The sequence below is a fragment of the Megamonas funiformis genome, from assembly GCF_010669225.1.
In the GTDB taxonomy this organism is placed as follows: Bacteria; Bacillota; Negativicutes; order Selenomonadales; family Selenomonadaceae; genus Megamonas; species Megamonas funiformis.
This window is the reverse complement of sequence record NZ_CP048627.1, coordinates 1,441,787-1,499,457: the sequence shown is the minus strand read 5'-3', so window position 1 is coordinate 1,499,457 and position 57,671 is coordinate 1,441,787. Positions and strand designations below refer to the sequence as shown.

At 32.4% G+C, this 57,671-nt stretch carries 67 protein-coding genes and 1 pseudogene (2 of these 68 running past the window's edge); 53 read left to right on the top strand and 15 right to left on the bottom strand.

Annotated elements, in window-relative coordinates; genetic code table 11:
• Positions 1 to 868, top strand: the 3' portion of a protein-coding gene (locus GXM21_RS07590; RefSeq protein ID WP_008537604.1) for a nicotinate phosphoribosyltransferase. It extends 590 nt beyond the left edge of the window; only the last 868 of its 1,458 coding nucleotides appear in the window; the start codon falls outside the window, past its left edge; the stop codon is at positions 866 to 868.
• Between the two features lie 695 nt (positions 869 to 1,563).
• On the opposite strand, the gene GXM21_RS07585 is transcribed toward GXM21_RS07590, so the two are convergent.
• Both GXM21_RS07585 and GXM21_RS07580 read right to left on the bottom strand, forming a co-directional pair.
• A complete protein-coding gene (locus GXM21_RS07585) occupies positions 1,564 to 2,997 on the bottom strand; it encodes a serine hydrolase domain-containing protein (protein ID WP_008537605.1) in 1,434 nt (477 codons plus the stop codon).
• Positions 2,998 to 3,010: 13 nt separating this feature from the next.
• The gene (locus GXM21_RS07580) at positions 3,011 to 3,541 is read right to left on the bottom strand and encodes a biotin transporter BioY (protein ID WP_008537606.1); all 531 of its coding nucleotides are present in this window, start codon (positions 3,539 to 3,541) and stop codon (positions 3,011 to 3,013) included.
• A gap of 679 nt (positions 3,542 to 4,220) precedes the next feature.
• Here GXM21_RS07580 and GXM21_RS07575 point away from each other — a divergent pair.
• On the top strand, positions 4,221 to 7,763 hold the full coding sequence (locus GXM21_RS07575) for a YobI family P-loop NTPase (protein ID WP_008537607.1): 3,543 nt from the start codon (positions 4,221 to 4,223) through the stop codon (positions 7,761 to 7,763).
• 140 nt (positions 7,764 to 7,903) lie between these two features.
• Here the strand turns inward: GXM21_RS07575 and GXM21_RS07570 are convergent, their stop codons facing one another.
• From GXM21_RS07570 to GXM21_RS07535, 9 genes are all read right to left on the bottom strand, one after another.
• On the bottom strand, positions 7,904 to 8,353 hold the full coding sequence (locus GXM21_RS07570; protein WP_008537608.1) for an Hsp20/alpha crystallin family protein: 450 nt from the start codon (positions 8,351 to 8,353) through the stop codon (positions 7,904 to 7,906).
• Positions 8,354 to 8,401: 48 nt separating this feature from the next.
• On the bottom strand, positions 8,402 to 8,881 hold the full coding sequence (locus GXM21_RS07565; RefSeq protein WP_008537609.1) for an Hsp20/alpha crystallin family protein: 480 nt from the start codon (positions 8,879 to 8,881) through the stop codon (positions 8,402 to 8,404).
• A gap of 354 nt (positions 8,882 to 9,235) precedes the next feature.
• Positions 9,236 to 10,420 (bottom strand): site-specific integrase, encoded by a 1,185-nt coding sequence (locus GXM21_RS07560; RefSeq protein WP_008537610.1) that lies wholly within the window; start codon positions 10,418 to 10,420, stop codon positions 9,236 to 9,238.
• Positions 10,421 to 10,494: 74 nt separating this feature from the next.
• Positions 10,495 to 11,364: a hypothetical protein gene (locus tag GXM21_RS07555; protein ID WP_008537611.1), complete on the bottom strand. Its 870-nt coding sequence runs from the start codon at positions 11,362 to 11,364 to the stop codon at positions 10,495 to 10,497.
• A gap of 1 nt (position 11,365) precedes the next feature.
• Positions 11,366 to 12,172, bottom strand: a complete 807-nt coding sequence (locus GXM21_RS07550) for an abortive infection system antitoxin AbiGi family protein (protein WP_008537612.1) — start codon at positions 12,170 to 12,172, stop codon at positions 11,366 to 11,368.
• Positions 12,173 to 12,191: 19 nt separating this feature from the next.
• The gene (locus tag GXM21_RS13230) at positions 12,192 to 12,356 is read right to left on the bottom strand and encodes an ImmA/IrrE family metallo-endopeptidase (RefSeq protein WP_420919718.1); all 165 of its coding nucleotides are present in this window, start codon (positions 12,354 to 12,356) and stop codon (positions 12,192 to 12,194) included.
• A 43-nt stretch (positions 12,357 to 12,399) separates the two neighbouring features.
• Positions 12,400 to 13,332, bottom strand: a complete 933-nt coding sequence (locus tag GXM21_RS07545; RefSeq protein ID WP_008537614.1) for a DUF5677 domain-containing protein — start codon at positions 13,330 to 13,332, stop codon at positions 12,400 to 12,402.
• Positions 13,333 to 13,343: 11 nt separating this feature from the next.
• The gene (locus GXM21_RS13035; protein ID WP_008537615.1) at positions 13,344 to 13,955 is read right to left on the bottom strand and encodes a type II toxin-antitoxin system RelB family anti-toxin; all 612 of its coding nucleotides are present in this window, start codon (positions 13,953 to 13,955) and stop codon (positions 13,344 to 13,346) included.
• Between the two features lie 19 nt (positions 13,956 to 13,974).
• Complete coding sequence (locus tag GXM21_RS07535; protein WP_008537616.1) at positions 13,975 to 14,601, bottom strand: LexA family protein; 627 nt, start codon at positions 14,599 to 14,601, stop codon at positions 13,975 to 13,977.
• 136 nt (positions 14,602 to 14,737) lie between these two features.
• On the opposite strand from GXM21_RS07535, the gene GXM21_RS07530 reads away from it, so the two are divergent.
• Genes GXM21_RS07530 through GXM21_RS07520 form a run of 3 tightly spaced genes read left to right on the top strand, consistent with a single transcriptional unit; the run spans position 14,738 to position 15,562 of the window.
• Entirely contained in the window at positions 14,738 to 14,944 is a 207-nt protein-coding gene (locus tag GXM21_RS07530) for a helix-turn-helix transcriptional regulator (RefSeq protein WP_008537617.1), read from the top strand.
• A 42-nt stretch (positions 14,945 to 14,986) separates the two neighbouring features.
• A complete protein-coding gene (locus GXM21_RS07525; protein ID WP_008537618.1) occupies positions 14,987 to 15,343 on the top strand; it encodes a hypothetical protein in 357 nt (118 codons plus the stop codon).
• Between the two features lie 12 nt (positions 15,344 to 15,355).
• Complete coding sequence (locus GXM21_RS07520) at positions 15,356 to 15,562, top strand: hypothetical protein (protein ID WP_008537619.1); 207 nt, start codon at positions 15,356 to 15,358, stop codon at positions 15,560 to 15,562.
• 2 nt (positions 15,563 to 15,564) lie between these two features.
• On the opposite strand, the gene GXM21_RS07515 is transcribed toward GXM21_RS07520, so the two are convergent.
• Positions 15,565 to 15,945, bottom strand: a complete 381-nt coding sequence (locus tag GXM21_RS07515; RefSeq protein WP_008537620.1) for a DUF2513 domain-containing protein — start codon at positions 15,943 to 15,945, stop codon at positions 15,565 to 15,567.
• Between the two features lie 179 nt (positions 15,946 to 16,124).
• On the opposite strand from GXM21_RS07515, the gene GXM21_RS07510 reads away from it, so the two are divergent.
• The 38 genes from GXM21_RS07510 to GXM21_RS07325 all read left to right on the top strand — a co-directional run bounded on the left by GXM21_RS07510 (position 16,125) and on the right by GXM21_RS07325 (position 49,809).
• Positions 16,125 to 16,445: a helix-turn-helix domain-containing protein gene (locus tag GXM21_RS07510; RefSeq protein WP_008537621.1), complete on the top strand. Its 321-nt coding sequence runs from the start codon at positions 16,125 to 16,127 to the stop codon at positions 16,443 to 16,445.
• Positions 16,446 to 16,449: 4 nt separating this feature from the next.
• Positions 16,450 to 16,611, top strand: a complete 162-nt coding sequence (locus GXM21_RS07505; protein ID WP_008537622.1) for a hypothetical protein — start codon at positions 16,450 to 16,452, stop codon at positions 16,609 to 16,611.
• 56 nt (positions 16,612 to 16,667) lie between these two features.
• Positions 16,668 to 17,087 carry a hypothetical protein gene (locus tag GXM21_RS07500; RefSeq protein ID WP_008537623.1) on the top strand — a complete coding sequence of 140 codons (420 nt, stop codon included), beginning with the start codon at positions 16,668 to 16,670 and terminating at the stop codon, positions 17,085 to 17,087.
• A complete protein-coding gene (locus GXM21_RS07495; protein ID WP_008537624.1) occupies positions 17,084 to 18,241 on the top strand; it encodes a DUF2800 domain-containing protein in 1,158 nt (385 codons plus the stop codon). The genes GXM21_RS07500 and GXM21_RS07495 overlap by 4 nt, the downstream gene beginning before the upstream one ends.
• A gap of 14 nt (positions 18,242 to 18,255) precedes the next feature.
• Positions 18,256 to 18,840: a DUF2815 family protein gene (locus GXM21_RS07490; protein ID WP_008537625.1), complete on the top strand. Its 585-nt coding sequence runs from the start codon at positions 18,256 to 18,258 to the stop codon at positions 18,838 to 18,840.
• A 21-nt stretch (positions 18,841 to 18,861) separates the two neighbouring features.
• Positions 18,862 to 20,838 carry a DNA polymerase gene (locus GXM21_RS07485; protein WP_008537626.1) on the top strand — a complete coding sequence of 659 codons (1,977 nt, stop codon included), beginning with the start codon at positions 18,862 to 18,864 and terminating at the stop codon, positions 20,836 to 20,838.
• A gap of 42 nt (positions 20,839 to 20,880) precedes the next feature.
• Positions 20,881 to 21,225 carry a hypothetical protein gene (locus tag GXM21_RS07480; RefSeq protein ID WP_008537628.1) on the top strand — a complete coding sequence of 115 codons (345 nt, stop codon included), beginning with the start codon at positions 20,881 to 20,883 and terminating at the stop codon, positions 21,223 to 21,225.
• A gap of 10 nt (positions 21,226 to 21,235) precedes the next feature.
• Positions 21,236 to 22,897, top strand: a complete 1,662-nt coding sequence (locus GXM21_RS07475; protein ID WP_008537629.1) for a PcfJ domain-containing protein — start codon at positions 21,236 to 21,238, stop codon at positions 22,895 to 22,897.
• 15 nt (positions 22,898 to 22,912) lie between these two features.
• Entirely contained in the window at positions 22,913 to 25,345 is a 2,433-nt protein-coding gene (locus GXM21_RS07470; RefSeq protein WP_008537630.1) for a virulence-associated E family protein, read from the top strand.
• Positions 25,346 to 25,539: 194 nt separating this feature from the next.
• Positions 25,540 to 25,830, top strand: a complete 291-nt coding sequence (locus GXM21_RS07465; RefSeq protein WP_008537631.1) for a VRR-NUC domain-containing protein — start codon at positions 25,540 to 25,542, stop codon at positions 25,828 to 25,830.
• Complete coding sequence (locus GXM21_RS07460; RefSeq protein WP_008537632.1) at positions 25,831 to 27,192, top strand: SNF2-related protein; 1,362 nt, start codon at positions 25,831 to 25,833, stop codon at positions 27,190 to 27,192. It begins immediately after the preceding gene.
• 145 nt (positions 27,193 to 27,337) lie between these two features.
• Complete coding sequence (locus tag GXM21_RS07455) at positions 27,338 to 27,553, top strand: hypothetical protein (RefSeq protein WP_008537633.1); 216 nt, start codon at positions 27,338 to 27,340, stop codon at positions 27,551 to 27,553.
• A gap of 165 nt (positions 27,554 to 27,718) precedes the next feature.
• The gene (locus tag GXM21_RS07450) at positions 27,719 to 28,024 is read left to right on the top strand and encodes an RlpA-like double-psi beta-barrel domain-containing protein (RefSeq protein WP_008537635.1); all 306 of its coding nucleotides are present in this window, start codon (positions 27,719 to 27,721) and stop codon (positions 28,022 to 28,024) included.
• A gap of 175 nt (positions 28,025 to 28,199) precedes the next feature.
• The gene (gene terS, locus GXM21_RS07445; protein ID WP_008537636.1) at positions 28,200 to 28,880 is read left to right on the top strand and encodes a phage terminase small subunit; all 681 of its coding nucleotides are present in this window, start codon (positions 28,200 to 28,202) and stop codon (positions 28,878 to 28,880) included.
• The gene (locus GXM21_RS07440) at positions 28,861 to 30,111 is read left to right on the top strand and encodes a PBSX family phage terminase large subunit (RefSeq protein ID WP_008537637.1); all 1,251 of its coding nucleotides are present in this window, start codon (positions 28,861 to 28,863) and stop codon (positions 30,109 to 30,111) included. The genes terS and GXM21_RS07440 overlap by 20 nt, the downstream gene beginning before the upstream one ends.
• A 12-nt stretch (positions 30,112 to 30,123) precedes the next feature.
• Positions 30,124 to 31,530, top strand: a complete 1,407-nt coding sequence (locus GXM21_RS07435) for a phage portal protein (RefSeq protein ID WP_008537639.1) — start codon at positions 30,124 to 30,126, stop codon at positions 31,528 to 31,530.
• The gene (locus tag GXM21_RS07430; RefSeq protein WP_008537640.1) at positions 31,530 to 31,742 is read left to right on the top strand and encodes a hypothetical protein; all 213 of its coding nucleotides are present in this window, start codon (positions 31,530 to 31,532) and stop codon (positions 31,740 to 31,742) included. Before GXM21_RS07435 ends, GXM21_RS07430 begins: the two co-directional genes overlap by 1 nt.
• A gap of 4 nt (positions 31,743 to 31,746) precedes the next feature.
• Entirely contained in the window at positions 31,747 to 32,229 is a 483-nt protein-coding gene (locus GXM21_RS13130; RefSeq protein ID WP_008537641.1) for a collagen-like protein, read from the top strand.
• 12 nt (positions 32,230 to 32,241) lie between these two features.
• Positions 32,242 to 32,880 (top strand): phage scaffolding protein, encoded by a 639-nt coding sequence (locus GXM21_RS07420; protein ID WP_008537642.1) that lies wholly within the window; start codon positions 32,242 to 32,244, stop codon positions 32,878 to 32,880.
• On the top strand, positions 32,880 to 33,848 hold the full coding sequence (locus GXM21_RS07415) for a major capsid protein (RefSeq protein WP_008537643.1): 969 nt from the start codon (positions 32,880 to 32,882) through the stop codon (positions 33,846 to 33,848). The genes GXM21_RS07420 and GXM21_RS07415 overlap by 1 nt, the downstream gene beginning before the upstream one ends.
• A 9-nt stretch (positions 33,849 to 33,857) precedes the next feature.
• Complete coding sequence (locus GXM21_RS07410; protein WP_008537644.1) at positions 33,858 to 35,732, top strand: minor capsid protein; 1,875 nt, start codon at positions 33,858 to 33,860, stop codon at positions 35,730 to 35,732.
• An 11-nt stretch (positions 35,733 to 35,743) separates the two neighbouring features.
• Positions 35,744 to 36,004, top strand: coding sequence for a hypothetical protein (locus GXM21_RS07405; protein ID WP_008537645.1), 261 nt, complete (start codon positions 35,744 to 35,746; stop codon positions 36,002 to 36,004).
• A gap of 70 nt (positions 36,005 to 36,074) precedes the next feature.
• On the top strand, positions 36,075 to 36,464 hold the full coding sequence (locus GXM21_RS07400; protein WP_008537647.1) for a head-tail connector protein: 390 nt from the start codon (positions 36,075 to 36,077) through the stop codon (positions 36,462 to 36,464).
• Positions 36,443 to 36,811, top strand: a complete 369-nt coding sequence (locus tag GXM21_RS07395) for a hypothetical protein (RefSeq protein ID WP_039881310.1) — start codon at positions 36,443 to 36,445, stop codon at positions 36,809 to 36,811. Before GXM21_RS07400 ends, GXM21_RS07395 begins: the two co-directional genes overlap by 22 nt.
• Positions 36,808 to 37,206 (top strand): HK97 gp10 family phage protein, encoded by a 399-nt coding sequence (locus GXM21_RS07390; protein WP_008537648.1) that lies wholly within the window; start codon positions 36,808 to 36,810, stop codon positions 37,204 to 37,206. The genes GXM21_RS07395 and GXM21_RS07390 overlap by 4 nt, the downstream gene beginning before the upstream one ends.
• Positions 37,203 to 37,643 (top strand): phage tail terminator family protein, encoded by a 441-nt coding sequence (locus GXM21_RS07385; protein WP_039881311.1) that lies wholly within the window; start codon positions 37,203 to 37,205, stop codon positions 37,641 to 37,643. Before GXM21_RS07390 ends, GXM21_RS07385 begins: the two co-directional genes overlap by 4 nt.
• Positions 37,644 to 37,655: 12 nt before the next feature.
• Entirely contained in the window at positions 37,656 to 38,864 is a 1,209-nt protein-coding gene (locus tag GXM21_RS07380) for a phage tail sheath C-terminal domain-containing protein (RefSeq protein WP_008537650.1), read from the top strand.
• A gap of 13 nt (positions 38,865 to 38,877) precedes the next feature.
• Positions 38,878 to 39,336 (top strand): phage tail tube protein, encoded by a 459-nt coding sequence (locus tag GXM21_RS07375; RefSeq protein ID WP_008537651.1) that lies wholly within the window; start codon positions 38,878 to 38,880, stop codon positions 39,334 to 39,336.
• A 26-nt stretch (positions 39,337 to 39,362) separates the two neighbouring features.
• Positions 39,363 to 39,719 carry a phage tail assembly chaperone gene (locus GXM21_RS07370; protein ID WP_008537652.1) on the top strand — a complete coding sequence of 119 codons (357 nt, stop codon included), beginning with the start codon at positions 39,363 to 39,365 and terminating at the stop codon, positions 39,717 to 39,719.
• Positions 39,720 to 39,914: 195 nt separating this feature from the next.
• Positions 39,915 to 43,217 (top strand): phage tail tape measure protein, encoded by a 3,303-nt coding sequence (locus GXM21_RS07365; protein ID WP_008537653.1) that lies wholly within the window; start codon positions 39,915 to 39,917, stop codon positions 43,215 to 43,217.
• On the top strand, positions 43,217 to 43,933 hold the full coding sequence (locus tag GXM21_RS07360) for a hypothetical protein (protein ID WP_008537654.1): 717 nt from the start codon (positions 43,217 to 43,219) through the stop codon (positions 43,931 to 43,933). The genes GXM21_RS07365 and GXM21_RS07360 overlap by 1 nt, the downstream gene beginning before the upstream one ends.
• Positions 43,930 to 44,895, top strand: a complete 966-nt coding sequence (locus GXM21_RS07355; protein WP_211373390.1) for an XkdQ/YqbQ family protein — start codon at positions 43,930 to 43,932, stop codon at positions 44,893 to 44,895. Before GXM21_RS07360 ends, GXM21_RS07355 begins: the two co-directional genes overlap by 4 nt.
• A gap of 9 nt (positions 44,896 to 44,904) precedes the next feature.
• Positions 44,905 to 45,327, top strand: a complete 423-nt coding sequence (locus GXM21_RS07350; protein ID WP_008537658.1) for a DUF2577 family protein — start codon at positions 44,905 to 44,907, stop codon at positions 45,325 to 45,327.
• Positions 45,320 to 45,742: a DUF2634 domain-containing protein gene (locus GXM21_RS07345; protein ID WP_008537660.1), complete on the top strand. Its 423-nt coding sequence runs from the start codon at positions 45,320 to 45,322 to the stop codon at positions 45,740 to 45,742. Before GXM21_RS07350 ends, GXM21_RS07345 begins: the two co-directional genes overlap by 8 nt.
• A complete protein-coding gene (locus tag GXM21_RS07340) occupies positions 45,735 to 46,769 on the top strand; it encodes a baseplate J/gp47 family protein (protein ID WP_008537661.1) in 1,035 nt (344 codons plus the stop codon). Before GXM21_RS07345 ends, GXM21_RS07340 begins: the two co-directional genes overlap by 8 nt.
• Positions 46,753 to 47,778 carry a putative phage tail protein gene (locus GXM21_RS07335; protein WP_163604695.1) on the top strand — a complete coding sequence of 342 codons (1,026 nt, stop codon included), beginning with the start codon at positions 46,753 to 46,755 and terminating at the stop codon, positions 47,776 to 47,778. Before GXM21_RS07340 ends, GXM21_RS07335 begins: the two co-directional genes overlap by 17 nt.
• The gene (locus GXM21_RS07330) at positions 47,775 to 48,248 is read left to right on the top strand and encodes a hypothetical protein (RefSeq protein ID WP_008537663.1); all 474 of its coding nucleotides are present in this window, start codon (positions 47,775 to 47,777) and stop codon (positions 48,246 to 48,248) included. The genes GXM21_RS07335 and GXM21_RS07330 overlap by 4 nt, the downstream gene beginning before the upstream one ends.
• Positions 48,249 to 48,261: 13 nt before the next feature.
• Positions 48,262 to 49,809, top strand: coding sequence for a gp53-like domain-containing protein (locus GXM21_RS07325; RefSeq protein WP_163604694.1), 1,548 nt, complete (start codon positions 48,262 to 48,264; stop codon positions 49,807 to 49,809).
• Here the strand turns inward: GXM21_RS07325 and GXM21_RS07320 are convergent.
• Positions 49,806 to 50,090 carry a gp53-like domain-containing protein gene (locus GXM21_RS07320; protein WP_039881526.1) on the bottom strand — a complete coding sequence of 95 codons (285 nt, stop codon included), beginning with the start codon at positions 50,088 to 50,090 and terminating at the stop codon, positions 49,806 to 49,808. The genes GXM21_RS07325 and GXM21_RS07320 overlap by 4 nt on opposite strands.
• A gap of 188 nt (positions 50,091 to 50,278) precedes the next feature.
• On the opposite strand from GXM21_RS07320, the gene GXM21_RS13225 reads away from it, so the two are divergent.
• Positions 50,279 to 50,428 carry a hypothetical protein gene (locus GXM21_RS13225; protein ID WP_421648073.1) on the top strand — a complete coding sequence of 50 codons (150 nt, stop codon included), beginning with the start codon at positions 50,279 to 50,281 and terminating at the stop codon, positions 50,426 to 50,428.
• 14 nt (positions 50,429 to 50,442) lie between these two features.
• On the opposite strand, the pseudogene GXM21_RS13220 reads toward GXM21_RS13225, so the two are convergent.
• A pseudogene (locus GXM21_RS13220) lies at positions 50,443 to 50,655 on the bottom strand (gp53-like domain-containing protein); the annotation flags it as partial.
• 90 nt (positions 50,656 to 50,745) lie between these two features.
• On the opposite strand from GXM21_RS13220, the gene GXM21_RS07315 reads away from it, so the two are divergent.
• Entirely contained in the window at positions 50,746 to 51,156 is a 411-nt protein-coding gene (locus GXM21_RS07315) for a hypothetical protein (RefSeq protein ID WP_008537665.1), read from the top strand.
• Positions 51,149 to 51,313 carry a hypothetical protein gene (locus tag GXM21_RS12850; protein ID WP_008537666.1) on the top strand — a complete coding sequence of 55 codons (165 nt, stop codon included), beginning with the start codon at positions 51,149 to 51,151 and terminating at the stop codon, positions 51,311 to 51,313. Before GXM21_RS07315 ends, GXM21_RS12850 begins: the two co-directional genes overlap by 8 nt.
• Before the next feature lie 119 nt (positions 51,314 to 51,432).
• On the opposite strand, the gene GXM21_RS07310 is transcribed toward GXM21_RS12850, so the two are convergent.
• Positions 51,433 to 52,482, bottom strand: a complete 1,050-nt coding sequence (locus tag GXM21_RS07310; protein WP_008537667.1) for a tyrosine-type recombinase/integrase — start codon at positions 52,480 to 52,482, stop codon at positions 51,433 to 51,435.
• A gap of 40 nt (positions 52,483 to 52,522) precedes the next feature.
• Between GXM21_RS07310 and GXM21_RS07305 the strand changes: the two genes are divergently transcribed.
• The 7 genes from GXM21_RS07305 to ylqF form a co-directional block, all read left to right on the top strand.
• Positions 52,523 to 52,972 carry a phage holin family protein gene (locus GXM21_RS07305; RefSeq protein ID WP_163604693.1) on the top strand — a complete coding sequence of 150 codons (450 nt, stop codon included), beginning with the start codon at positions 52,523 to 52,525 and terminating at the stop codon, positions 52,970 to 52,972.
• Between the two features lie 213 nt (positions 52,973 to 53,185).
• On the top strand, positions 53,186 to 53,731 hold the full coding sequence (locus tag GXM21_RS07300) for an N-acetylmuramoyl-L-alanine amidase family protein (protein WP_163604692.1): 546 nt from the start codon (positions 53,186 to 53,188) through the stop codon (positions 53,729 to 53,731).
• A 16-nt stretch (positions 53,732 to 53,747) separates the two neighbouring features.
• Positions 53,748 to 54,023: a hypothetical protein gene (locus GXM21_RS07295; protein ID WP_008537976.1), complete on the top strand. Its 276-nt coding sequence runs from the start codon at positions 53,748 to 53,750 to the stop codon at positions 54,021 to 54,023.
• Between the two features lie 2 nt (positions 54,024 to 54,025).
• Positions 54,026 to 54,232 (top strand): hypothetical protein, encoded by a 207-nt coding sequence (locus tag GXM21_RS07290; protein WP_008537975.1) that lies wholly within the window; start codon positions 54,026 to 54,028, stop codon positions 54,230 to 54,232.
• Positions 54,233 to 54,905: 673 nt separating this feature from the next.
• Positions 54,906 to 56,024, top strand: a complete 1,119-nt coding sequence (locus GXM21_RS07285; RefSeq protein ID WP_008537669.1) for an aldo/keto reductase — start codon at positions 54,906 to 54,908, stop codon at positions 56,022 to 56,024.
• Positions 56,025 to 56,053: 29 nt separating this feature from the next.
• Positions 56,054 to 56,740, top strand: a complete 687-nt coding sequence (locus GXM21_RS07280; protein ID WP_008537670.1) for a PDZ domain-containing protein — start codon at positions 56,054 to 56,056, stop codon at positions 56,738 to 56,740.
• Between the two features lie 147 nt (positions 56,741 to 56,887).
• Positions 56,888 to 57,671, top strand: the 5' portion of a protein-coding gene (ylqF, locus tag GXM21_RS07275; protein ID WP_008537671.1) for a ribosome biogenesis GTPase YlqF. 98 nt of this gene lie beyond the right edge of the window; only the first 784 of its 882 coding nucleotides appear in the window; it begins with the start codon at positions 56,888 to 56,890; the stop codon falls past the right edge of the window.

The window sequence follows — 57,671 nt, the reverse complement described above, 5'->3', positions numbered from 1 at the left end:
TAGTGGTACTATGGCTCATGCTTGGGTACAGATGTTTGATTCTGAATATGAAGCATTTAGAGCTTATTGTGAAATTTATCCTCATAATGCAGTATTATTAGTAGACACTTATAATACTTTAAAAAGTGGTGTACCAAATGCTATTCGCGTATTCAAAGAAATGCTTGTGCCACAAGGTATTACTAATTTTGCAATTCGTTTGGACTCTGGGGATATTTCTTATTTATCTAAACAAGCTAGAAAAATGCTTGATGAAGCAGGTCTTACAAATTGTAAAATCGTAGCATCTAATGCTTTAGACGAACATTTAATCCGTGATTTATTAATGCAAGGTGCTAAAGTAGATGTATTTGGTGTAGGTGAAAGAATGATTACTTCAAAATCTGCACCTGTATTTGGCGGTGTATATAAATTAGTAGCTATTGAAAATGAAAATGGTGAAATTACACCAAAAATTAAACTCAGCGAAAATATCTCTAAAATAACAAACCCACATTTCAAAAAAGTATATCGTTTGTATGATAAAGAAACTGGTAAAGCTATCGCTGATGAACTTTGCTTATATGATGAAACAATTGATACAACAAAAGAACATACTATTTTTGATCCAAATGCTACATGGAAACAAAAAACTCTCACTAATTTCACTGCTAGAGAATTACAAGTTCCTATCTTTAAAAATGGTGAATGTGTATATGAAAGCCCATCTATAGAAGAAATAAAAGCATATTGTCAAAAAGAAGTGGAAACTTTATGGGATGAAGTAAAACGCTTTGAAAATCCACATCGTTATTATGTAGATTTATCTCAAAAATTATGGGATATTAAAAAAGAATTATGCGTTAAAAATGCAATGAAAAGCAAATGATATAAATAAGATATGTTCATTTCTTTGATGGCAAAGAAACGAACCAAAGAAAACCACCGCAGATAAATTTTTAGTTTTGAAAATAATTATTGCTTCATACAACGCTTAGAAACTCGCTACGCTCAAACATTCAGACTAAAACCGTATTCAGCAATAATTATTTTCAATAACCTACGGTTACCACTAAAATTTATAATGCGGAAATAGTTTGGTATTATAATGAATAAAAAACGTAGTCATAATTTTATTTTTGCCAATAGCTTTCAGCTACCGTAAAAGTCTGCTAATGCGGGAATGGTTAGGTATTATTGATATTTAAAAATTTATTTTTAATAATCTATGGTTACCACTAAAATTTATAATGCGGAAGTAGTTTGGTATTATGATGAATTAAAAATGTAGTCGTGATTTTATTTTTGCCAATAGTTTTCAGTTACTGTAAAAGTCTGCTAATGCGAGAATGGTTAGGTATTGTTGGTATTTAACAAAGTTATTTTCAATAATCTATGGTTACCACTAAATTTATAATGTGGAAGTAGTTTGGTATTATGATGAATTAAAAATGTAGTCGTGATTTTATTTTTGCCAATAGCTTTCAGTTACCGTAAAAGCCCGCTAATGTGGAAATGGTTAGGTATTGTATTTTTGTAGTGTGTAAATTAAAGGCTAGAGCAATCTATACTCTAGCCTTTTTGTTATTTTATGGGGTTGGATATGAGGTAATGGGGTTTTGTTCTGATGATGAAAGATGGAGTGGGGTTGTAATGTAGGTATAGTTGGTGGTTGTAGTAGTTAAATTCTAGGATATCAATGAAAATGCCTTGGTTATAAACTAATTTTAAATTTAGTTTATTATTTTGCCAGCCATAGTTGGCGTAAGGGCTTTCATAGAAAATAGTTGTACAAGAATCAAAGTTATCATTTTCGAAATTAGTATTATTCTTTTGCCAAGCGTTTAGTTTAGCTAACAAATTATATTTTCTAGTGTTTAAGGTAATATTAATTCTGATGCAATCAGGGGCAATTTGGGAGAAAGAAATAGAATTTAAATTTAGAGGATTGTGAGAGAACTTAAATTCTTGCTGAAAGATTTCGGGAGTAATGGAATTGTCATTAGGTAAATATGGTAAATGGAGTTTAGAAAGATAGTTATTTAAAGATGATAAATCTTGAGTAGAGGATTTATTATCTTTTTTTATTTGGGTTAAGAATTTCCATGTAGCAGATAAAATAGCTTGTTTTTGTTCGTTTTCAGCATTGCTAGTTATAGCTATGACCATATTTTCTTTGGGCAAGATAATGCAATATTGCCCGAAAAGACCAGCACAGCGAAAGGCTTTTTCAGGTTGGCATTTCCAAAAATAATAGCCGTATCCTAATTTGCTATCTGGAAAAGCTTTATCATCGGTATTTATATATACTGTGAGTAATTTTTCAATATATTCTGGGGCTAGTAATTGTTTATTATTCCATGAGCCTTTATTGAGTATAAATTGACCGAATTTAGCTAAATCTTCTGTGGTCAAGCTTAAACCCCACGAGCCTTTATCGTAGTTTTGAGTATTTTTTTCCCAACTTATATTGGTTATATTTAAATGAGAAAAGAGTTTTTCTTGTAGATAAGTCAAAAGATTATTGCCAGTTAATTCTTGAATGATGGCACTACATAAAAATGGGCAACGATTATTATAAAAGAAGGAAGTGCCAGGCTTTGTCTGTAATTTTAAAGAAAATGCTTCATTAATCCAATCATCTTTTAGATAAAAATCTTGAATTTCTTTGTCGATGAAGCCATAAGTCATGGATAATAAATGATGTATGGTGATGCTTTTAATATCTTCTGTAGGTTCAAAATTTAATTTGTGTTTTAAAAGTGAATAAATTGTGGTATCTAATGTAAATAATTTATCTTGGAGAGCAAACATCATGGCAACTGCTGTAAAGGATTTGCTCACAGAAAATAAAATTTGTTTTTCATGTTCATTATAGGGGGCAATATGAACTTTGGAGAGTAATTTATTATCTTTATAGATTACAAGTGAATGTAAGTTTAGATTAGTTAAGGTATCAACATATTGAAAAAAATAAGAAGGTGAAATACCTTCTTGTAAAAAATTATTGTTTATCATATATATTCCTCGATTAATAAAATAAATTTTTGCGCAAACGAACAGCAACGTAGCTGGCAATTAAAGTTTTGATGATATCACCAGGAATGAAAGGTAAAGCACCAATGGTGATGCCTTCTAAAATGGAAAGTTTCATAATGAAGCAAAGCATAGCTACACCAAAAATATAAGTGATAGGAATGACAGCAAGTCCTGCTAAAAAGAAGTTTTTGAAGGAGTTTTTATTTCCTTTCAGATAACTAGCGATAGGATAGCTGACGATAAAGCCCCAAAGATAACCACCAGTTGGGGAAAATAAACAGTTGAAACCACCTGCACCACCAGAAAATACAGGAAGACCGATAGCACCGATTAGCGTATAGACAATCATGATGATTAATGTTTCTTTTGGTGTGGATAAAAATGCTGATAATAACATAGCTAAAGTAAGGCAAGTAAAAGGAACAGCAGTGATAGGGAAAGATATGTAAGCTGATATGCAGATGATAGCTACGCAAACAGCCATTTTTGATAGGGTTTTTGTTGTTAATGATGATGATGACATAAAATTATCTCCTTATATATTTATAAAATTGAATTTTATAAAGTATGTTTTGATATGATTATAAGAAAATAAAAAGATATAGTCAACTCTAAAGGTATTTTTGGTTTACTATGTTGTTAAGTTTTATTTTAAAAGTTATAGAATATAAAGTTTAAAATAATTATTGATTTATAGATAATATTATTTAAATTAAAGATATGATATAATTGAAGTCATGGGATAGCTTGATGTCGGACACCTCTCGTTAGGGAGGTGTTAGCATGACGACTTATGAAAAATTATCGTTAGTGATAAGTATTATAAATTTGATTGCTACGCTTTTTCAGATTATAAATAATTAGTTTATAAACGAAAAAAAGACCGTTCCGAAACGGCGGGAACAGCCTTCTTAACGAATTGAATTTTCTAAGAGAGAGGTGCTGACCTACCACAATCAGGCTATCTCTCTTTTTTATTATATCATAGAGTATTTTTATAATCAAAATATCTTATATTAAAATTATTAAAATTTACTAAGTTTGTTTAGAAAGAAGGTTTTATTACGAGAGAGAAATTTATAAAATTTGTAATAAAAAAATTAGTTTGGTTTGAAAGTCGAATAGAATATTATATTGATTATTTAAAAAGATGTATTTGTGCAGAGCGTAATGATTATAAAAAATTAACACCAATAGATAACATGGAAAATGGTGAAGAATATATTAATGCTTTAGATCAAGCTATCAATGATGAAGAAATTAGAAATATAGCCATTACTGCACCTTATGGAGCTGGAAAAAGTAGCGTTATAAAAATATATGTAAAAAAGCATCCTAGTTTAAAATATACATTTATATCCATGGCGACTTTTAATAGTAACGAAGGAAATTCTCAAGAGGATAAAAAGAATGAAGAGATACCTTTAGAAAAAATAGAAAATGTAATATTAAAACAATTTTTTTATAAAGTAAAAAAGAATATGTTGCCACAAAGTAGATATAATAAGATAGAAAAAATGAGCTATATGTACATTTTTATATGGACTTTTTGCGTTAATATATTTTGTTTAATTGGAAGTGTATTATTTTTTCCAGATGTTTTAAAGGAAAAAGTGATTAATTGTATTAATTTTTTTATTGATTTAGGTATCCCTGAATTTTGGTCATATGTAATAATACCATGCTTAGTATTATTAGAAATGATAATACTTACTATTATAATAAAACAGGGTATGATTAAATTAAAATTGAAAGAAATAAAATTATTTTCTAATGCTACTCTTGGAAATGAAGCGATTGATGAAAAATCTATTTTTAATAAGAATATAGATGAATTTTTATATTTTTTTGAAGCAACAGGATATGAAGTTGTATTTTTTGAGGATTTAGATAGACTAGAAAACAATGATATATTCATAGAGTTAAGGGATTTGAATTTTATCATAAATAATTACGAAGGCTTAGAGAAACCCGTAAAATTTGTTTATGCAGTAAAAGATGAATTATTCCATAATAAAGAAGAACGCACTAAATTTTTTGATTATATTATACCTATCGTTCCAATAATTAATGAAAGTAATTCAGAAGATGTTTTTTTGAAAGAATTTGAAAATAATGCTGAATATAATATATCAGAAGAATATATAAAAGATATAGCACCATTCGTATCAGATATGCGAGTTTTATATAATATTTTTAATGAATTTAAGATTTATAAAAGAACATTAAAAGATTCAGATAGCATAAAACTTGTAGATGAAAAGATGTTATCACTGATAATATTTAAAAACTTATATCCAAAAGATTTTGCTGAACTTCAAAATGAACAAGATGAAAGTATTGTTAAGCAAGCTTTTAAAAATAAACAATCATTTATAGAAAAAGATGTTGAAAAAATTAGAGAAAGTATAAATCAATTAGAAGAACAAATTATATTAGTAAAAGAAGATTGTTTAAAGAGTACTAAAGAATTAAAATATGCTTTTTGTGGTTATTTAGCTAATTGGGAAATAACAATTTCTGCAATAGGGAGACGTGAACCATATCATAATTCAAAAGAATTTTCTATAAAACAAATACTAGATGATAATTTTAATTTTGAAAATATCTATAAAGAAGGTAGTAGTTATTATATTTGTTATCCTTCTGGGTATTCTATTAATAAAGAAGGAATAGATTCTAATAAAATGAAGAAAAAATATATAGATTATTGTAGACGATGGAAAGCTTTAAAATTATTAGAAGATAAAAAAATGGATGGTATACATCATGATTTAGAAGAGTTAAATGAACAGTTACAAGATATATCAATATTATCTTTAAAAGAATTAATTGATAGAAATGATGTTAAAGAAGTTCTATCTGATAATGTTAGAAGTAATAAGGTCTTAGTTTTTATGTTAAGATATGGCTATATTGATGAAGATTATAGTATATATATTAACTATTTTAAAGGAGATAGTATAACAAAAGATGATATGAACTTTATTCTTAACATAAGAAATAGAGAGGTTCAGTCATTTGATTATAAATTGACTAGGTTAAGAGGTGTAGTTGATAGATTAAATATAAGAGATTTTAAACAAAAAGAAGTTTATAATTTTTATTTATTAGAGTATTTATTATTAAATAGTAGTAAAGAGATTGATAAAAATAAATTAGATAATTTTATACAACAATTATCAGATGAAGAAAAAGAAAGTTGGTCTTTTATAGATGCTTTTGTAAGGACGACTAATAACAGAAAGAAATTTATAAACTTATTGGCTTTAAAATGGGAAAACATGTGGAGTTTTTTAACTGAAAAAGCAGCATTAACATATAATAGACAAATAGAATATTTTAAATGTTTATGTGAAAGTCTAAAAGTAGAAGAATTACTTAATTTGAATAAAGATGAAGCATTTGAACAATTTTTTGAAGAAAATGAAGACATATTGATACAACTTAAAGATGTAAATATTAGTTATTTAGAAAAGATAATCGAGAAATTAGAAATACACTTTTATAAGTTAAATATAGCGGGAGTTGATAAAGAACTTTTGGATTTTGTATTTGATAATAAGTATTACGATATCAATAAATATATGATAGATATTATTCTTGTATACAAAAATAGTGAAATAGCAGAACGTGATTTAAGTAAAAAATGCTATACAATGATAATGACTTCTAGATATGATTGTTTAATAGATGATGTTTCCGATAATATTGAAGAATATGTAAAAGAAGTTATATTGAGTAATGATAATAACTGTGATGATGAAAAATATATCTTAGATTTGATAAATAAATGTAGCGATGATATGGATTTAGTAGAAAAAATTATAGTACATGAAAATTTTAAGTTAGAAAATATATCCGTTTGTGAAAATAAATATTGGTTATTATTACTAAAACATAGAAAAATCAATGCTAGTTTTGATAATGTTATTCAATATTGGAAACAATTTTCAAAAAATGGATTAGATGAGGTATTAATAGATTTTCTATCTACAGAATGTGATGCAATCTTAAATAGTGATAGAAGTTTCGTTGAAGAAAAGTTTATAAAAGATTTATCATTTAGTGATATAGATAATAATATTTTTGAAAAATATATATCGTATTTAAGACTTATTTTTAGTGATTTAGAATTTGACTTTGCTTCAATGAACCAAGAAAAACTTAAAATTTTGATACAAAATAAATATATACTTTTAAATAAACAATGTTTTGATAAAATAAAAGATATATCTGTAGAAATGGCAACATTGTACATATTATCAAGTAAGGATAGTTTTATCGATAATATGGAAGTATTTCAAATTGATGAAGATATATTTAATAATTTGATGGCGAAAACAGATAAAGTATTCTGTCAAAAAATAGTAAATTATTATGGTAAAGATTATATAAATAAAAATCTAATAATAGCAATTTTTAATATGAATATTACTTTGACAAAAGACTTATTTAAAATTATATTTGATAAAATAAGTAATGAACTAAAATTAGCGTTATTAGTAAGGCATTTAGATTTATTTAATGCTGAAGAATTAAAAAATCTTTTCGCAAAAATGGATGGTGAGTATAAAGAATTATCGAATAGAGAAAAAAGACATAATATATATTTACCTATAAATGATGAAAATAAACGATTAGGTGATTATTTATATAAAATAGGATATATTTCAAATGAAGATAGATATGCTAAAAATAAGGAAGAAAATCAACTTTTATTTAGAATAAGAGCCAAAAAATGATATGAATTATTAAATATCATAAGTAAATAATAAAAATAGCCTTTATACTAAGAATAGATAAGTTCTCAAGTATAAAGGCTATCTTTAATTTATAAAGTATTTAATTTTAAAGGAGTTGCAGGAGGAAGGATAAATTTATATTAATCTATATCAATTTGAGTAGTTGTTGATTGTGGTTGAAGTTTTGGCAATGTCATTTTTAAAACACCGTCAGTATATTCAGCTTTAGCGTTAGCTTTATCTATCTGACCTACATAGAATGAACGTTGCATTGTGCCATAATAGCGTTCTTGATGAATATAGTTACTTTCTTCATTCTGATTTTGTTCATTTTGCATTGTAGCTTTGATAGTTAAATAACCATTTTGATAATCAAGAGCAATATTTTCTTTTTTTACTCCTGGTAATTCAGCAGTGAGTTCATAAGCATTATCTGTATCTTTTACATCAACTTTGAATGCGTTGAACATGGAATTTACTGGAGCAAATGCGTTTTGGAAAAATGGTTCATTGAAAACATCAAAAATAGATTTGAAAGAATTATCATTAGTTGCGAGATTATTTGTAAATGTAGGAATTAAACCAAACATAATAAATGCCTCCTAAAAGTTTAAAAGTCAAATTTTATTAAAAAGAAATTAGTCAATATTGATTTGAGTTGTAGCTTCTTCTTTAGTAATTTTTGGTAAAACTACAGTCAAGATACCATCTTGGTAAGACGCTTTGATATTTTTTTCATCAATATCATCAATGTAAAAAGAACGTTGCATTTCACCTACATAACGTTCACGGCGAATATATTTTTCTTGAGGTTTTTCGTTTTTATCATCAGCATTTTCAGCAGGTTTTTCTTCTGTGGATTTTGTAGTAGTTGTTTTAATTGTTAAATAACCTTTATTGTAGTCAAGAGAAATATTTTCTTTGGCGATACCTGGTAATTCAGCAGTGAGTTCGTAAGCATTATCAGTATCTTTTACATCGACTTTAAAGGATTTTACATAAGAATTCATTTTTGCAAATGGTTCATGAAAGAAAGGTTCATTGAAAACATCGAATAATTTATTGAAATCATCATCACTTTTAGCAATATTTTTTGCAAATGGAACTAAACCGAACATAAATAACAACCTCCATGTATAGAGCAATAAATAAAGTCAAAAAGTCAAAATTTGTTTTGAATTAAACGGACTATCAAGTCCGTATTTAACTTTTATTTATTGTTATTAGTAAAATTATAAGATTAAAATTTAGATTTTGTAAGTATCTTAAGGGATACTTCTTATCTTTTGTATCTCTTAACGTCCTTACAATTATTATTATACTCGAATTAGTCAAAATGTCAATAATTATTTTTGACTTTTTGACTATTTTTTTTACTTATTTTATAAGGCTTTATAGAGCTTTTGTTATTAGAGATTTGACTTTTTGTTATTTTGAAAATATATGAGAGGTACCATTTTGGTACCATCTCTTTATGAATTTAAATATGCATCAAATTTTGAAGCAGCATCTACTTTTCTGCTTTTAGTAATATGCAAATAAATTTGACGTGTTGTAGAGTCATTGGTATGCCCTAACCGATCTTGTATTACTTCTAATGATTCACCTGCCGCTGCTAATAATGATGTGTGGGTATGGCGGAATGTATGTGGATGGATCCAACTTAACCCGATTTTTTTGGCTATCTTTTTTATGAAGCCATATAGATTACAGGTTAAAATTGGTTTTCCAGGATAATATCGAGAAGTAAATATAAAATTATATGTTCTATCCCAATTATTTGCATTTTTTATTTTTTGTTTATTTTGTATTAATCGCCATTCTTTCATCACATCTATAAAAGATTGTGAAATAGAAATTTCTCTAATACTATTTTTAGTTTTTGGAGTTTGTACATAATAATTTTTTTGACTGCAACCATAGATGTTTTGGGTAATTTTTATAGTCTTATTTTTTGTATTAAAATTATCCCATTCCATAGCACATACCTCGCCTAATCTAGCACCAGTATAGATTAGAAAAAATACCATATAATAATATGGATATGCATATGCATCATTTTTAGCTTCATTTAAGAAAGTGAGTAAATCTTCTTTTTCTAGATATAATGGTTTAGGTTTTTGTTGTAGCAGTTTAGTTTTTTCGACTAAAGTCATTTTAGGTAAATCAATATTTTCACAAGGATTATTAGTGATAATATTATTTTTTAAAGCATGTTTAAATATCATTTTTATATAGGATAAGTTTTTTGTAATAGTTTTACGTTTTTTACCCATATCAAGCATATTTTGTATATATGCTTGAATATTTAGAGAGGTAATATGTTTTAATTTAACATCTTGCCCCCAGAATGATATTAATGCTTTTAATAGATATTGTATGCCCTTTTGTGTAGATATCTTAGTATAATGTTGATATTCTTTAAACCAAATTTCTTGAACATAATAGGCAAATGTTATATCTTTAGGTTTAGCAAATACCTTTCCCGCATAATATTGGGACTCTATTTCTGCCATTGCTTTTTTAGCATCGCTTTTTTTAGTAAAGCCACAGCGTTTGATACGGATACGTTTTCCTGTATCATCTCTACCAACATCTATAATGAACCAATATGTTTTGCCTTTTGTCTTTGTAAGGCGTTCATGTATTCTAGCCATAGTTTTCCCCTTTCACTATGCCTAGCTATTACTATGTATGAGACACTAACTTTTAGTTAGTGTCTTTATTTTTTCTATAAAATAGTTGCTTTTGATAATTCTTCTATAGTATGTTCATTATTTAAGTAATCTTGAGCAAGATGTTCGTCTAAAAAAATTCTTTCAGATACATCTATTTTTTTATTTTTGGAACTTATTTTAAAATAATATGTAGATGTATCATCATTATTTTTTTGCATAGGGATTATCTCTGAAATGATAACTTTAAAAATGCCAGTAGTAATATATATTGTAAACTTTTTACCTGCAAAACATAAGGTTTCTTTTCTTAAAAATGTAAAAGAAGGAGTCTTATCTTCTATTTTAGAAACATCTATGGCATTACTTACTGTTAAAGAAAAGCCGTCTATTAATGGGTTATTTAATTTGTATGGCTTTTCATCAACTAAGCTTCTATTTAGTATCTCAAAGTTAAATATATCTTTATCACTATTTTCAACTATATCTTTTGGTGATAATACAATATTGCTATATTTTTTTAGTTGTTTTGCGATGTGCTCCATTCTTTCCCAGTAATTTATTAACATAGAAAGTGTTTCTATATCTTTTTTCTTTATAGGATTTATTTTGAAATCTACAAGTTTTATATCATTTATAAATATAGATCCCGAAGACAAACCTTTAGCTAGTTTTAAAACATGAATAACATCGGAAATATTATCCATTTTTTCTGGATGAATAGAAAATGTATAATCTATATTATTTTTAGATTTTAAGTTAAACTTAAAACTAAAAGCATCATCTATAGAAATTTCAAAAGTGTTTCCTGTTTTTTTTAAGCGACCATGTATTTTTTTGTGGTTTTCTTTAGATAAATAAACATTATTAGGTATTTCATTTAGAGTATTAGGTAAATCTTTTATTTTAACCGCAGTCGGCAACATATTACCAATCTCCTTTCATTTCATTAAATATAATCAACTTAGAAATTAGATTATATTTTTCCTTTCGACTAAAACGACATTCTTTTAAGATAAAATCAATAAAAGGTTCGCGCTCTTCCTCTTTAGAAATTATTATATATTTAATATCCTTATCTGTTATTTTTAAACCGTATTTGTCTTTAATGAAAAATTCGTTTGATTTTTGATTAAGGAATGTACTATTATCTATAATATATGACTCTTCAATAAAAGGAAAGTAATTTCTTGCTCTAGGACTAATTTCTGGAATATAACGCCATTCTTTTTCATCATGAAAATTTTTAGTAACAACACCATCATCTTTGGGCATTTTACCGGATATAGGTTTTATAAATCCTAAAATATTATGGAATAAATCTTGATAATCAAGTTTATTGTTAGGGTCATGTCTATTTTCATATAATTTTTGTATGCTCGTATACAAAAAAGAATTTTCATTTATATATTGTATCGGCTGGATTTTATTAGTTAATCCCCATTCTTTTGTTAAGGCAATGCCGTATTCACCATATTTATCCATATGTTTTTCTAATTTATTTAAAAATATATCGCAAAAACATTTCATAGGATATGCTATTCCTGAAAGACCAGGCAAATGTAAGTATTCAATGTCTTCTTTATAATATCGAGGATATATTTTCTTTCGCTTTAATATATCTTTTAAAAAACGAATATCTCGCATGCATGTAAATAAAGCATTGGCACTTTGTTCGCTTGGATATTCCTTTAAAGTTAAGGTCCCTGAAAATCCAGCTGTATATTTTTCCACGCTATCACTCCTAATATAGTTAATTTTTCAGTTTCAAGTTTATAAACTTCGCTGGAATACCTTTTATTCTAGCTAAATCGTAGATACTGGTATCAGCGTTTTCTTTTAAATATGTATCGGGCAATAATAACTCTACGGCGAAGGTATTGGCTATATGTTCGATTTTGTCGGAGTTTATGCTCATGGTGTAGATTTTGAGCCACGATACTATCGTGGCTATTGTGTTATTAACTAGTCATAATTTGTTCTATCATATTCCAACGAGTCAAAATATTACTTAAATCTTCATTTATAGTAGAATATTTATCGCTATAATTTTTATCTACTAGTGAAAAATATTTCATATATAAACTATAAATTTTAGTTATTAACGCTATCATAAAGCAAAGAGATGTCATCATTTCTTCCGGCTGATTAAAATTTTTTAACTTTATACTATTTGCATTCAACATTAAACCGTTTAAGGCGTTCCCTGCATGAATAATTTTTGAATATGATTTATAAAAAACAATATATAAATCTTTTTCATCAAGATAATTAGCCAATCTTGATATAGATTTAATACTTGGATTGGTTAATGTATACCACTGAATAGGATTTTTATCAAATAATTGTCTGTATGCTTTGTTAGGTTGATATTTGAAGTTCTTTGTAACATCGTTATATAAATCTGAATATAGTTCCGAAGTGATTTCCTGTTTAATTTGCTTCATATCTGCTTCATATAATGGATAATCTCTTTTCATGGTGGTTAAATTAAAATTCTTAGATGGATATACAGGATTTCTTAACATATTATTATAATCATTTAAAATTATCATTAATTGAAAGTATCTATATGAGCGTAATTTTATATCTATATTTTTATCGTCTTTAAAAACATATTTAAAATTCAAATAATGTTCAAATAAAGACCTAACTAAAACCTTACAATTATTAAAAGATTGACCTTGGTAAAGACATAATAAACCATGTATCAATTCTACAACATCTCGGAGCCATAATATTAAAACTTTGTCAGCTTCTTTTGTTATTTTTGAAGATGAAACAACATCATTTAAGAGTTTTTTGCCGTAATTTAAAAGGTCATTTATATTAGTTAACGTATCAGATAAAGTATTAAAATACAGCGTATTTGTTAATTTCTGATTTGCATCCATTTGGTATCTCCTTAGAATTTCCCACGAAGTTCAATAACTTTGCCTATAATCTGAACAGGCAACGTTTCGATGTCTTTGGCACTATAAAAATGAGGTGTATATACTGCTGGATTCCAGCCTATCAAAGTAATACCGTTTTCCTGAAATTGAACTTCTTTGATAGTAGCTTCATTGCCGTTTACTAAAACAATAGCGACTTCTTTGTTTTCTACTGTTGACTGTTTCCGGACTATTACGACATCATTTTCTCGAATGCGGGGAGCCATGCTCTCGCCTTTTACTTGCAGCGCAAAAAAATCTCCGGTGCGAGCAAGTTCTTCGGTGATTTCTTCGTAATCTATTATGTCAGTGATAGCTTCAACAGGGATGCCTGCAACAACACGACCTAATACAGGAATTTTGATACCTTTAGCCGGTGTATTAGACTGATTAGATATAAAAAAATTTAGTGGTTGATTTGTAGCTTTAGCAATAGCTTTTAAGGTAGAAAGGCTAGGATTATATCTATCTTTTTCAATATCTCCAATATACGAACGAGATAGATTTGTAATTTTTGCTAGTTCCATTTGTGTCAAATTTGCTTGCTTGCGAGCTTTTTTTATATTTTCGCCTATAGTCGGCATATCTTAAACACCTCAAAATTTAAACAATATCTGCTTGAAAAGCAATCGCCTTCCCTAATATTTTAAATTGGTGGTATTCATCTTTTTTAAATATCATTGGACGATACTTTGGATTTTCTGCTCTAAGTTCAATACTTGTATCATAATAGTATACACGTTTTAAAGTAACACCACCATCAATTAAAATGGCTGCTATTTCTCCATTTTCTACTTCTGGTTGTTGTCTGATGAAAACAATGTCACCATCATAAATACGTGCATTTATCATACTATCACCTTTAGCTACTAAACAAAAATCTACTCGTATATTTGTTCCAGCTTGTACATATCCTTCAAAACATTCTTCAGTCATTATAGGTTTACCGCAGGCTATTTTACCTAGTAGTGGTATCTTTCGCGTATTTATAGAATATAGTCCGTGTACATTAGGAGCTAATTTATTTGTTATAGAATTTTTTCCTAATAGTGTATTCATATCCACATTAAAAAAATCTGCTAATATTTCTAGTGTTTCAAAATTAGGTTCACGTTTACCCACTTCATACATTCCAATAGCACTACGTGTTAATCCTGTTATTTTAGCCAAATCAGTTTGAGACAAGCCTTTTTCAGTTCGTAAACTTTTTAATATATCTTTAAATTCCATTTAATCACCTTTTTTATATTATACTATCACGTTACGTGATGAAAAACAAGAAAAATGTCACAAAAGGTGTTGACAAAAATAAAAGAATGTACTATACTCTAGTTATCACGAAACGTGACAAGGAGGTGACCTCAAAATGATTGACGCTAAAGTAATAGGCCAGCGTTTATTACAATTGAGAAATAATTTAAATAAAACGAGAAAAGACGTCGCAGAAGCTTGTGGTATAAGTGTATCTGCTTTAACTATGTATGAAATTGGCGAACGTATTCCTAGAGATGAAATAAAAATACGATTATCTAATTACTATAAAAAATCAATAACGTCTATTTTTTTTAAATAATATTGTCACTTTAAGTGACAAAAAACGATAAAAGGTGATTAAATGTTAAATTCAAATGAAGAAAATTCATGGCTAGAACAATATAAATTAATTCAAGAAGCTTCATATAAACGAGCTGTAGATTTATATGCTATGTGTGAAGCATCAAACCGACTACATCATGATTTGGATAAATTTTTTCCTAGACATTACGCTTTAGCAGCTGTTCATTTTGGCAGAAACTTGAATAAAGACCCATTTGAGATTGCAAGTGATTTAGAAAATGCAGTACAAAACAGAATAACAAAAATCAAAAAAGATGCCGAAGAATTAGCTGAAGCTATGAAGACTGGTAAAATGCCAGATTTCATGCGTGAAATACAAGTTAAATGGTGGAGTAGAAAAATTCTAGGATACTAAGGAGGTGATAACGTGAACAAATCTTATGAAGAATTAAAAAAAGAAAATGCCGAACTCAAGCGGCAACTTGAAGAACGGCAAATTATATATGAACCTATTGCTAATGAAATTATAGAGATTTTTGCAAAGTATAGAATCGAATTTTGGGAAGTTACAGGATTACTTGAATTGGTAAAGTTAAAATGTCAACATCAAAATTCTGATAAGTCTTTAGGTTGAGTTTATTCTTGTAAAATTTTTAGACCAATATTAACGGCTAATGTTTTAACAATGTCTAAAGAAGCAGAACCACCAATTCTTTTTAAGTCTTTTTTGACATTGTTCCATATAGTATCGTTTTTTATTGCTTCTAAATAGTCGCATCCGTCAAAAGTCATTCTAACAATTTGTATAGCGTCATAAGGCTTATAATCAGGAGATAGTACAGTTACACAACCACGTAAGATAATAAATTTTTTATCTGCTAATAAATCGATATGATACTTTATAACATCAATAGGCAAATTTAAATTTACAGAAATATCATATATACGAATTCGGTTATTATCAGCGTTTTCAATGTATAACAAAATATTTCTAATTATATCTAAATCACGTTTCAATATAATCACCTCCTCGTAAAGATGATTATACCAAATATATTTAACATATGCTTAGCTATTACTAATTATTCCCTTTATTGTAACGAACGCTTGGCGGTGGGTTATTGATGAAACCGCTGTATCAAAATTTATAGCTTATGTATGGGTAGCAACCAAATAATTGAAAGGAGATTATGTATATGGCTGATTGGAATTTAGAGTGTGAAATAAAAATCCGAAATTTAGAGACTTTGAAAGAAAATCTAGATAAAGAGATTGATGAACTAATTAATATCGCCAAAAAGGTTCAGCAAGAACATTTAGAAGTCATAGAGGTACAACAAAACTTAAATGATATAGAGAGAAAGCCATTATCAATCAGTGAATTTGCTGAAAAAGTAAATGTAAGTTATGGCACTATTTACGAAAGAGTACGTACTGGAGTAATAAAAGCTAAGATAGATAATCGTACTATTCGTATACCTTATTCAGAATATGAAAACTATATGCAAAGGATTTGAGAATATGCAGACAATCTATGAAACGAATGAGAAAAAGGGGATTGCTATTAAATTAACGCCCAGCATTTTTAAACCTAAAGATTTGCCAATAGTTTTAGATAATATTAATAAATTCTTTTCCATATTAAAAAAAGCTGACCAGCACATGGCTAATCAGCACAAATAAAAAAACCTTAACTAAAGTCTACCATAAAAAGTTAATTTATAAAAGGAGTTAATATCATGGAATTAAATGTAAAAGTAACAATTGAAGGAACTGAACAATTAGCACAAGCCATAGGAGCATTAGCGAAAGCTTTAGAAGCAAATACAAAAAATATAGTAGTTAATGCTATAGCTGAAGAAAAAGAAGAAATTGTTGAAAAACCAGTAAAAAAAGTTACTAGACAAAAGGCAAAGAAAAGTGAAGTAAAAAATGAGACTCCAGCTGATGAAGAAGTAAAAGAAGATAGCACTAAACCTCAATTAAGTGAGGAAGAATTGAGAGATAACTTAAAAAAAGATTTAATGGAAGCCAAAAAATTAGATGATACATTGATGGGGAGAATGAAAGATATTTTACACAAATGGGAATTAAAAAAATTAAGTGATATTCCTATTGATAGAATAGATGAATTTAGAAAGGAAGTTCTCGGAGAATGACCGAGCCAGCACATGCCTTATTGAGTGCATCGGGTAGTAAAAGGTGGCTATCTTGTCCACCTAGCGCCCGATTAGAGGAAACATATCCCGATAAAGAAACAGCAGCTGCTCGTGAAGGAACATTAGCTCATGCTATTGGAGAATTTTATTTGAAGTATTATTTAAAACATAGTCATACGAATATTGCTTTACCAAAACAATTTAAAAATCAAGAACTCTACAATAAAGCAATGTTAGATTATGTATTTGAATATGTAGAGATGTGTATTGAGAAAATTAATACAGCATTGAGTATAGATAAAACAGCTTATATAGCAATAGAAGAAAAAATTGATTATAGCGAATGGGCAAAAGAGGGATTCGGTACAGGAGATTTAGTGATTATTACTGATAAATATGTAGAAATAGTAGATTTAAAATATGGTAAAGGTGTAGCTGTCAGCGCTGTCGATAATACACAAATGCAGATGTATGCCTTAGGTATAATCAGTAATTTTGGTTTTATGTATGATTTTGATACTATCCAAATGACTATATTTCAGCCACGTAATGGTGGGATATCTAGTCAAGAAAAATCAGTAAAAGATTTAATTAAATGGGGAGAAAATATTGTAAAACCAACTGCTGAACTTGCCTATGATGGCATAGGAGAATTCAATGCTGGTAAGTGGTGTTTATTCTGTAGGGCTTCATTGCGTTGTAAAAAATACTCTGAATATTGCTTAAGTGTAGCAAAGTATGATTTTATTGATCCTGAATTTATGTCTGATGAAGAAATGGCTGATGCATTGAATAGGATAGAACCTCTTATTCATTATGCCAAACAAATAAAAGATTATGCGTTATCTGAAGCACTACAAGGTAGGACATGGCCAGGCTATAAATTAGTAGAAGGTAAAAGTTCTCGAAAATATAGTGATATTGATGCTGTAATTAGTAGATTACAAAAAGCGAATATTGATTCATCTGATTTTATGAAAGAGCCTGAATTAAAGTCTATAACTGAATTGACTAAAGTATTGGGTAAAAAAACATTTAGTGTTTTACTTGATGATTTAATCACTAAAATAGCTGGTAAGCCTACACTTGTTGGCATTGATGACCCACGACCTGAATACAATAGCCCTGAAAATGATTTTGAAATACTTGATTAAAGGAGATTATAAATATGAATGATACAAAGTTAACTTTAAAAAATGTAAGACTTTCTTATGCTAATATTTGGGAGCCAAAGGAAAATCCAAATGGGGATTTAAAATATGGCGCATCACTTATTATTCCTAAAACTGATAAAAAGCAAATAGCTGAAATAAAAAAAGCGATAGAAGCTGCTAAAAATGCTGGTAAAGCTAAATTGGCAAATAAAAATGGAAAAATTCCACCTAATTTAAAAGTACCTCTTCGTGATGGAGATACTGACCGTTTTGATGATGATGCATATGAAGGATGCTACTTTATAAACGCAAATTCCAACACTGCACCTAAGATTGTAGATAGAAAAATAAAACCTATTCTTGACCGTTCTGCTGTATATAGTGGTTGTTATGCTAATGTATCAGTAACATTTTATGCTTATAAAACAGATGCAGGTTCAGGTATTGCTGCTGGATTAGGTAATATCCAAAAAGTAAAAGATGGTGAGCCATTAGGCGGTGCGTCTAATCCAGAAGATGATTTTGAAGTATTAGATGGTGACGAATTTGAAACAGAATTTGCAAATACTGATGACGAAGATGAGGATATGTTTGAATAAAGCCTTATTAGGAGGTATTTTATGAGAACATTATCTATTGATTTAGAAACATATTGTGACCTTGACTTAAAAAAAGTTGGGGTCTACAAATATGCTGAAGAAGCAGAAATATTATTATTTGGCTATGCATATGATGATGAAATGGTTAATGTTATAGATTTAGCTCAAGGTGAAGATATTCCTGAACAGGTTTTAAGAGATTTAATCGACCCTGCGGTTTTAAAAACAGCATATAATGCTCAATTTGAGAGAGTGTTATTAAGTCATTATTTATTTGGTGGCGAAACAATTAATAGTTTTTATGATGATAATTATTTTTTAGACCCGGCACAATGGCAATGTACTATGGTGTTATCTTTGAATTTAGGATTGTATGGTTCTCTTGCTGAGGATTGTCGAATTTTTAGATTAGCTGAAGATAAAGCCAAAATGAATATTGGACGAAAATTAATAATGGAATTTTCGAAGCCTTGTAAGCCGACTAATACTAATGGTGGCAGAACAAGAAATTTACCAAAGCATGATATACAAAATTGGAATTTATTCAAAGAATATAATAAACGTGATGTAGAGGTTGAACGCTATTTACGTAAGAAAATGATTAAATTCAAACCTACAGATTTTGAACAAAATTTATGGGTATTAGACCAACAAATAAATGATAGAGGTATTGGATTAGATAGACAATTAGCTGATAAAGCTGTAGAAGTTGATACTGATTTTAGAAATAGAATTTCAGCAGAAGCTAAAGATATATCTAATCTAGATAACCCCAATTCTACAGAACAACTAAAGCATTGGATACTGGAAAAGGAAGGATTTTTTCCCTCTAAAATCACAAAAACTACGGTATTGGAACTCTTAAAAATAGTAAAAAATAAAGAAGTCAAAGATATGTTAAAGCTAAAAATGTTGCTATCTAAGACTTCAATAAAAAAATATGTAGCTATGCAGAATGCTCAATGTGCTGATGGACGAATTCGAGGATTACTTCAGTTTTATGGTGCTAATCGTACTGGACGTTGGGCAGGTAGATTAGTACAGGTTCAAAATTTACCTCGTAATTCTATGAGTGATTTGGACGATGCTAGAGAATTATTAAAACATGATGACGCCGAAACATTTGAAATTTTCTATGAGAATGTTCCAAATGTATTATCTCAATTAATAAGAACTGCTTTCATACCGACTAAATCGAATAAATTTGTAGTAGCTGATTTTTCAGCTATTGAGGCTAGAGTTATTGCCTGGCTTAGTGGAGAAAATTGGCGTATGAAAGTATTTGCTGATGGCGGTGATATTTATTGTGCATCGGCTAGTCAGATGTTTCACGTACCAGTGGTAAAACATGGTATTAATGGTGAACTTAGACAAAAGGGGAAAATAGCTGAACTTGCTTTAGGCTATCAGGGCAGTATAGGAGCTTTAAAAGCTATGGGTGCTGATAAAATGGGGCTTACTGATGAAGAATTAATCGATATTGTAACTAAATGGAGAAAAGCTAGTCCAAATATTGTTCGTTTATGGTCTATTGTGGATAAAGCAGCTAAACAGGCTATAAATGAAAAAACAAAAGTGAAAATTCATCATAATATGGCTTTTTATTATAAAGCGGGTATGCTTCGTATATGTTTACCTTCAGGGCGAGAATTAACATATATTAGACCTCGTGTTGAGAATAACAAAATCACATATGAAGGTACAAATCAGGTATCTCGTACATGGGAAAGGTTAGAAACTTATGGTGGAAAACTTACTGAAAATATAGTACAAGCAATTGCTAGAGATTGTTTAGCAGTCGCTATGATTAGATTAGAACAGGCAGGTTTTAAGATTGTTATGCATGTACATGATGAAGTTATTCTTGATTGTGTTGCTGCTGGTATAGATAAATCCTTAGAACTTGCTAATAAAATAATGGGAACTGCTATTGATTGGGCGCCGGAGTTAATTTTAAATGCTGATGGTTATATAACCAAGTATTATAAGAAAGATTGATTCCGTACATTATATGTTGATGTTAATTAAAGGAGTAATAAAATGGCTGATAAAAAAATAAATACATTACAATTAAAAAAATTTATGGAAAAACAAATTGAGGAACTTGATGAAATAAAAAAATTGCGTACTGAATTAGAAATTAAAGAAAACGATGAGAATTTTTCTAATAGCTTAGATTATTTGGAACGTATGTATAAAGCTTGTGAAGAAACTATAAAAATGTGTGATATGTATGATGAAAAGCAAAAAGCTGAAGCTAAAAAAGAAGCCGATAAAATAAAAGCTGCTGCTAAAGAAATTAAATCTGAAGATAAAAAAGAAGTTATAAAAAAGACCGAACCTGAACCAATAACTGAAGAAGACGATGATGATATCTGGGATTGAGGTGATTAATTTGAGAATATATGACTTATATATGCCGAAATTATTTTATCTTTATGAAGGTGGCTTAAAAAGCTTAAATAATGGTAATAAGTTTACGAATATGTATCATTGTTCTAGTTGTGGTCATAGTTTTAAATCCTTATGGGATGGTGTAGGAAATTATTATGGTGTGCGACCAAATGATCAGATTATATATTGCCCTAAATGTGGTTCACGTTTTACGGAAGCTACGCAAAAAAATGATTTTAGTTTTATGGCTGACGGGGATTATTCCCCGCTCAGCATGAGGATTAGTCTTGATGAATATAAAGATAGTTTACGTTTGACTTTATCGGGTAAAGAAATAGTCTGCGATGAAGACAGTGACTATATGTTTCACCACAGACTATATAAAGAGACTATATCTTTTAATGTAGCCCAAAGGACTGCAATTTATAAAAGATATATAAATCATAAACTTATTATTAATTATAACTTATGTAATATCCTGGATACAAGTTTTAGCAGAGATACTAATTTAAAATTTTTAAATCACAGATATTTTACAAGTATATATGCTGTAGATTTCAAAAAGATATTGAAAATTCTTCGTGAGAGATTATCCAAAAAGCTAGAATCTAAATTTAAATTTAAAATAAAATCGATGTACGTATGTCATGAAAACAAAGGCAGTTATTTTATAAAACCTATATTGAATATAGCTTATAGATTAGTTTTTACAGATTTAAATAATTTATCGCTTACTGATTATAACTATATATATCGTAAATATCCATTTTATTATGGTAGTGCTGATAGAAATTTTTATGATTTAGATGATGCATATTTATCAGATGAGCGTTTGAAAATCATAAGTAAGGCAAAAGATACAATATCAGGATTATTAGAAATAGCAAATTTACCAAATAAGCCTGCGATTAGACGATTAGTAAAAGATAAACCATTTTTATTATTACGTCATAAACAAATTTATACTATAGCTCAAGGTAATATAGATACCTTCAATAATATTAATAATTGTTTGGAATTTGATTTTTTATGGCGACGAGATATTCGCACATTATTAAATCAATTAGCACTAATTTCTTATAACTGGGGAATAGAATATATCAATGCATTAATGCGTTGGTGGCATAATTCTCAAGATAAAATTTCATGTGAAGACGCTATTTATATGATATTTAAATTGAAAGATAAAGCTACACTTTGGCAAGAAAAACCGGCTCCTGCTAATTTACATGATTATTTAGTAACAGCTATTTATAAACAGGAACATCCATTTAGAGCTTTTAATATCAATGACCCAATCTGTAGAAGATTAGCTATGCAGTTTGATAGTATTAAATTTTATTTACCTGAGAATTCAGATGTGCTTCGCAATATAGGCAAAATTTTTAGAAATTGTGTGGGTAATTATGTTGATGCTGTTTATACAGGTAAATCAAATATAGTTTTAATGTCTGATGATAAAGGTAAGTTAAAAGCTTGTATCGAGGTGCAAAATAATAAGCTAATACAAGCAAAATTATTTGCTAATAAACCAGCTCATAATAATAAGCAAATAAATGATGAGATTATTAAATGGGCTGATAAAGCTAATATTAATTATGATAATTGCAGCGATATATTTAAACCTGAAAAACAAATTTTACCGCAAAGAGAGGCGGTGTAAGGACGTGAATTAATAATGCAAAATACCGCTTTGAACATAGACAATTTGTCTAAGTTAAAATATGACGGAGAAGTATCTATTGCTGTAGCTAGTAGTAGAAAATCAAAGAAATGGAAAAATAAACAGTTATCATGGTCCACACTTCTTTTTAAATTGTCAAAAACTAGAAGAACAGGGGAGACCGTTGCTGAATATAAATCATTTGCTAAGTCAAAGCAAGATGATATTAAAGATGTTGGCGGTTTTGTAGGTGGGGCATTAAAAGAAGGTAGGCGAGTCGCTGAAAATGTACAATGGCGTTCAGTTATAACACTGGACGCTGATTTTGCCACTAATGATTTTTGGGATAATTTATTTTTTACGATAGGTAATGTAGCTTGTTGTATTTATAGTACGCATAAGCATAGTAAAAATAAACCTAGGTATAGATTAGTCATACCGATAAATCGTCCTGTGAATCCAGATGAATATCAAGCAATAAGTCGTATGATAGCAAATGATATCGATATTGATTTATTTGATGATACCACATATCAACCGCATAGATTGATGTATTTTCCTAGTACTAGTCAAGATGGTGAATTTATTTTTAAATACAATGATGGGGTTTGGGTAGATGCTGATGAATATTTAAATCGATATGATAATTGGCAAGACCAAAGTTTTTGGCCCGTGAGTAGTAGAGTTCAAGTAGATATCAAAAAAACGGTAGATAAACAGGAAGATCCACTTAGTAAAAAAGGAATCATTGGTGCTTTTTGTCGCTCATATACTATCCAAGAAGCTATAGAAAAATATTTATCTGATATATATGTACCATGTGGTACTGATGATAGATATACCTATGCTGAGGGAAGTACATCAGCTGGTGCTATTGTTTATAATAATTGTTTTATCTACAGTCATCATAGTACCGACCCTGCTTGTGGAAAATTATTAAATGCTTTTGATATGGTAAGACTGCATAAATTTAGACAGTTAGATGATGAAGTATCAGAAGGTACTCCAACGGGAAGATTGCCAAGTTATAAAGCTATGCAAGATTTGGCTGTATCTGATGAAGTAGTAAAAGAAACCATCGGTAAAGAAAAAACGGCTGATGTATATAGTGAATTCGAAGTTCTAACAGATATCGATACTAAATGGACTGCTGAGATGAATATAAATCGTTGGGGCGGATATGAAAATACGCCTCATAATGTGAAATTAATATTAGAAAATGATCCTAATTTAAAAGGTAAATTTGCTTTAGATGAGTTTGCTCATAGAATGGTTGTTTTAGATAAATTAGTATGGCGTAAAGATAATAATGTTAGTGATTGGATTGACGCTGATGATAGTGCTCTGCGAAATTATATATCTGATGTATATGGCATAAAAGGTAAGGATATAATCGCTGATGCTATATTAGAAACTATTCATAGACATAGTTTTAATCCAGTAAAAAAATATTTAAAAAGTATTAAATGGGACGGTAAGCATCGAGTAGAGACTTTATTCATAGATTATTTAGGAGCCGAAGATACAAAGCTTAATCGTGCAATGACTAGAAAGATGTTTTGTGCAGGTGTGGCTAGGGTGTTTAATCCAGGAACGAAATTTGATTATGTAGTAACGTTAGTTGGCGGTCAAGGTATAGGTAAATCTTATATTATTGGTCGTATTGGCAAAAAATGGAGTTCTGACAGTATGAGTACAGTTATTGGTAAAGAAGGTATGGAACAGATTCAAGGATTTTGGGTTATTGAACTTGCGGAATTATCGGCAGTTCGTAAAGCTGAAGTTGAACAAATAAAGCATTTTATTACTAAGCGTGAAGATAGTTTTCGACCTGCGTATGGTAGACGTACAGAACGTTTTCCTAGACAGTGTATATTTATAGCTTCTACAAATAATAATGATTTTATTCGTGATCAAACTGGTGGTCGTCGTTGGTGGCCAATAATGGTAGATAAGAATAAACGAAGATTAAATCCTTTTGAAATTAGCGAAGATACTATTGACCAGTTGTGGGCAGAAGCTAAAGAACTATATGAGGGTGGCGAAAAATTGTATCTTGATGAAGAAATGGAGCAAGAAGCCAAAAAAGTACAAGAACAACATACTGAAGAAAGCCCATTAGCTGGCATGATACGTGAATTTATTGAAAAAGAAATACCTGAAAATTGGGCAGAGTTGAGTATCAGTGATAAGCAAGATTTCATTCGTGGTGATGGATTTGAATATAATGGACCACTTGTCAAACGTGATAGAATATGTGCTTTAGAAATTTGGGTAGAACTATTAAATGGTGATGTGAAGAAATTAACTAGAGCTATGGCCACAGAAATAAATGATGTATTAAGAAAAACAGAAGGCTGGAAACAACCCCGAAGTCCAATGAGAATAAAGCGTTATGGTTTACAAAAAGGATTTAAAAGAATTAATAAAATTGTAAATATCATTTGAAATGAAAATTTAGTATGTGTGCTTAATAAATACTATAAAATAGGGTTTTCTGAGGTTTTGTATACTAAGTATACCAAATTTATAAATAGATTCACGAAATTAAGAAAATAAAAGACATATGTACATTATTTTCTTAATTTATATAGCTTATATAGAACAAAGTATACTTGGTATACCTAGAAAAAGAGTGAGTTATGTTAGAAAAACAAATTGAAAAATATTTTACAGATAAGTTGAAGAAATTGGGTTGTATTGTTTGGAAATTTACTAGCCCAGGGACGGCGGGCGTACCGGATAGAATAGTAATCATGCCGTATGGGAAAGTAGTTTTCGTGGAATTGAAAGCACCAAATAAAAGCCCTAGAGAAATACAATGGGAACGTATAAAGCAATTAATAAATCATGGTGTAGACGTATGGGTAATAAGTAGTAAAGACCATGTTGAGTTATTTATAAATGAGTATAGCAAAGAAGGTGATTTATGATTGAAATACGAGCCAAGAGTTTATCAAAAATATGCCACAGACAAAATAATAAATAATGAAGCTATTGCTTTAATGCTGGATATGGGTATGGGAAAAACAGTATCCACCTTAACAGCAATATCTGAGCTTATGTATGATTATTGGGTAGTAAATAAAGTATTAGTGATAGCACCAAAAAGAGTAGCACAAGTAACATGGCAAGATGAAATAAACCAGTGGGAACATCTAAAAGATTTGCGAGTATCTGTAATTTGTGGTGATTTAAAACAGCGAAAAAAAGCATTAAATATGCAGGCAGATATATATACTATCAACCGTGAAAATATCGGCTGGTTAGTAGATAGTTTAGGTAAAAAGTGGGATTTTGATATGGTGGTGATAGATGAATCATCGTCATTTAAAAATCATCGTAGTCAGCGATTTCGAGCATTGAAAAGAATAAGACCTTTTATCAAACGTATAGTAGAACTAACTGGAACGCCAGCACCAAATGGACTCATGGACTTATGGAGTCAAATATATTTATTAGATGGTGGTAAAAGGTTAGGTAAGACTATAACACAATATCGTAAAAATTATTTTAGGCCCGCACAAACAAATGGTCATGTGGTTTTTAGTTATGAAACCTTACCGCATGCAGAACAGGAAATATATAGCAAAATATCAGATATCTGTGTAAGTCTAAAATCAGGTGATTATCTTGATTTGCCACCAGTTATTTATAATCAGGTATCTATTAAATTACCAAAAAACATCATGTCAAAGTACTATGAATTTGAACGAGAATTAGTATTAAGTATGTCTGATGAAATAATTACAGCAAGTAGTGCAGGCGTTTTAACAGGTAAGTTATTACAATTTGCAAGCGGAGCTATTTATGATGAAGGTAGAAATATTATAAATATCCATGATTATAAACTTGATGCTTTAGAAGAAATACAAGTTGATAACATAGGCAAAAATCTTATGGTCATTTATTGGTATCAGCATGATAAAGATAAGATATTAAAAAGATTTCCTAAAGCTAGAGTATTACAGAATATACAAGATTTGCGAGATTGGAATAATGGCAAAATAGAAATGGGTTTACTTCATCCAGCTAGTGCAGGTCACGGTTTAAATTTACAGCATGGCGGAAATATTGTTATTTGGTATAGCATTACATGGAATTTAGAACTATATCAACAAGCAAATAAACGATTGCATAGACCAGGGCAAAAAGAAAAAGTAGTTATACATCATTTAATCGCTAAAGATACTGAAGATGAGAGAGTAATGCAAGCACTTTCAGATAAAGCAAATGGTCAGCAATCAATGATGGAAGCAGTAAAAGCTAAAATAGCTAAATATATGAAAGGGTGATAATTATGTCGTGTAAATATAGTTATTTTGATGATGGCATCTTTTTATGCAGTCTTAGGCGACATAAACAACAATGTATTTTAGGAAAACCCGATTTGAAAAAATGTATGGCTAATGGATATAAAAAATATAAAGAAGGGATAAAATGCAAAAATACGAACAAAATATCCTAACAAATTCTGGTCATTGTAGTGATCCAGTAGCTAATAAAGTAATAAATAAAGGTAGATTAGGATTTTGTCAAAGAGTAGTTAATTTATTTGTAAAGTTTCTTAGTAGAAGAAGATATATGGTGCTTAATTTAGTTATTAGAGATGTAAAAGATAAAAAAACATATAAAGCAAAGGATTTTGATTTATGAGAATACCAACAAGATATGAACTAAAACAAATGGAACGTGAACAAGATAAAAAATATATTTTAGGAACTTGTATAATTTTTGTGCTTGTAGGAATAAGCTTAATTTTAATTGGATAATTTAAAGGGTAGCTTTTGGCTACCCTATTAGTATTTGGAGGATTAATGTATGTGTAAGGATATTTTGTGTAATATTTGTTTAACTTATGAAGGTAAAGCTGTGCATATGCAGGCTAAAGGCGATTATTTTAAATGCCCTGAATGTGGAGCTGAATTGTGGCCACAAGATATGAATTTTGCCAATCATTGGGAAAAAGAACGACAACAAAATTTAATGTATAAGGCAATGAGCTTACAAGAAGGAGAACAGATAAAAGGTGGCGTTAATAACGGCAAAGGTAGACGAAAAGCTAATAATAAAAAGACTTTAGCACAAATAAATGCGGGTTTATCAATAAATTTTGAATCTCGATAATTGTTATTTTTTGACAAATGTGTTATACTACATTTACTTGGTAGTGTATCTACTTTTAAATAAGCCATCCATTTAAGGGATTGGCTTATTTTTTTTGCAGGAATAGACATATTGGTGTCGAAAATTCTCTAAAAAAATAAAATGTTTCATACAAAAATTAGGTGGTGAGGGAGGAATGGCGTATGATGAAAAAATAAAGAAAATGATACGCAAAGCGTATCAAAATGGAACTAATTTTGAGGAGATTTCTAAGCAATATAAAATTGCTGTAAGTACTGTTAAACGTTGGGCTTATAGAGATAAATGGGTACAAAAAAATGATACGAAAAATAAAACTGAAACAAAACGAAATTTGAAAAAAATATGTGTTGGAAAATTGCAAAATACTAATGCAGTAAAACATGGTTTATTTTCAAAATATTTACCAGAAGAAACGCTGGAGTTGGTCGGCAGTATTGAAAATATGTCGCCAATAGATATTTTATGGGAAAATATTTGTCTTAAATATGCAGCAATCATACGTTCACAAAAATTAATGTACGTAGAGGATGCTAATGACTGTACAAAAAGAATAACTTTAGAAGGTGAAGCTATAGCTTATCAATACACAGAAGCCTACGAAAAACAGGCTTCTTTTTTAATTGCACAATCAAGGGCTATGGGGACACTGATGAACCTTATTAAGCAATATGAAGAACTTTGTCGTTCGGATTTTGCAACAGAAGAACAAAAGTTACGTATTGAAAAACTTAAAACAGAAATATCTAAGGTAAAAGAAGATGAGCCTATAAAAGCTACAATTATAGATAATATTCCTGATGTAGAGGTGAAAACGAGTGCAGATAAATTTGAATGACTTGATAGCACCAATCTTTTATAAGCTTCATCATCAAGTGAAAAATCACGAATATACTCACTATTGGCTTCGAGGTGGTCGAGGTAGTACAAAATCATCATATATTAGCATTGAAATTATAATTGGCATGATGAAAAATTCAAATTACAATGCAATCGTTTTTCGTAAAGTTGGACATTATTTAAAAGAAAGTGTCTTTGAACAGCTTATATGGGCAATAGATAAATTAAACGTGTCTAACTTTTGGAAAATAAGTCTTTCACCACTTGGACTGACTTATAAACCTACAGGTCAACGTATTATTTTTCGCGGCTGTGATGATCCTAAAAAATCTAAATCAGTAAAACTTCGCAAAGGCTATTTTGCTTACTGCTGGTATGAGGAATTGGACGAGTTCACAGGTATGAATGAAATAGATACATTAAATCAATCTATTCTTCGTGGTGGTGATAAGTTTTGGGTATTTTATTCATTTAATCCACCTAAAAGTAAAAATGCTTGGGTGAATTATGAAGCTACTAACCCAAGACCAGATAAAATTGTTCATACTTCTTGTTATTTAGATGTCCCGCAAAATTGGTTAGGTCCACAATTTCTAATTGAAGCTGAAACTTGTAAAATACAAAATTATAAAAAATATCTACATGAATTCATTGGTAAAGCAATTGGTACAGGTGGAAATGTCTTTGAAAATGTAGAAGAAAAGACTATAACTGATGAAATGATTAATGGCTTTAAAACTATAAGACATGGCATTGATTTTGGTTTTGCAGTGGATGCATTTGCTTATGTTCAAGGTGCATATGATGGTAAATATTATGATTTGTATTTATTTGATGAAGTTTATCAGATAAAACTTACTAATGAATTAGCAGCTAAGAAAATAAAGCCTAAGCTTATGAGATATGAGTATAGCGTAATTATGGCAGATAGTGCGGAGCCAAAGAGCATTGTAACGCTTAGAAATTTAGGTCTTAATGTTTATGGTGCTAAAAAAGGACCTGATAGCGTTAATTATGGAATGAAATGGCTTCAGAGCTTAAATCACATATATATTGACCGGCAAAAATGTCCGAATACGTATAAAGAATTTGTGAATTATGAATATGAGCGAAATAAGGATGGTGAATTTATATCTGCTTATCCTGATAAAAACAATCATACGATTGATGCCTGTAGATATGCTTTTATAAACGATATGCCGGTTAGAAATAAAAAAAGTTTTTGGTGAGGAGGTGAAAAAATGGATTTAGACGTAGCCAAAAAGTTAATTTCTAATTATGTAGCTGGTCATTGCGATTTTGTTACGAAAGCTGATGTGGCTGAACGTTATTACAAAGTTGAAAATGATATTTTGTTTTATAAGGAACATTGTCCTGATGAGTTAAAAAATCCACTTCGAAGTGCAGATAATCGGGTACCATTCAGTTTTTATAATTTATTAGTAAATCAAAAAGCTAGTTATCTATTCACTTATCCACCAATCTTTGATACGAAAGATAATGACTTAAACACTTTAATTGTAGATACACTAGGCGATGATTATGCTAAAAAGTGCAAGGATTTATGTGTAAATGCTTCTAATAGTGGCATGGCATGGTTACATTATTGGGACGATAATGAAAAAGGATTTTGTTATGCTGTTGTTCCATCAACACAAGTCATACCAGTATGGTCCAAGAAACTAAATAAAAAGCTTTTGGCAGTTTTAAGATATTATACAGATATTGATGATGATGGAATCAGCTGGACAATATATGAATATTGGACAGATACACAATGTCAAGCATTTAGGCGCCGTAATGGTAAGGAGTATTCTATAAGAAATGATTTAATGGATTATCCAATGTTTTTTTACGATATTCCCACAGCAAATGATAATAGTTATTCTAATATTTACACTCACAACATGGGTGTAGTTCCTTTTATTCCATTTGCTAATAATAATTTGCAAACATTGGACCTCGATAATATAAAAAAGCTAATTGATAGTTACGATAAAACTTATAGTGGTTTCGTAAATGACCTTGAAGATATTCAGCAAGTTCTTTTTGTACTAACCAATTATGGCGGAATGCGTGAAGAAGGCGTAAAAGGTATTGTTGATTTTCTGCGTAAGCTAAAAAAATATAAAACAATTAATCTTGATAGTGCTGGTACTGGCGACCAAAGTGGTCTTTCTACAATAACAATAGAAATACCAGTAGAAGCAAGAAAAGAACTTTTAGAAATAACAAGAAAAGCTATTTTTTCTATGGGGCAGGGTATAGATCCTCAGCAGCAGAGTTTTGATAGTACTAGCGGAGAAGCTATGAAGTTTCTATATTCACTTTTAGAGCTTAAAGCAGGGCTTATGGAAACGGAATTTCGCCTAGGCTTTGGTGAACTTGTTCGCGCTATCTGTCGCTATCACAATAAGGATGTTAAAAATATCATCCAGACATGGACCAGAAACGCTATAAGGAGTGAAAGTGAGCTTGTAGATATTTGCAGTAAATCCAAAGGCATCATATCCGATAAAACTATTATAAAAAATCACCCTCTTGTTGATGACCCGGAACAGGAAGAAAAACAGATAGCCAAAGAGCAGAAGGAACAACAGGATATTTATAATGATGACGGTTATAACGGCAAAGGTGGTGATGAATAATGTATAAATGGATGAAAGAGTATTACACGGCTTTCGGCAAGGATTTCCCGTTCAGTAAAGTAGCGGATTTGAATGAATATGAAATAATCCGCATTATCCAGTATTGTATCAAGACCAATACGGAATATACCGAAAGTACAGAGGAAGATATTACCGAAGCTGTAGTCGGCGAGGCAAAAGTTAATAAATCCAAAACAGGAAAGGAAGAATAAAACTATGTATACAAAACATGATTGGCAGGACGGAGAACTTATTACAAAAACTCTGATGAATAATATGGAAGCAGGCATTGAAGATGCCAATAATCGAGCTATGACACCGGGTCCGGCTGGAGCTGACGGTAAATCCGCTTTTGATATTTGGAAAGAACAGGAAGGCAATGCCGATAAAACGGAAACGGACTTCTTAAATTCGCTCAAGGGTGAAAAGGGAGATAAAGGCGACACTGGCGAACAAGGACCAAAAGGCGATAAGGGTGAAAAAGGTGATACAGGTGCTCAAGGTCCGCAGGGCGAAAAAGGCGATACAGGAGAGCAGGGCCCTGCCGGCAAGGATGGCGCAGCTGGTGCTAAAGGTGATACAGGTGCAAAAATTACATCTATCGAGATTAATGTTAACGGTACAGCAATTACCGGCACAGCACATTTAGATGATGAAAGTACGGCATCTATTACGGGCACATATACAGCCGGAGAATAAAGGAGATAAACAATGAATGTTGAAGAATATATTGCTTCGTTAAATCTTGACGGTGAAGCTAAGAAAAAAGCTACTGAAGGTTTAAAGAACTTTTTAAAAGATAATTATGTAGAAAAAGCAAAATTTGATGAAGTCGCTACAGCCAAATCCAATCTGGAAACGCAGATTAAAGAGCGCGACAAACAGCTTGAAATGTTGAAAAAGACAGCTGGCGATAAGGAAAAACTTGAAGCTACGATTAAACAGTTGCAGGAAGATAACAAATCCGCAAAAACAAAGTACGAAACGGATTTGAAAAATCTCCGTATTGACAGCGCAGTAAAGCTAAAATTAAGCGGCACAGCGCAAGATGTGGATATCGTAGCTGGTTTGATTGATAAAACTAAATTAATTGTTGGAGATGATGGCTCCATTACAGGCTTAGATGAACAGATTAATCCTCTGAAACAATCTAAGCCTTTCTTATTTAAAGAAATAAAATCAAAAGGTGGGAGCTATGACCCTGCTAGTGGAGCTGGAGGGAATACAGTTAATCCATTTAAGAAAGAAACATTTAATTTGACAGAGCAAGGTAAATTATTTAAAGAAAATCCTGCACTTGCAAAATCTTTAGCACAGGAAGCAGGTATTAGTATTGGGGGTATTAATTAATGGCAACAACATTATCTGATATTATCGTACCAGAACTATTTAATCCTTATGTAATTCAACGTTCTATGGAATTATCTGCACTTTACCAAAGCGGAATTGTTAGTAATAATGCAGAGTTTGACCGCTTGGCAAGTGAGCCGGCACCAATCCACCATATGCCATTTTTTGAAGATTTGACAGGAGATGCTGAAATTGTAATTGAAGGAAATAAGTTAACACCTGCTAAAATTACATCTAATCAAGATGTATCTACTACTATTCGTCTTGCTAAAGCTTGGGCTGCTACAGATTTATCCGCACAACTATCTGGAAAAGACCCTATGGAAGCTATTGCAACACTTGTTGCTAAATATTGGGAACGTCAACGACAAAAAGTATTACTTCGTATTCTTAAGGGCGTTTTTTCGTCTGAAAAAATGAAAGCAGAACATGTATATGATGTATCTAGTAAGGCTGGTAAACTTGCCAATATTTCTGCTTCTGCTTTTATTGACGCCCTTCAACTTTTAGGAGATGCACAAGACCAACTTACAGGTGTAATTATGCACTCTAAAACAAAATCTTATTTAAAACAGCAAAACCTCATTTCTACAGAAAGAGATAGTAATTCTGTAGAATTTGAAACATATCAAGACCGTAGAGTAATTGTAGATGATGGTTGCCCTCTTGATGGTGATGTATACACAACTTATCTTTTTGGACAGGGAGCTATTGCATTAGGTAATGGCAGTCCAGAAGGTTTTGTTGCTACCGAAACTGACCGAGAAAAATTAATGGGTTCTGGTATTGATTATCTTATCAATCGTCAGTGCTTTATTATGCACCCTAGAGGTATTAAATGGACTAATACAGCACGAGCTAATGTAGAAACTCCTACATTTAAAGAACTTGAAAATCCTACAAACTGGGAACGAGTTTATGATAAAAAACAAATTCGTATGGTAGCCTTTAAGCATAAAGTGGGATAGTATTTTATTATGGATAGTGAAAGCTATTGGATAAAACGAGCCGAAGAGCGTGAACAAGAATGGAATAAAAAGTCTAAAGGTACTATTGAAAAAGAGCTTGCTAATTATTATAAGCAGGCTCTTTTACGTATTGAAGATGATATTGCTGTTTTGTATGGTAGATTTGCTAAAGATAATAAATTAACATATGCTGAAGCTAGTAAAATGCTTACAAGTAATGAATTTAAGCAATGGCAAATGTCTATGGAAGATTATTTGAACGCTATTACAGATAGTAAAGATAATAAATTACTATTAGAGCTGAATACATTGGTTATGCGTAAGCGTATTTCAAGATTAGACAAATTATATGGCGATACATTAAAAAATCTTTATAAGCTTGGTACTGAAACTGAGAAAAGTATTACTGAATTTTTAACAGATGCCTATAAAGATAATTATTATAAAAACTTATTTGATGTTGGTAAAAGTATTAATATTAAATCATCAGCAATAGAAGTTGACGATAAAAAAATTAGTAAAGTATTAAATAGTTCATGGTCTGGCAAAAATTATAGTGAGCGTATTTGGAAAAATACCAATAACTTAGCTAAATTAATTAAACATGAAATTACAGATGGCTTTCATCGTGGTGTATCAATTCAAAAAATGTCTAATTTGGTGCAGGAGCGTATGAATGTAGGTAGGTATGAAGCTACTAGATTAGTACGTACAGAAATGAATTATGTACAAAATCAAGCCAGCTTAGATAGTATCAAAGAAGCAGAAATGAAATATTTTATATTTCTAGCTACTCTTGATAAAAAAACGTCTACATTGTGTCGTAGCCATGATAGGAAGATTTACCCTATAGATGAAGCACAAGCTGGAAACAATATGCCACCACTTCATCCTCACTGCCGTTCAACGATTGCAGGTAATTTAACCGATTATGATACAGGTCGCGGCAAACGAACGGCGAAAAATAAAGACGGCAAGCGAATTATCATCCCTGCCGCTATGAATTATGATGATTACTACAAAGTCTATATTGAAAAATCCATGTCATTCAGTCAGTGGGAAAAAGCACACAAAAAGCTGACAGTTAACGCTAATAAACCGACACTTAAAGAATTAATCAAAAATACGGATATAAAAAGTTGTACAAAAGATGATATTATCAATATCGGACGAAACGTATGCGAACAGTTTGATATTAAAAATAAAATCGGCGATAAAAAAGCCTTAAAAGAAGTATTCAGCAATTTCCGTGAAATGGGCGGCAAACTTTCATCGGAACAATGGGCAAAAGGAAGTAACAAAATTACTAAACAACAACTTAGTGAAGCATTTTCCTATTATCCAAAAGACTGGGTAAATTATTTAACTGATAGCGGAAAAAAACTGTATACTTTAATAACCAATAGAGGATTTTTTAATGAAGGAGCTGTTATGGCTAATGGTAAATATTATGCTACAAAGTTTCCAGACTACAAAACAGGTTATGTATCAATTCATATGAACGGAATGCGCAAAACAACACCTTACCATGAAATAGGTCATTATGTTGAATATTTCAATAAAAATGCTCTTAGAATATCTAAAGAGTTTTTAAAAGACCGTACTAAAGATGAAAAATCTGTACTGTTAAGAGAAATTCTTTTCAATTCAAGATATAAGAAGGATGAAACAACTAAGCCGGATGATTTTATAAGCCCTTATATCGGTAAGGACTATCCAGATGCTTCCGAAGTATTAAGCGTGGGGTTAGAATTAGTATTTGAACCAACGAAGCAACTGAAAAAAGTCGAACTTATCAATGGCGAATATAAGCCTATTTATGCTACAATAAAAGATGATATAGAATTTTTGTATTTAATTATAGGATTAATATTGAAAGCATAAAGAGGGATATAATGTGGACAAAATATAAAGCCTTTGGTGAGGAATATGCAAAAGCATTGGCGCGATTTGATGAGGCATATGATAAATATTTAAAAAAATTTGGTGAAAATTCTCTTGACCGTGTACTTTTAAGCGAACCTTTAATACACCAACCAACAAAACTTGATGTTAATGAGACAAATAGGGATACTAGAATGCTTGAAGAAGCAATAGAAAATAATAAACCGCTAGAACAGATACCGAAAGAAATATGGGAAAAAATGATATTTTAAAAGATAATTTTTAGCACTTGCAGAAATGTGAGTGCTTTTCTTATGCCTAAATTTAGAAAGAAGGGATAATATGACACCTGCCGAAGCAGTAGCGGATATTACTGCCAAAATAAAAACAATCCGCGGCGATACTAAAATCGACGAGGCTGTACTTAGTATTTATGTTGAAAAACTTGTCAGCGACATACTTGATTACTGCCACAGGGACGATTTTCCGCGCGCTTTAACGTTCACCTGCGTGGATTTAATAAATAAACGTATTAGCGACGAACAGACGGCGGCGGAAGGAGCGGCACAGCTTAAAAGTATTGAAGCCGGTGATACTAAGTTTGAATTTAATGTGGCGGCGGCGATTTCTTCCGGTGTTTTAAATGACTTGGATTTTGACAGTATCAAGCCAAAATTGAATTTATATCGAAAGATTGCGGGGTTTTGCTCATGCCGATACCATCACAATTAAACAATCTGCTTAGTAAATATATGTATCATGACAATGTTACCGTCTGCCGTCAAACTAATACTATTGATGATGAAGGCGCAGATGATTATGCGGTGCAGGAAATTTACAGCGATATTCCCTGCAAATTGTATCAGAGCGGTAAACCTTTTACCGTGCAGAATACGGACAGACAGGTGGATATTATCACGGATTTAAAATTATTTCTGCCACCGCAATATGATGTTCTGCCTAACGATATTTTGAAAATATCCCGCAATGGGCAGGAATTTTTATTGAACGTTGTAAAATCGTTTAAGTACAAATCACATCAGGAAGTAACGGTAAAGCGAAATGATGAAGCAAGATGAGTGTTGAAATTGAGGGTATTGACGATTTTATCGCTAAACTTGATAATGCTGTAAAAAAGATACCGAAAAAACGCAATGAATTTGTAAAAAAATCTGCTGAAAATCTTATTAAATATACAAAAGATTTAACTCCTGTTGATACCGGTAATTTGAAAAATAATTGGCAGCGCACGCGCCCGTATATGGGCAGTATAAAAGTCTATAATAACACGGAATATGCTGCACATATGGAATACGGACACCGTGTAAAAAACCGCAAAGGCGAATGGGTAAAAGACGAAAACGGCAAAATAAAATTTGTTAAGGGCGTTTATATGCTTCATCAGGGAGTTGAAGAATTGAGGGATAATTTCGAGGAAGACGCTAAACTGATTATAGGTGATATATTTAAATGATTAGACTACTTGATATAAAAAAGGAGCTAACAGCTCTTTTGAAATCCAAATTCGATTATAAGGTTCATTTCGATAATGTAGAAAAATCGAGTGAACCTTATTTTTATGTCGAAATGATGCCACGGCGCAAAACAGTTGATGAATTTTTAACGGATAAATCTATACAGATTGATATAATGTTGGTTTTGCTTTCAGATGAATACGGCAGGATAAAGAGGTCTATTTTATACGATACGGCTGATACCTTAGACAGCTTAATCAGACCTGTATTTCACATAAAGGATAGGTGCATTACCGTTCTTGAAAGTCAAACACGATTTGTTGATGAAGTTCTGCATTATGTTTTTTATCTTGATTTTGCGGATTGTTTAACCGATAAAGAAAGTTCTGCTATTATGTATGATTTAATGCAAACGCTAGAACTTAATTTAAAATAGGAGATGATTTTAATGGCTAACGAAAAAGAAATATTCGGTATGCCGAAAGTACTTATAACTTTTAAAACAAAATCTACAACAGCAATTGCCCGTTCTGCCCGCGGCATTGTGGCCATGATTTTGAAAAACGAAACAACGGACGTTATGAAATCTTATAAAATTTCCGATATCACAGATATTCCGGATAAAGGACTTACGGATAAAAATGTCGATTTAATTAAAAAATGTCTGCTCGGTACGCCGCTACGTATTTTAGTATATACAATTCCGGATGATACTGTAGCAGAGCCGACAGTAAATCAGTCTTACGTACTTAAACAGATTAGCAATATTAAATGGAATTATATTTGCGCACCGACAGCTTCCGGCAGTGAACAGGAAGATTTGGACAGCTGGATTAAAACGCAGCGTAGTAATAAATATAAAACATTTAAAGCTGTACTTGCCAACATGGCAGCTGATGACAAGGGCATTATTAATTTTTGTACAGGAGATATCAAGGTACCTAATCCCGATTACGTGGAAGATGCCACTGAAACACCTGCGGCAATTATCGGCGAAGCTATTGTAGGAGATAGTACTGTAGCAAATGACGATACGGTTAAGCCATATACTATTTACACGGCGACGGAATACACGGCACGTATTGCCGGCATTTTGGCGGGACTTAGTCTGGATAGAAGTGCAACATATTATCAATTGCCTGAAGTTGAAAGCGTAGAAACGTATGAAGATATTGACAGCTTAATTGATAAAGGACAACTGTTACTCGTTGATGAAGGTGACGGCGACGGCGTTAAAATTGCCCGTGCCTGCAACAGTCTTACGACATTTACAACTGACGTGGGTCAGGATTTCCGTTCCATAAAAATTGTTGAATGCATCGACATGATAACGGATGATATTCGTGATACGTTCAAATCGGATTATGTCGGCAAAGTGATAAATGATTATAATCATAAAATGCTGTTTATTTCGGCTATAATGGTTTATTTTAGCGGCTTAAAAGGAAATGTACTGGATAATAGTCCTACGGCGCAAAATACTGTTGATATAGATGAGGAACAGCAGAAAAATTATGCAATATTGAAAGGTGAAGATGTCGCTGAAATGACAGTACAGCAAATTCGCGAATATAATACGGGAACCAATGTTTATTTAACAGGCCGTATTACGCCGGTTAACGCTATGGAAGATTTGACGATTGATTTTACTATGTAAAGGAGAGTTATAAATGGGAAGAGAAGCAGAAGCTGTAAAATACAGAGGACGCCGCCGCTGGAACGGCAGCTGGGGAAAAGTATGGTGGGACAATGAGCTTTTGTTTGAAATTCAGAAGTTTGAAGCAAAGGTAACCGCCGACCGTGAAGATGTATTTATTTCTATCAGTAAAGATAGTAAAATCGTATCTTTAACCGGTGAACTTTCCTTTACAATTAAATCCGTTGTGAACAGAAATATTAATAAGTATCTTGAAGCATGGAAACAGGGGCTTGACCCGCGCGGCACCTTTATCGGTTTGATTGATGACCCGGATGCTGTGGATGGACAGAAAGAACGCTGTTCTATTGATAATGTCTGGTTTAATGACTTGCTCTTGATGAGTTTTGAAAAAGGCAAAGTCGTGGAAAAAGAATTTACGGCAGGATTTACACCTGAAGATGCATCTTTCATTGAAACTATCGGTGCATAATTATTTTTAATAAGGAGATTATATAAATGGCTATTAGTGTAAAAGAACTTATTGAACAGAAAGAAAAAATTGAAGGCAATAAAAAAATTTTGTATGATATCGAAACATCTATAGGCACAATTACCGTAAAACAGCCGGACGCAAGTTTCGTCGCTGATATTTTAAAATTGGATAACGTAAATGAACTTATGATTTTAGATAATGTTGTTGAGCCCAATTTAAAAGATAAAGATTTACAAAAAGCGTATAACTGTATAGAGCCGACGGATATTATCGGTAAGTTGTTTAAAGCCGGTGAAATAGGTAATATTGCAACAGCTATTATGAAATGTGCTGGATATGAAAGTCTTGAAGCCAAGGTGCATGAAGAAATAAAAAACTGATAGATGAGAACTGGGAAGCGGCAACAGCCGCTTTTTTGCTTCTCAAAGGTCATACATTAGAATATTTTTTTAACATGAGTTATTTGGATAAACTTTTTGCTTATACGGCAATGCGCAAACAGCAGGAAATTGAAGCTCAGAAAATAGAATTTGAAGCACAGCTTGCCGGTGTCAAGCTAGTTAGGAGGTAGTTAAATGGCTGATGATGCAAGACTTACAGCACGGCTGGAAGCAAAAGACAACATGACAGCGACTATAGTTAAGTCGAAAAAAGCACTGAAAGATTTACAAAGTCAGGCACAGGCTACCTCTAAAACTACAGATGGTATTGTTAAATCTTCGGCAAGAGCCGGTGAAGGTTTAAAAGAATTAGCACAAAACGCCGACAAAGCTAAAACGGCACTTGGAGGAATAAAAAACAGCTCTGTATCCGTATCTGTCCGGGATATGGTAACATCACCCTTAAGTTCCATAAAATCAGGACTTAGCAGTATCGCAGGCAAGTCTTATTCTGTAGGCATTCACGCTAAAGACAGTGCTACAGACACCATTTTAAAGGTTAAATCGGAATTATCCGGTATTATGGGCAAAACATATACGGCTATACTGAATGTAAAAGCTAATACCAACCCGATGAATTCTATGGGTAATACTTTAAATGAGTTCACAAACGGAATGCTTATGCCGACAAGTATACAAATGGCAGGTGCCGCCGGTATCGGTTATGGTGTGTACGATACCATAAAAACAAGTATGGATTTTGATGCTCAGTTATCTGCTATTAAATCACTTACGCCAAAAGAAGGTTTAGACGGTATGAGCCGCGATGATGTTATGGCACAGGTAAGAGCACGTGCAAAAGAACTCGGGCAGGCTACGGCATTTGGCAATAAGGAAGTAGCACAGGGAATGACTGAGCTTATAAAAGCCGGTATTTCTTTAAAAGATGTATTGGGCGATGCTAGTGAGGCGGCTTTAAACTTGGCCACGGCCGGTGATTTGGCACTGCCGGAAGCGGCGGAGATAATGAGTACAGCAATGAATACATTCGGCGTTAAGGACGCAACTCATGCCACAAATATTTTAGCCGGTGCGGCGAATGCTTCCGCAACGAGCGTTCATGAAATGAAGTATTCCCTTTCCGCTGTCGGTATCGTAGCCAAAAAAGCCGGCATGGATTTTGATGAGGTAAATACAGCTCTTGCGCTTATGGCTTCCCGTGGGCTTAAAGGCTCAGATGCCGGTACAAGTTTAAAATCCATGTTACAGCAGATTGAACCTGCAACAAAACCGGCAGTAGCAGCATTTGAAAAGCTGGGTTTATTAAAAGATGGCAAAAATCAGTTTTATAATGAAAAAGGTCAACTTCGTTCTTTAGGTGAAATAGCAGATATTCTGCACGAAAGTACGCAGGGACTTACAGAGCAGGAATTAAATTCACTTTATAAAGACGCTTTTGGTTCTGACGGTATTCGTGCAGCGCAGGTTCTCGGTGAATTTACAAGTAAGTCCGTTAAGGATATGTATGATGAAATGACGAAAGTTACAGCTAAAGAACAATCTGAAACAATGCTGGATAATTTGAAAGGTGATATTGAACAGCTCGGCGGCGCGTGGGAGAATTTTCAAGATACACTTATGGAAGGCTCAGCAACAGGCGGGCTAAGAAGTCTTGTTAAGGAAATCACTGAACTTGTTTTAGATGCTAACAAATTATTTGAAAACGGTTTTACATTCTGGGGAACATTCGACCTTGTAACAAAACCATTCAGAGACGCATTTTCAAAGATGATACAGATGGACGGCATGGGTTCAGTTGCCGCCGGTGCAGGTTTGTTTATCGGACTTATTGCCGGAGCAAAGAAATTTTATAATATCGTTGCTAAATCCGTACAAAGTGTTAAAAATCTGATTGATATTGCCAAAGGTATTCCTAAAGATTTGCCGGGTTCAGTACCTAATAATCTGCCGACAAATCTCCCTGGACAGACTGTAAAAGATGTTATTCTAAATGCCCAAAATGTTTACGTAAACGGCAAAAATCAACCGGGTGAAACGCCGCCGACAATACCAAATGAGCCCAGTGCGCCGCCTACGGATAAACCGAAAACCCCGCCTGCAAAACCTACTATCTGGAGTAATACAAAAGATGCAATAAAAACAGGCTGGAATTATGGCGGTGGTATAAATAAAGCCAATATTGCCCTTACCGTTCCTTTTGCCGCGTATGATATATACAGTGCCGACGAGGGAGAAAAAGGCGCTGCCGTTGCACGAGCCGGCGGAGGTCTTGCAGGCGGCTGGGCAGGTGCAAAACTTGGCGGAGCAACAGGTGCTGCAATCGGTTCCGTTCTCCCTGGTATCGGTACGGGAGCCGGTGCAATTATCGGCGGTGCTATCGGTGGTATTGGCGGCAGTATTTTAGTCAGTCAATTTGCCGACAGTATTTCAAGACTTTTCGATTTTTCTGCGGATAACAATATTATAAAACGCATCAATGACAGTTCATGGGGACAAGCTCAAAACATGTCAGCTGCAACAAATATGAATATATCGCAAATGCAGTATGACGGAGTAAGTACTTCATTTAATAATATTGCAGAACAAAGCGGACAGGCTCAACTGCAATTCGCTCAGGCGCAAATGAGCAGCCAGCAACAAATGTATTCAGGTTTTCGAGATTTTGTTTCCGGTATTTGGGGTGAAATCACTGACAATGTTAACATTGCCGGACAAATGCAACTTGAAAGTAATCAAATACAGGTTGAAGGGCAAAAACAGGCGTTTTCAGGGCTTAAAGACTTTGCAACGGAAATCTGGAACGGTATTACCGATACAACTAATACGGCAGGGCAGATGCAGGTACAAAATGCACAAATACAGACACAGGCAAATATAGAAATGTGGAACAGCATTTGGCAGTCTGCCGCAAATGCATGGGAAAGTATTCAAAGCAAGTGGAGTGAAGCCGTAAGCTGGTTCACCGGCAATATATATAATCCGCTACAGAGTTTGGCGCAAAGTGCAGGTGCAGGAATTGCCACCGGCATAAATAGTGCAATTGCCACTATACAAAGTGCATGGGCAGGTGTAGTCAACTGGTTTGAAGCAAATGTTTTTGGACCGATTAGACAAAAATATATTGAACTTAAAAATTCTGCACCGTCTCCTGTTCAAAGCGTACTCAGTTTTGTTGATGGCGGTATTGGTCATAATGCTACAGGTACAATGAACTGGACAGGCGGTCTTACCGAGATAAATGAACGCGGCGGCGAAATTGTTGACCTTCCGACCGGCAGTCGCATATATCCGGCACAGACAACGGAACGTATTATTCAGCATGAATTTGCCGAAAATACATCTAATGTTAGCGGCGGCAATGTAACAATTACCGGCAATACTTTTATTGTTCGTAATGAGCAGGATATCGATGAAATCGCTTATAGACTGATGTCTCTTATGCGGCAAGTTAATGCAAACTTTGGAGGTGCATATTAATGAGCCTTGACAGTTTTATGAATAAAGCCTACAGCGTAGTAAATTTATTATCTTTGGCATTAGGGAATGAAACTGCTGCCAAACGGCAAATAATATTAAGTTCAGACAATGAAAAATTCACTATTCCTGTTACTCCCCGCAGTTACGAAATAAAAACAGCACAAAATAATGAAACAATAGATATCCTTGATTTCGGTGAAGCTATGCTATTTGGCAATGCAAAACTTAAACGGCTTAGTTTTTCCGGCTTTTTCCCGCATCCGAAACATGATTATCCGTTTATCGTGGGAGATGTTAAAAATCCGATTGAATGCGTGGAACTACTCACAAAGTGGAAAGAAGCTAAAAAGCCGATAAGGGTAATAATAACCGACAGCCCCGTAAATTTGATGATGGGGCTTCGGGAATTCACCTACCGTGAACAGGACGGCACAAGGGATATTTATTACAAATTATCTTTTATTGAATATAAAGAGCTTAATACACCAAGTGCTAATAATGAAAAACAAATAGACGAAACCACAGGCTTGAAAAAACGAACTGATGAGCCTGAAAATCCAGAAAGTTGGGTAGATAAAGCTGATGATATTTTAGATGCTTCAAAAAAAGTCTATGGTGATTACAGTCATTGGCGAAATATTGTGCAGTCTAATGACTTAAAAAATTTAGCTATAAACAATGTAACAAAATTAAATTTGAGGAAGAATCTAAAATGAAAATATTTTATAAAGGTAAGGATATTTCTACATTAGTGAAAAAAGTTACATGGAGCGGTTCACGACTTCAGGTGGCAAGAAAATTAGTATTTGATTATGTACAAGATGACAGAGACCCTAATATTCCAGTGTTAACAATAAATAATGGAGAAACTATTTTTGGATATGACGAAGAAAACAATATTGTCTTTCGAGGTAATGTTTTTGATGTAGAGAAAAATAGACAAAATTCCAATGTACGAATTACTACTTTTGATAATTTATTTATTTTAAGTAAATCTAAAATAACTAAAAAATTTGTGAATATAACAGCTGAAGATATTACAACAGTAATATGTAAGGAACTGGGTATAAAAGTTGGTAATTTAGTAAAAACAGGTATTCCTGTAAGTTTTATTGCGGACCGTAAAACAGGATATCAAATAATTATGATGGCTTATACGGAGGCAAGTAAAAAAACAGGTGAAAAATATCACCCGATTATGAACAACGACCAGCTTGATATCATCTTAAAAGGTACGTTAATCGAAAATTATGTTGCCGACAGCCGTAGCAATATGACAGAGAGCACCTATAAGGAAAGCATTGAAAACATGATAAATCAGATAATGATTACCGACCAGCAGGGCAATATGACGGGATATAAGCGTAATGATGAATGGATTGGTAAATACTCTATGATACAGGACGTTTACAAAACCGACCCAAACAAGGATACTAACAAGGAAGTCGAGGCAATGCTCAAAGGACCGGACAGAAGCGGCTCTCTTACGCTCATCGGCGACTATCGAGTTAAATCCTCTTATTCTATAGAAATAAGAGACAGTTTAAACGCCGGTAAATTCTGGGTTAAATCTGATGTACACACATTTCAAAACGGCAACCACATGATGAAAATTGAACTTGAATTTGAAAATATGATGAACGAGGAAAAAGCCCCACAAGAAAAAACGAAAAAGTAGGTGATATAAATGGAACAAATCCCCAGTGCAGAAGCAAGTGTTGAGGAAATTGTAAATATTATGCACGGCGTTGCACAGTCTCACGTTCCGCGCAGTGCTTTTATCGGTATCGTAGTCGAGCCGCCGCCCAATTTTATTATTAAAGCAAATAATATTGAGCTTACAAAGGAAAATGCGTATATTTCAAAACGGCTTCTTGTAGGCTATGAACGAACGGCACGAGGACATTTAGTTTCCGCAACACAGAATAAATCAGGCGGTAGCGGCGACAGTTCATATGAAAGTCATAATCACAGTATAGATAATGACTATACTGAAAATTTTATCTACACCGATACGCTGAAAGTCGGCGACTGGGTCAGTATCCTGCCGTGCGAAGGCGCAGAAGGTCAGCTCTATATTATAAATGAAGAGGTGGTAAAACTTGAGTGATGAATTTCCATTTACCAGCACAAATACAATTGCTACAGAAGAAGATTTACCGCTATATAAAGAATACGCATGGGATTTCGACACGGACAAGTTCATCTATGATAATGCCGGTAATCACGTGTTAGTCGAAGGAAATGAAGCTATAAAAGTCTGGATTTATAAGGCACTGAAAACAGAACGTTTCAGATATACAGCATATAGCTGGCAATATGGTATTGAACTAAAGAAATTTATTGGCAAGGTCATGACTGTCTGTGAGAGGATTTCCGAATTTAAAAGGGCTATAATTGAATGTTTAATGGTAAACCCATATATAAAATCCATAAATTCCATAACAATAAATCGGGAAAAAACAGAATTAAACTGTGAAATTGATTTAACCACGGTTTACGGGGAGCTGGTGATTAATGTATAAGGCAAGAGACCAAAAAGATATATTGCAGGAAATGATAAATAGCTCAAGGGCAAAGACTGGGCTGTTTGAAGGAACGTTCCAGTATGATGCACTCGCCAGCAACTCAATCGAGTTTGCCAAAGCTGAAGTTGAACTTGAGGAATTAAATAAAGTTGCCTTTGCAGATACCTCATACGGTGAATATTTGACCATGTTGGCTAAACAGTACGGCGTTATCCGTAAAGAAGCTACCAAAGCTATAGGTGTTTTGACCGTAAAAGGCACGGGCACGGTTTATGCAGGAGCTACCTTTGCAACAGAAAGCGGTATCCAGTTTGTAGCTACGGAAAATACGGATATAAAAGAAAATGGACAGATAAATATTGAAGCTGTAACTGCCGGAGTTATCGGCAATGTAGATGCTGAAACTATAAATGTTATTTCCATGTCTATTCCCGGTATAAACAGTGTGATAAATTCCGAACCGACAATGGGCGGTTATGACGAAGAAACGGATGCTGAATTACTCGACAGGTATTTGTTTAAAGTCAGAAATCCAGCGACAAGCGGCAATAAAAATAATTATGAACTTTGGGCACGCGAGATTGAAGGCGTAGGTGGTGCAAGATGTATTCCTCTTTGGAATGGCAACGGTACAGTCAAGGTGGTTATAATTGACGCAAATCTGAACGTTGCTGATGAAACACTGCTAAATAAAGTCCGTGCCTACCTTGAAGAAGAAAAACCGATCGGCGCAGATTTAACCGTAGTATCAGCAACTGCCGTGAATGTAAAAATAGCAGCCAATATTTACGGCAGCGTAAATAAGGATGAATTCAAAGAAAAGGTTGATACGTATTTTAAAGAAATAGGCTTTAATCGTGGTTACGTATCCGTTGCTCATATCGGCAAAACACTTTTAGAGTGCAGTGGCGTTATTGACTATGACAGTCTGACTTTAAACGGTGAGGCAAAAAACATACCTCTCACTGAAGAACAGTTGCCAATTTTAGAAAATGAGGTGGATTTTAATGTTATTTCTACTTAGACGAACACCTGTAAAAACATTGAAGCATCTGCCGAAATTTCTGCCGATTGATGATGACTTTAAAAACACAGAGTTAATCAGCGATGATGAGCATGAAAAGTTGAGACTTGCTGTATTGGATGTAAAAAATCAGCTTTTTGTTGAAACGGCAACATGGGGCCTTTCTGACTGGGAAAGAGTTCTTGGGATATCCGTAAAAGAAAATGCCGGCATAGAAGACAGACGTATACAGATACTCTTGAAACTGCAAGGTGCAAATACCGTATCTGAAACGTTCATGAACAATTTAATAAATATATTTTGTGAAAATAAATCCGGCTATATAATTCAGTATAATCCTGAATACTGGTTTGAATTATGTGTCAGCGGTGATGATGAAATAAAATGGAAGGAGTTATTAGACGCCGTAAATACATATAAACCAGCGCATTTGGGTTTTGCTATAGTAATCAGGATTATAAGTCAGATTTTAACAAGCCATAGAGCAAGTATTATCCAGTACATTAATGCCAACCATAATTTCTGGAATTTGGGCACGGCGGAAAATACGTACTGGGACGGCGTATGGTGCTGGGACGGCAGTATCGACTGGAGTGGCATAAAACCGGATGCAAAATACAAAGAAAGGCAGCCCCATATTATAGACATTTTAACTAAAGTTAATTCTGCACAGACCTTTAAGACAGGACAAAGCGCAGATATAACGTATAAAATAACATCTAAGCACAGACTTTTAACAAGCCATAAAGCAGGCAGTATTTATTATGTAGATATAGACTTAAAACAAAACATTGAACACAGGGCATTAAATACAGGTAAAATTAATGCTATGCAGAGCCGAACCACAGGGAACGCAAAAAACCTATGGGACGGCTCTTTTTGTTGGGACGGCAGCCACGCATGGGAAGGCAGCTACACCATGCAAAACACGCATATGGAAAACCTATGCACCTGTTACAGCACAGATAAAAACGGAGTTATGAAGAAAGGAACGTTTGAAAGACTATGAGTAATACACAGAACATTAATCCGAAACAGACACTGGCAGTAAACGGCGAAGCAGTGCCGCTGGCAGAATTTAATCAGGATACTTTTTTACAATCCAATAAAAAAACTACAACCGATTACAGAGCGGCATTTGCACAGGCAATCGGGACGACAGGTGCTATTGCAAAAATAGCAAAAATGGCATTTGGCATTGCCGGTGAAACGGATGACCAGGGCAATCCGGCGCCACCTTCTGATAACGGTAACTTGAATAACGTTGTTTTGACCAAAGATATTACTTCTGTAACCTATCCTGTAGAAACAAGCGTACAATTTGAAGCTGAAATCGAAGCTGGAGTTTATACGGGAGCTATTAATGAGGTTGCCTTGATTGACGAAGAAGACCATACCGCCGCAAAGATGAGGCTTCTGACAAGCAAAGGTATAGACGCGGAAAGCGGCGCAGTATTCCGCTGGACAGTAGAATTTTAAATGAGGTGATAATTTGAACGCTGAAGAATTAAAAACAGAGTTCGGGCTCGAGTTCCCGACAGAAATAGACGGTTATAAACGCCCTGGAGCATTAGAAAACGGTCATGACTGGTTTTTAGAAATTCCACAGATTATCGCAAAAGATAAAGTGTTGTACACCGGCATGAACTTAATCCTTAGTGCGCTCCTATCCAATGAAAAACTGCTTAAGCAGTGGCATGATACCCTGCAAAACGTGGTAAATGAACAGGACTGGCGAGTAGTTACGGACAGTTTAAAGGGCTACATGACACCGGAGTTGAAGAAAAAGCTGGACGGCATAGCAACAGGAGCAAACAATTATATACACCCTAGTTCGCATCCTGCCACCATGATTACTCAGGACGCGACGCATAGATTTGTAACGGATACTGAAAAAAATACATGGAATGGCAAAGCAAGTACCGCTGTTGTATCTACTAGTGCAAACGGACTTGCACCGAAAAGAGATGGCAATGCAAGCCACTTTTTAGCGGGAGATGGAACATGGAAAGCAGTTCCTTCTGCGTCCAGCGCGGCAAGTGCCACCAAAGCCACGCAGGACAGCCGTGGGCAACAGATAGATACAACATATGTAAAAGGGGTTACGGGAAGCAATGCAACATTAACAGTTACAAAAGGAAATGGAAGTACAAGCAGTGTAACTGTAAATAACGTTGCTAATGCTACAAATGCAAATATAGTTACGGAAAAAGCCATAACAGGAAATACACTTGCCAGCGCATTACCTGTTGGCATGACATGGAGTAAAGTTTATAATAATGGTTTCCCGTGTGCTTATGGTAATTGTCTATCTATTAGAGGAGCTGGCGCAATACAAATTGTGACGGAATGGAGCGGCGGTGATGCTACGCCTGCTAATATGTATTATAGAAATGCCAGAGACAGTAGTATTGATAAATGGAGTGCGTGGAGGACTTTGGCACATACGGGCGGAACAATCTCCAACGCCACTACAGCAAGCAAATTGGGAACGGGAACCGTGGGTAGTGGCGTAAAACCTATTTATTTAAATGCAGGTTCACCGGTAGCAAGTGGAAGCACTGTCGGCAATGCCAATAGACCGATTTACATGAATGGTGGCACATTGTCGCAGTGCAGTATTGATTTATCAACCTTAGCACCAAAAGCAAGCCCCGCACTTACAGGAAGCCCAACCGCACCGACGCAAGGCACTTCGGATAACAGCACTAAAATCGCTACGACCGCATTTGTCCGAAACCTCATTAATCAATTTAAAACGGACGGCACACTCGGTGGTATTGTTGGTGGTAGTTTAACACAAAATGGTTGGGTTAAATTTAGTAATGGTCTAATTCTACAATGGGGATTTGATAATCGTCATATTAATAGACGAACAATTACATTGCCAATAAGTTTTAATAATTTTTCAATCATAGTAGCTTCTGGTATTAATACTGATGAAAGTGCTAATTGTGGTTACCATATAAATACTAAAGCTTTAAATAGTTTTTCATATCTATATGGAGTCTCTGTATGTTATATAGCATTGGGTATTTAATATCCTATAGCTATCCAACTAGCATATAATCCAACATCAGCCTGATTTATCTTAAAATCTGTATTTGTTAAATTTCTAATAGCAAAGCCTGCTAGATAATTTCCTGATACATCTTTATCATCATTGTAAGGAGTTGCTAATGCTATAAACGGATTAACAAAAGTTATTGGCAAGGTTATTTTAGTAATATTTCTGTAAATAATCTGATTAAATCCTCCATTGTTCACATAATTGACAATGGGGAGAATGGAACAACGGAAAAAATTATTTTCCTGTAACATTTACTTCTTTTTACAAAATCGCTGTATGTGGAAGTTATAGTTTCGATAATAATGATAATACCATAAACAATGTCAGCAATTTAAATTATTTTAACGCTCAAAAACGGCACTCATGTATTACTCATTACATTGCTATAGGCAAGTAACAATGGGGAAAAGGACATGATACTCAGTTTGTAACTTTTCCTATAGCTTTTACCAAGCAAGCTTTTTGTTGTATAGTAACTCCTATTGGAGGTGGACAAGGTTCAGATAGAGTATATAGTTTAAGTGTAAAAAGTTTCCAAATTCTTTGTGGTACTAATAATGATGGTTTATGGTTAGCGTTAGGTATTTAATATAAAATATTATTTTATTTACCTATTGCAATATAATTTACTGGAACAGTGCCATCATTGGAATATATTCTAACTTGAGTTTTATTCCAATCACAAGCTCCAGCTGAGTTTCCATCTACCGCTCCCCAACCATTATCTTTGCGGTTTGTAACTACTTGATAACATATATCAGGAAAAGAAATAGGGAAGTTATACCACGGAGGGTTAGAACCATCTGTTCCATTGGCACTTCCCCATTGTTTAAAGGAGTTGAAAAAATGAGTTTATAAATATATCTGATGTAAAAAATGAAGATTTATAGAAGAAAGGCTGATTTTATGTATTTAATGAAATTTGATGAAGAGGGCCAAAAGATTGCCGCCGTTCCGCAGGCATTAGCTAACGACTGGGGCGGCGAAGAAAAGTTGAAATCCGAAGGCTATATTGAAATATCCGATGAAGATTGGAACTATTACACCGGCAATATGGGTGACGGCGACAACGGCACTGGATATATTCGCGACAGCGAGACCGGTAAGCCGATTTCTGCGCCTGCTAGGGTAATTACATTAGAGGAGAGAGCAAATGTGCTTAAATCGGAGTATGAAGCCAACGTTAAAGCGATTGATGAAGCAATTCAGATTGCAAAAAATAACGGCGATACTGAGTATGTTACTGAACTACAGCAGGAACGACAAAATATATTAGATGAATATGCAAAAAAATTGGAGGAATTGACAAATGCTTAAATTTTGTACATTTTGCGGAAGAAAACTTGATACAGAAGGCTTTTGTACTAATTCAAAGTGTCCAGATTACAAACGAAAAGAACTTATAGAAACAGAAAAGAAAGAGTTAGCAGAAAAAGCAAAAAGCACCCAAGAAGCTAGTAAAAATAAGGCTTAGAGGGTGCTTTTATTATGCAAAAAATTATATTACCGTATTTGTGCCGTGTTCCACCTTAGAAAATAAAGGAACATAGCAATTTATATAGATTAATATTAACGCCGTATTAGTGCCAAATTTTAATATTTAAACACTATTAAATCCATTGCTTTTTTTAGTTGGTGCAGGTCCTTATGTGTATAGTGTTTTTCTGTTATATTACTGCTGGCGTGTCCTAGTATTCTTTTTATTGCGGTTGGATTAGCGTCTGCGTTATTTAATAAGCTCGCAAGTGTGTGTCTGCATTCATGTGGTGTATGGCGCTTTATTTTTAACTCTATAAGGGTTTTATCGAAGCGAGTACGAAAACGGCTATAATTGAGATGTATGCCGTTATTATCTGTAGCAATATATTTATTGTTTTCTGCTAAAAATTCTATCCAAAAAGGTAATGTTTGTTTATGCAATGGAATAATTCTATTTCTGCCAGCTTCTGTCTTACTTTCTCTTATTATTAGGTAACGTTGTCTAAGCTTTACATCAGTTTTTTCTATTGCTAAAAATTCACTAGGACGAGTACCTAACATCATGTGCATTAGTATCATTTTGGCATATCGGTGTTCATCGGTGGCTCGGAAAAGTTTATAAATCTGTCGGGTATTGAATATGGTTTTTTTATAGACTTTTTTATCTTTGTCTATATCAATATACCGACTAATATCTTTTTCTGGTGGAATTATCTCATACTTCACTGCGTAGGTATACATGTGATGTAGAACTTGTCTAGCTTTCTTTTGTGTACTATATCCAGCACCATTATCATGTATATCACGTATTGCAGATTGTAAATCACCAATACGAATTTTAGCAAACTGTTTATCATATAAACGATTTAGATGTTTATATGCACAATTATAGCTAGATTGTGTACGTTCTTTAATACGTGGATATAAATAAGCTTTTACCAAGCAGAATAGTTCATCAAAAGTAATTTCAGATGGAGAAAAAAGTAAGGGATTTTTATTATATTCACATAAAAAAGCTAACGCACTTTCATAGGTTGTTTCATAACCTATAACTTTTTGACGTCCATCAATGAATTTTCTTATTTCATAGGGACGTCTACGTCGACCACTTTTTTTGGTAATACTACCAAAACCATTAGGTAATTTTAATCTTTTATTATTCAAATAAATCACTCCTTTTATTAGGAGTTTAAAGGAGAAGCTTATGTATGAGCAAATTATAAATTTTGTTAGTTCGTTAATTCCTACTAAATTAGAAACGTATGTTGGAGGAGGTGTTGCCTTTGTGGGAGTTTTATTGCAGCACTTTATAGGGCAATGGAACAATCAGATAGAAATATTGTTAATTTTTATGATTATTGATTATATTACAGGTCTAAGTGCTGCATATATAATGTCTAATGTTTACTTAGATAGTAGGAAAGGTTTCAAAGGTATTATCAAGAAAATGGTTATTCTTTGCTTGGTAATATTAGCACATCAGATGGATGTATTAATTGGGCAGGACACATTGATAAAAAATGTTGTCTTGCTCTTTTTTATTGGAAATGAAGGCTTAAGTATTTTAGAAAATGCTAGCAATTGTGGTTTGCCAGTTCCTAAAAAATTAAAAGATACTTTGGCTCAATTTACAGAAATAAAGGCAAAAAAATGAACCTATTCAATGCAGTTAGATGATAAGAAAGTAATTGGAAGGTAATTGGAAGGTAATTGTAAAGTTAGAGTTTATAAACCGCACTATTAAAGGCTTTAATTGGAAGGTAATCGGTAGATTATTGGTAGATTTAAGCTAAAATTTAGTTTATTTTTAGTTAAATTTAGCAAACTAGTCGAATTCGACCAGTTTAATAAAAGGAGTGTATGCATAATGTTAAAAATTTTTATCAATCCTGGGCATGATATGGATTTAGACCCTGGAGCTTGTGCGAATAATATTAGAGAAGTAGATATTGCTTTAGCTATTGGCGAAAAATTAAAAAAGACAATGGAAGTAATCGGCTATCCGTGTCAAATTCTTCAATCTGATAACCTCAATGGAGAAACAGAGGGGAAACCTAATGTCTGTGCCACTGCAAATAATAGTGGTGCAGATATTTTTGTATCTATTCATTGCAATAGTGCAGTTAATGCTAGTGCAAAAGGAACAGAAACGCTTATCTACAGTACAGGTGGTAAGGCGGAACTATTAGCTAAATGTATTCAGGCACAAATTGTTAATTCTCTTAATATGGTGGACCGTGGCATTAAAGAACGTCCAGATTTGTGTGTATTAAGAGAAACTAGTATGCCTGCGGTATTAGTAGAAACAGCATTTATTTCAAATCAAGAAGATGCTTATAAACTTATGTATAGAATAGAAGAATTTGCTAATGCTATCGCTAGAGGTATAACTGACGCAGAAAAATTATTTTAATAAGGAGATTATTAATATGACTATTGATGAAATTAAAAATGAAGTTTTAGAAAATATGAAGGATTTTATTACGACTGAAGTAAAAGATATGGCTATAAAATGGATTAAAGATACGGCATTGCCAGCAGTTAAAGAAGTAGCTACAGCTTTTGTTGCAGAGCTTAAAAATAGTGCGGTTGATGAAAAAGGCTGGGTAAAATTTAGAGATACTATTTTCTTACCAGTAGCCATAAATGGTAGTCTTTGGATTGTAGAAAAAGTAGTTAATAAATTAGCACCAACAGAGGAATAAGCATGAACATATTAAAAGAATTTGCAAAGATTTTTATTAAATCTAAATTAGATGATGAAAAGCGAAAGCTTAAGGACAAATTACAAAAACAAATAATTACAACTACTAGCACATCTGTAGTAGCTAGAAATGTGGCTTATCTTGGGATAATAGATAAGCTAGATGGTAAAGGTATCGCAGAAGTAAATAAAATTATAGATAAAATTTAATAAAAGAGTTATAATTAAATAACATTTTCTTTTATTGCTAAAAGCCCCTATTACCTAGATCTTTTCTAAGTAATAGGGGCTTTTTGTTGTTATAGGGAAATACAACATTTGTTAAAGTTAAATTTAATAAAATTAATTTTTATGGTTTTTATTATACTGATAAAGAAGTTGATATACAAGGAGTTTAGTTATTTATTAACAGTAATAATAGATTTTGAGGTACCATTTTGGTACCATTTTTATTATGAAGTACCATAAATAGTAACAAAAATAAAAAAATATAAATAATAAGTGATAGAATAAATATAATAAAATAGTAATAGCAAAGGCATATTATTAATATGATATAAATTGATAATTATTTTATAATGTAGAAAGTTGTTATTATTATACTCGAATTAGTCAAAATGTCAACAATTATTTTTGACTTTTTGACTATTTTTTATACTTATTTTATAAGGCTTTATAGAGCTTTTGTTATTAGAGATTTGACTTTTTGTTATTTTGAAAATATATGAGAGGTACCATTATTTTATAAATTTTGTAGAAATATGATATTTATTATAGATTATTTTTTATAGGAGTATCATTTTAGTGATGGAAGATTATAACATAGAAAATATCTATAAAAAATATTATAATTTAAATAAATATATTTTAGGAGAGTGGGATTATGGAAAATTTGAAGAAACTTGGTTTTGGCTGTATGCGTTTACCTATGCTTGATATGGAAAATAACAAGGTAGATATGGAGCAATTTTGTAAAATGGTTGATACTTTTATGGCAAAGGGCTTTAAGTATTTTGATACTGCTTATATGTACCATAATTATCAAAGTGAGTTATTTGTAAAGGAAGCTTTAGTTAAAAGATATCCACGAGAAAGCTTTTTATTGGCGGATAAATTACCTACAATGCAGTTGAAATCCATAGAAGATAATAAACGTATTTTTGATGAGCAATTAGAAAAATGTGGTGTGGATTATTTTGATTATTATTTATTGCATTGTTTAGATGTTGATAATTATGCAAAGGTCAAAGAATTTAAATCTATGGATTTTCTGCGTCAAATGAAAGCGGAAGGTAAGATTAAAAAATTAGGTTTTTCTTTTCATGATACAGCAGAATTTTTGGAAAAGATTTTACTTGAAATTGGTGAAGATATTGAATTTGTACAGTTACAGATAAATTATCTTGATTGGGAAAGCGATAGCGTGCAATCTCGCAAATGTTATGAAGTATGCCAAAAATATCATAAACCTGTGATTGTTATGGAACCTATAAAAGGCGGTAAATTGGTAAATATTCCGCAGGCTGGTATAGATTTATTGAAAGCTCAAGATGAAAAAATGTCAGTGGCTTCATGGGCAATTCGTTTTGCTAGTAGCTTAGATGATGTATTTATGGTGCTTTCTGGCATGTCAACGTGGGAACAATTGGAAGATAATTTGAGCTATATGGAAGATTTTAAACCGCTTACTAAAGAAGAAATTGAAACAACTTTTAAAGTGGCAAAAATCATCAATGATACAACAGCTATTGCTTGTACAGCTTGTAATTATTGTAAAGAAAATTGTCCAATGCAAATTCAAATACCAGAGATTTTTGAGTTATATAATAATGAAAAACGTTTTGGCATGGCGTCTGGCAGTAAGAAAAAATATCAAGATATGATAAAAACTCATGCGAAAGCTTCTGATTGTATTGAATGTAGAAGTTGTGAAGGTCATTGTCCGCAACATTTGACAATTGTTGATTATCTAAAAACAGTTGCTAAAACTTTTGAAGATTAAAATTTGAAAGTTTTAAGGAGAGGGTTTTAATGAAAAAGATTTTAGTTTTATTCATGCTGTTAATGGTAATTACCGCTAATTGTTTTGCTAGTAGTATTAATCAAGAATTTGAAAACACAAATATCGAGCAAGTGAAACATGGTATAGTCAAAGCTATAAGTATATTTTCGGCAAAAACTAATTTAGTAGAAAAAGATGATAATACAATTGTATTGTTTAATGTTGTGGATACTGTAGATAAAAATAATAAATTTATGTATCGTGATAAAAAAGATATTATTTGTGAATTGGTACAAAAAGGCAATAATGTAGAAATGACACTTTCTAGTAAATATGAAAGAATTTATGCTAATGGCACTAATGAAGTTGAAGAATATGATAATGTCAAAGAATTAAAGGCAGTATTAAATTCTGTGAAACGTGTATTTTTTGATAGTTACGTTTATGGAATAGCTTCTAGTCGTGAAATTAAAGATAATGGAGTTATTATAAATGTAGCAGAAAATTCTCCAGCAGCAAAAGCTGGTATGAAAACAGGTGATTGTTTAATTAGCATCAATGGTAAAAGTGTAGTCGATAATTTTGAAGATTTTAATATGGGACAATTAGTCGATATATTTTCATCTGAACCTGCAACTTTTGTAATTGTTCAAGATGGCATAGAAAAAACTATTGTAGTAGAGCCAGATAAAATAAATGCTATAGGTGTAAAATAAAAAAATTTTGATTTTGTATATATATTGGTATATAATACTTTTTATAAGACACTGTCTTGTAGTTGACACAAGATAGTGCCTTTTTTGTTGGAATTTGAATTTTGTGTTATAGATATTTGAATATTAATATAAGGAGGAGTTTATTTAATGGAAGAAAATATGCAATATGATGATTTAGGAACACTTGCTCAATTAAATTGGTTCCCTGGGCATATGGCAAAAGCTAAACGCATTATTGTGGAAAATTTAAAATTAGTTGATGTGGTCATTGAGCTTCGTGATGCTCGTATTCCTAACAGCAGTGCAAATCCAATTTTAAAAGATTTAATTGGTAAAAAACCGCATTTAATCGCTTTGAATAAAATTGATTTAGCAGATAATAATATCAATAATAAATGGGAAGAATATTTCACATCTATGGGTAAATCTGTGGTGAAAATCAATTCTTTAGATGGTAAAGGTATTCGTCAATTAGTAACTGTAGCAGATGAATTGGCAAAGGTAAAAACTGCTAAATTCGCTAATAAAGGTGTAAAACCTCGTAATGCTCGTGTAATGATTGTAGGTATTCCAAATGTAGGGAAATCTTCTTTAATAAATAGATTATCTGGCAGTGCTTCATTGAAAACTGCTGATAAACCTGGTGTTACACGTGCAAAACAGTGGATTAAAATAAAAAATAATCTTGATTTATTGGATACTCCAGGTATTTTATGGCCAAAATTTGAAGATCCTGAAGTGGGATTGAATTTAGCTTTTACTGGAGCTATCAGTGATGAAGTTTATGATATTGAACGTGCTGCTGAAATCTTATTATGGCGTTTAAAAGATGATTATGCTAAAAATATAAAAGAACGCTATAAAATAGATGAAATTCCACAAACTAGTGAAGAATTATTTACTTTGGTAGGCAAAAAACGTGGATTTTTAC

Coding starts and splice junctions, on each gene's coding strand:
- GXM21_RS13035 (WP_008537615.1), bottom strand. CDS start 13,955: ATGCCGACTATAGGCGAAAATATAAAAAAAGCTCGCAAGCAAGCAAAT.
- GXM21_RS07565 (WP_008537609.1), bottom strand. CDS start 8,881: ATGTTCGGTTTAGTTCCATTTGCAAAAAATATTGCTAAAAGTGATGAT.
- GXM21_RS07560 (WP_008537610.1), bottom strand. CDS start 10,420: ATGGCTAGAATACATGAACGCCTTACAAAGACAAAAGGCAAAACATAT.
- GXM21_RS07575 (WP_008537607.1), top strand. CDS start 4,221: ATGGAAAATGGTGAAGAATATATTAATGCTTTAGATCAAGCTATCAAT.
- GXM21_RS07350 (WP_008537658.1), top strand. CDS start 44,905: ATGGAACAAATCCCCAGTGCAGAAGCAAGTGTTGAGGAAATTGTAAAT.
- GXM21_RS07420 (WP_008537642.1), top strand. CDS start 32,242: ATGAATGTTGAAGAATATATTGCTTCGTTAAATCTTGACGGTGAAGCT.
- GXM21_RS07285 (WP_008537669.1), top strand. CDS start 54,906: ATGGAAAATTTGAAGAAACTTGGTTTTGGCTGTATGCGTTTACCTATG.
- GXM21_RS07450 (WP_008537635.1), top strand. CDS start 27,719: ATGTGTAAGGATATTTTGTGTAATATTTGTTTAACTTATGAAGGTAAA.
- GXM21_RS07490 (WP_008537625.1), top strand. CDS start 18,256: ATGAATGATACAAAGTTAACTTTAAAAAATGTAAGACTTTCTTATGCT.
- GXM21_RS07405 (WP_008537645.1), top strand. CDS start 35,744: ATGTGGACAAAATATAAAGCCTTTGGTGAGGAATATGCAAAAGCATTG.
- GXM21_RS07495 (WP_008537624.1), top strand. CDS start 17,084: ATGACCGAGCCAGCACATGCCTTATTGAGTGCATCGGGTAGTAAAAGG.
- GXM21_RS07505 (WP_008537622.1), top strand. CDS start 16,450: ATGCAGACAATCTATGAAACGAATGAGAAAAAGGGGATTGCTATTAAA.
- GXM21_RS07365 (WP_008537653.1), top strand. CDS start 39,915: ATGGCTGATGATGCAAGACTTACAGCACGGCTGGAAGCAAAAGACAAC.
- GXM21_RS07300 (WP_163604692.1), top strand. CDS start 53,186: ATGTTAAAAATTTTTATCAATCCTGGGCATGATATGGATTTAGACCCT.
- GXM21_RS07330 (WP_008537663.1), top strand. CDS start 47,775: ATGAGTAATACACAGAACATTAATCCGAAACAGACACTGGCAGTAAAC.
- GXM21_RS07580 (WP_008537606.1), bottom strand. CDS start 3,541: ATGTCATCATCATCATTAACAACAAAAACCCTATCAAAAATGGCTGTT.
- GXM21_RS07375 (WP_008537651.1), top strand. CDS start 38,878: ATGGGAAGAGAAGCAGAAGCTGTAAAATACAGAGGACGCCGCCGCTGG.
- GXM21_RS07340 (WP_008537661.1), top strand. CDS start 45,735: ATGTATAAGGCAAGAGACCAAAAAGATATATTGCAGGAAATGATAAAT.
- GXM21_RS07355 (WP_211373390.1), top strand. CDS start 43,930: ATGAAAATATTTTATAAAGGTAAGGATATTTCTACATTAGTGAAAAAA.
- GXM21_RS07485 (WP_008537626.1), top strand. CDS start 18,862: ATGAGAACATTATCTATTGATTTAGAAACATATTGTGACCTTGACTTA.
- GXM21_RS07545 (WP_008537614.1), bottom strand. CDS start 13,332: ATGGATGCAAATCAGAAATTAACAAATACGCTGTATTTTAATACTTTA.
- GXM21_RS13230 (WP_420919718.1), bottom strand. CDS start 12,356: ATGAGCATAAACTCCGACAAAATCGAACATATAGCCAATACCTTCGCC.
- GXM21_RS07480 (WP_008537628.1), top strand. CDS start 20,881: ATGGCTGATAAAAAAATAAATACATTACAATTAAAAAAATTTATGGAA.
- GXM21_RS07295 (WP_008537976.1), top strand. CDS start 53,748: ATGACTATTGATGAAATTAAAAATGAAGTTTTAGAAAATATGAAGGAT.
- GXM21_RS07390 (WP_008537648.1), top strand. CDS start 36,808: ATGAGTGTTGAAATTGAGGGTATTGACGATTTTATCGCTAAACTTGAT.
- GXM21_RS07410 (WP_008537644.1), top strand. CDS start 33,858: ATGGATAGTGAAAGCTATTGGATAAAACGAGCCGAAGAGCGTGAACAA.
- GXM21_RS07510 (WP_008537621.1), top strand. CDS start 16,125: ATGGCTGATTGGAATTTAGAGTGTGAAATAAAAATCCGAAATTTAGAG.
- GXM21_RS07530 (WP_008537617.1), top strand. CDS start 14,738: ATGATTGACGCTAAAGTAATAGGCCAGCGTTTATTACAATTGAGAAAT.
- GXM21_RS07525 (WP_008537618.1), top strand. CDS start 14,987: ATGTTAAATTCAAATGAAGAAAATTCATGGCTAGAACAATATAAATTA.
- GXM21_RS07535 (WP_008537616.1), bottom strand. CDS start 14,601: ATGGAATTTAAAGATATATTAAAAAGTTTACGAACTGAAAAAGGCTTG.
- GXM21_RS07455 (WP_008537633.1), top strand. CDS start 27,338: ATGCAAAAATACGAACAAAATATCCTAACAAATTCTGGTCATTGTAGT.
- GXM21_RS07415 (WP_008537643.1), top strand. CDS start 32,880: ATGGCAACAACATTATCTGATATTATCGTACCAGAACTATTTAATCCT.
- GXM21_RS12850 (WP_008537666.1), top strand. CDS start 51,149: ATGCTTAAATTTTGTACATTTTGCGGAAGAAAACTTGATACAGAAGGC.
- GXM21_RS07360 (WP_008537654.1), top strand. CDS start 43,217: ATGAGCCTTGACAGTTTTATGAATAAAGCCTACAGCGTAGTAAATTTA.
- GXM21_RS07555 (WP_008537611.1), bottom strand. CDS start 11,364: ATGTTGCCGACTGCGGTTAAAATAAAAGATTTACCTAATACTCTAAAT.
- GXM21_RS07305 (WP_163604693.1), top strand. CDS start 52,523: ATGTATGAGCAAATTATAAATTTTGTTAGTTCGTTAATTCCTACTAAA.
- GXM21_RS07315 (WP_008537665.1), top strand. CDS start 50,746: ATGTATTTAATGAAATTTGATGAAGAGGGCCAAAAGATTGCCGCCGTT.
- GXM21_RS07435 (WP_008537639.1), top strand. CDS start 30,124: ATGGATTTAGACGTAGCCAAAAAGTTAATTTCTAATTATGTAGCTGGT.
- GXM21_RS07320 (WP_039881526.1), bottom strand. CDS start 50,090: ATGTTACAGGAAAATAATTTTTTCCGTTGTTCCATTCTCCCCATTGTC.
- GXM21_RS07430 (WP_008537640.1), top strand. CDS start 31,530: ATGTATAAATGGATGAAAGAGTATTACACGGCTTTCGGCAAGGATTTC.
- GXM21_RS13130 (WP_008537641.1), top strand. CDS start 31,747: ATGTATACAAAACATGATTGGCAGGACGGAGAACTTATTACAAAAACT.
- GXM21_RS07400 (WP_008537647.1), top strand. CDS start 36,075: ATGACACCTGCCGAAGCAGTAGCGGATATTACTGCCAAAATAAAAACA.
- terS (WP_008537636.1), top strand. CDS start 28,200: ATGGCGTATGATGAAAAAATAAAGAAAATGATACGCAAAGCGTATCAA.
- GXM21_RS07585 (WP_008537605.1), bottom strand. CDS start 2,997: ATGATAAACAATAATTTTTTACAAGAAGGTATTTCACCTTCTTATTTT.
- GXM21_RS07290 (WP_008537975.1), top strand. CDS start 54,026: ATGAACATATTAAAAGAATTTGCAAAGATTTTTATTAAATCTAAATTA.
- GXM21_RS07335 (WP_163604695.1), top strand. CDS start 46,753: ATGTTATTTCTACTTAGACGAACACCTGTAAAAACATTGAAGCATCTG.
- GXM21_RS07395 (WP_039881310.1), top strand. CDS start 36,443: ATGCCGATACCATCACAATTAAACAATCTGCTTAGTAAATATATGTAT.
- GXM21_RS07570 (WP_008537608.1), bottom strand. CDS start 8,353: ATGTTTGGTTTAATTCCTACATTTACAAATAATCTCGCAACTAATGAT.
- GXM21_RS07465 (WP_008537631.1), top strand. CDS start 25,540: ATGTTAGAAAAACAAATTGAAAAATATTTTACAGATAAGTTGAAGAAA.
- GXM21_RS07500 (WP_008537623.1), top strand. CDS start 16,668: ATGGAATTAAATGTAAAAGTAACAATTGAAGGAACTGAACAATTAGCA.
- GXM21_RS07280 (WP_008537670.1), top strand. CDS start 56,054: ATGAAAAAGATTTTAGTTTTATTCATGCTGTTAATGGTAATTACCGCT.
- GXM21_RS07370 (WP_008537652.1), top strand. CDS start 39,363: ATGGCTATTAGTGTAAAAGAACTTATTGAACAGAAAGAAAAAATTGAA.
- GXM21_RS07380 (WP_008537650.1), top strand. CDS start 37,656: ATGGCTAACGAAAAAGAAATATTCGGTATGCCGAAAGTACTTATAACT.
- GXM21_RS07470 (WP_008537630.1), top strand. CDS start 22,913: ATGCAAAATACCGCTTTGAACATAGACAATTTGTCTAAGTTAAAATAT.
- GXM21_RS07385 (WP_039881311.1), top strand. CDS start 37,203: ATGATTAGACTACTTGATATAAAAAAGGAGCTAACAGCTCTTTTGAAA.